At 54.9% G+C, this 57671-nt stretch carries 56 protein-coding genes (2 of these 56 cut by a window edge); 32 read left to right on the top strand and 24 right to left on the bottom strand.

The window, feature by feature from the left end:
• Positions 1-130: the 5' end (the start) of a hypothetical protein gene (locus tag DD606_RS02060; protein WP_023323707.1), read on the bottom strand. It extends 269 nt beyond the left edge of the window; 130 of the gene's 399 nt are visible here — the first part of the coding sequence; its start codon is at positions 128-130; its stop codon lies off the left edge, out of view.
• A gap of 171 nt (positions 131-301) precedes the next feature.
• Between DD606_RS02060 and DD606_RS02055 the strand changes: the two genes are divergently transcribed.
• Positions 302-2284 (top strand): alkyl/aryl-sulfatase, encoded by a 1983-nt coding sequence (locus DD606_RS02055; RefSeq protein WP_129258117.1) that lies wholly within the window; start codon positions 302-304, stop codon positions 2282-2284.
• A 33-nt stretch (positions 2285-2317) separates the two neighbouring features.
• Here the strand turns inward: DD606_RS02055 and DD606_RS02050 are convergent, their stop codons facing one another.
• Together DD606_RS02050 and DD606_RS02045 are read right to left on the bottom strand one after the other, a co-directional pair.
• A complete protein-coding gene (locus tag DD606_RS02050; RefSeq protein WP_003862870.1) occupies positions 2318-3202 on the bottom strand; it encodes an SDR family oxidoreductase in 885 nt (294 codons plus the stop codon).
• Positions 3203-3263: 61 nt separating this feature from the next.
• Complete coding sequence (locus DD606_RS02045) at positions 3264-3653, bottom strand: YdeI family stress tolerance OB fold protein (protein WP_003862868.1); 390 nt, start codon at positions 3651-3653, stop codon at positions 3264-3266.
• A 139-nt stretch (positions 3654-3792) separates the two neighbouring features.
• Between DD606_RS02045 and DD606_RS02040 the strand changes: the two genes are divergently transcribed.
• Genes DD606_RS02040 through DD606_RS02025 form a run of 4 tightly spaced genes read left to right on the top strand, consistent with a single transcriptional unit; the run spans position 3793 to position 6284 of the window.
• Positions 3793-4296, top strand: coding sequence for a hypothetical protein (locus DD606_RS02040; protein WP_129258115.1), 504 nt, complete (start codon positions 3793-3795; stop codon positions 4294-4296).
• A gap of 9 nt (positions 4297-4305) precedes the next feature.
• A complete protein-coding gene (locus DD606_RS02035; RefSeq protein ID WP_129258113.1) occupies positions 4306-4752 on the top strand; it encodes a DUF421 domain-containing protein in 447 nt (148 codons plus the stop codon).
• A 10-nt stretch (positions 4753-4762) separates the two neighbouring features.
• Positions 4763-5281, top strand: a complete 519-nt coding sequence (locus tag DD606_RS02030; RefSeq protein WP_003862863.1) for a 2-oxo-tetronate isomerase — start codon at positions 4763-4765, stop codon at positions 5279-5281.
• A gap of 16 nt (positions 5282-5297) precedes the next feature.
• Entirely contained in the window at positions 5298-6284 is a 987-nt protein-coding gene (locus tag DD606_RS02025; RefSeq protein WP_126524537.1) for an SDR family oxidoreductase, read from the top strand.
• On the opposite strand, the gene DD606_RS02020 is transcribed toward DD606_RS02025, so the two are convergent.
• The 7 genes from DD606_RS02020 to DD606_RS01990 all read right to left on the bottom strand — a co-directional run bounded on the left by DD606_RS02020 (position 6285) and on the right by DD606_RS01990 (position 12638).
• Positions 6285-7910, bottom strand: coding sequence for an alpha-amylase family protein (locus DD606_RS02020; RefSeq protein ID WP_048209569.1), 1626 nt, complete (start codon positions 7908-7910; stop codon positions 6285-6287).
• 8 nt (positions 7911-7918) lie between these two features.
• Complete coding sequence (cydB, locus tag DD606_RS02015; RefSeq protein WP_015571779.1) at positions 7919-8929, bottom strand: cytochrome d ubiquinol oxidase subunit II; 1011 nt, start codon at positions 8927-8929, stop codon at positions 7919-7921.
• Positions 8929-10332 carry a cytochrome ubiquinol oxidase subunit I gene (locus tag DD606_RS02010; RefSeq protein ID WP_003862857.1) on the bottom strand — a complete coding sequence of 468 codons (1404 nt, stop codon included), beginning with the start codon at positions 10330-10332 and terminating at the stop codon, positions 8929-8931. The genes cydB and DD606_RS02010 overlap by 1 nt, the downstream gene beginning before the upstream one ends.
• Positions 10333-10402: 70 nt before the next feature.
• Positions 10403-11275, bottom strand: a complete 873-nt coding sequence (locus DD606_RS02005) for a manganese catalase family protein (protein WP_032610071.1) — start codon at positions 11273-11275, stop codon at positions 10403-10405.
• 17 nt (positions 11276-11292) lie between these two features.
• On the bottom strand, positions 11293-11799 hold the full coding sequence (locus DD606_RS02000) for a ferritin-like domain-containing protein (RefSeq protein ID WP_003862853.1): 507 nt from the start codon (positions 11797-11799) through the stop codon (positions 11293-11295).
• A gap of 62 nt (positions 11800-11861) precedes the next feature.
• A complete protein-coding gene (locus DD606_RS01995) occupies positions 11862-12359 on the bottom strand; it encodes a ferritin-like domain-containing protein (RefSeq protein ID WP_003862851.1) in 498 nt (165 codons plus the stop codon).
• Between the two features lie 90 nt (positions 12360-12449).
• Entirely contained in the window at positions 12450-12638 is a 189-nt protein-coding gene (locus tag DD606_RS01990; protein ID WP_022651794.1) for a general stress protein, read from the bottom strand.
• 453 nt (positions 12639-13091) lie between these two features.
• Between DD606_RS01990 and yjdI the strand changes: the two genes are divergently transcribed.
• Both yjdI and DD606_RS01980 read left to right on the top strand, forming a co-directional pair.
• Positions 13092-13322 carry a 4Fe-4S mono-cluster protein YjdI gene (gene yjdI, locus DD606_RS01985; RefSeq protein ID WP_003862849.1) on the top strand — a complete coding sequence of 77 codons (231 nt, stop codon included), beginning with the start codon at positions 13092-13094 and terminating at the stop codon, positions 13320-13322.
• Between the two features lie 10 nt (positions 13323-13332).
• Positions 13333-13605 carry a GNAT family N-acetyltransferase gene (locus tag DD606_RS01980; RefSeq protein WP_003862848.1) on the top strand — a complete coding sequence of 91 codons (273 nt, stop codon included), beginning with the start codon at positions 13333-13335 and terminating at the stop codon, positions 13603-13605.
• Positions 13606-13638: 33 nt separating this feature from the next.
• Here the strand turns inward: DD606_RS01980 and DD606_RS01975 are convergent, their stop codons facing one another.
• Positions 13639-14868 (bottom strand): amino acid permease, encoded by a 1230-nt coding sequence (locus tag DD606_RS01975; RefSeq protein WP_003862847.1) that lies wholly within the window; start codon positions 14866-14868, stop codon positions 13639-13641.
• A gap of 115 nt (positions 14869-14983) precedes the next feature.
• On the bottom strand, positions 14984-15448 hold the full coding sequence (locus DD606_RS01970; RefSeq protein ID WP_022651793.1) for a multidrug/biocide efflux PACE transporter: 465 nt from the start codon (positions 15446-15448) through the stop codon (positions 14984-14986).
• Positions 15449-15549: 101 nt separating this feature from the next.
• On the opposite strand from DD606_RS01970, the gene DD606_RS01965 reads away from it, so the two are divergent.
• The 3 genes from DD606_RS01965 to DD606_RS01950 all read left to right on the top strand — a co-directional run bounded on the left by DD606_RS01965 (position 15550) and on the right by DD606_RS01950 (position 18689).
• Complete coding sequence (locus tag DD606_RS01965) at positions 15550-16416, top strand: LysR family transcriptional regulator (protein ID WP_003862845.1); 867 nt, start codon at positions 15550-15552, stop codon at positions 16414-16416.
• A 92-nt stretch (positions 16417-16508) separates the two neighbouring features.
• The gene (locus DD606_RS01960; protein ID WP_003862843.1) at positions 16509-17687 is read left to right on the top strand and encodes an acetyl-CoA C-acetyltransferase; all 1179 of its coding nucleotides are present in this window, start codon (positions 16509-16511) and stop codon (positions 17685-17687) included.
• A 318-nt stretch (positions 17688-18005) separates the two neighbouring features.
• Entirely contained in the window at positions 18006-18689 is a 684-nt protein-coding gene (locus tag DD606_RS01950; protein ID WP_003862842.1) for an oligogalacturonate-specific porin KdgM family protein, read from the top strand.
• 187 nt (positions 18690-18876) lie between these two features.
• Here DD606_RS01950 and DD606_RS01945 read toward each other — a convergent pair whose 3' ends face one another.
• Positions 18877-20052: an oligogalacturonate lyase family protein gene (locus tag DD606_RS01945; protein ID WP_003862840.1), complete on the bottom strand. Its 1176-nt coding sequence runs from the start codon at positions 20050-20052 to the stop codon at positions 18877-18879.
• 300 nt (positions 20053-20352) lie between these two features.
• Here DD606_RS01945 and kduI point away from each other — a divergent pair, with 300 nt between their 5' ends.
• The 3 genes from kduI to DD606_RS01930 all read left to right on the top strand — a co-directional run bounded on the left by kduI (position 20353) and on the right by DD606_RS01930 (position 23742).
• Positions 20353-21189: a 5-dehydro-4-deoxy-D-glucuronate isomerase gene (gene kduI / locus DD606_RS01940; RefSeq protein WP_003862837.1), complete on the top strand. Its 837-nt coding sequence runs from the start codon at positions 20353-20355 to the stop codon at positions 21187-21189.
• Positions 21190-21252: 63 nt separating this feature from the next.
• Positions 21253-22014 (top strand): 2-dehydro-3-deoxy-D-gluconate 5-dehydrogenase KduD, encoded by a 762-nt coding sequence (gene kduD, locus DD606_RS01935; protein WP_003862835.1) that lies wholly within the window; start codon positions 21253-21255, stop codon positions 22012-22014.
• Between the two features lie 312 nt (positions 22015-22326).
• Positions 22327-23742: a sugar porter family MFS transporter gene (locus DD606_RS01930; protein WP_023314780.1), complete on the top strand. Its 1416-nt coding sequence runs from the start codon at positions 22327-22329 to the stop codon at positions 23740-23742.
• A gap of 82 nt (positions 23743-23824) precedes the next feature.
• On the opposite strand, the gene DD606_RS01925 is transcribed toward DD606_RS01930, so the two are convergent.
• The 4 genes from DD606_RS01925 to DD606_RS01910 are packed head-to-tail and all read right to left on the bottom strand — an operon-like array spanning position 23825 to position 28050.
• The gene (locus DD606_RS01925) at positions 23825-25111 is read right to left on the bottom strand and encodes an ABC transporter substrate-binding protein (protein ID WP_003862832.1); all 1287 of its coding nucleotides are present in this window, start codon (positions 25109-25111) and stop codon (positions 23825-23827) included.
• 13 nt (positions 25112-25124) lie between these two features.
• The gene (locus DD606_RS01920; RefSeq protein WP_003862829.1) at positions 25125-26252 is read right to left on the bottom strand and encodes an ABC transporter ATP-binding protein; all 1128 of its coding nucleotides are present in this window, start codon (positions 26250-26252) and stop codon (positions 25125-25127) included.
• A gap of 12 nt (positions 26253-26264) precedes the next feature.
• On the bottom strand, positions 26265-27167 hold the full coding sequence (locus DD606_RS01915) for a carbohydrate ABC transporter permease (RefSeq protein ID WP_003862827.1): 903 nt from the start codon (positions 27165-27167) through the stop codon (positions 26265-26267).
• On the bottom strand, positions 27160-28050 hold the full coding sequence (locus DD606_RS01910; RefSeq protein ID WP_003862825.1) for a carbohydrate ABC transporter permease: 891 nt from the start codon (positions 28048-28050) through the stop codon (positions 27160-27162). Before DD606_RS01910 ends, DD606_RS01915 begins: the two co-directional genes overlap by 8 nt.
• Positions 28051-28594: 544 nt before the next feature.
• On the opposite strand from DD606_RS01910, the gene wzz(fepE) reads away from it, so the two are divergent.
• Positions 28595-29731, top strand: a complete 1137-nt coding sequence (gene wzz(fepE) / locus DD606_RS01905; RefSeq protein WP_023314779.1) for an LPS O-antigen length regulator Wzz(fepE) — start codon at positions 28595-28597, stop codon at positions 29729-29731.
• A gap of 33 nt (positions 29732-29764) precedes the next feature.
• On the opposite strand, the gene DD606_RS01900 is transcribed toward wzz(fepE), so the two are convergent.
• A complete protein-coding gene (locus tag DD606_RS01900) occupies positions 29765-30088 on the bottom strand; it encodes a cupin domain-containing protein (RefSeq protein ID WP_003862821.1) in 324 nt (107 codons plus the stop codon).
• A gap of 135 nt (positions 30089-30223) precedes the next feature.
• On the opposite strand from DD606_RS01900, the gene DD606_RS01895 reads away from it, so the two are divergent.
• Positions 30224-30916: an aspartate/glutamate racemase gene (locus tag DD606_RS01895; RefSeq protein ID WP_129258111.1), complete on the top strand. Its 693-nt coding sequence runs from the start codon at positions 30224-30226 to the stop codon at positions 30914-30916.
• On the opposite strand, the gene DD606_RS01890 is transcribed toward DD606_RS01895, so the two are convergent.
• Complete coding sequence (locus DD606_RS01890) at positions 30911-31837, bottom strand: LysR family transcriptional regulator (protein ID WP_129258109.1); 927 nt, start codon at positions 31835-31837, stop codon at positions 30911-30913. The genes DD606_RS01895 and DD606_RS01890 overlap by 6 nt on opposite strands.
• 120 nt (positions 31838-31957) lie before the next feature.
• On the opposite strand from DD606_RS01890, the gene lysA reads away from it, so the two are divergent.
• Positions 31958-33220, top strand: a complete 1263-nt coding sequence (gene lysA, locus DD606_RS01885; protein ID WP_003862815.1) for a diaminopimelate decarboxylase — start codon at positions 31958-31960, stop codon at positions 33218-33220.
• Here the strand turns inward: lysA and DD606_RS01880 are convergent.
• Positions 33190-34227: a LacI family DNA-binding transcriptional regulator gene (locus tag DD606_RS01880; RefSeq protein ID WP_058659880.1), complete on the bottom strand. Its 1038-nt coding sequence runs from the start codon at positions 34225-34227 to the stop codon at positions 33190-33192. The two genes, lysA and DD606_RS01880, sit on opposite strands and share 31 nt — an antisense overlap.
• 299 nt (positions 34228-34526) lie before the next feature.
• Between DD606_RS01880 and DD606_RS01875 the strand changes: the two genes are divergently transcribed.
• The 4 genes from DD606_RS01875 (at position 34527) to DD606_RS01860 (ending at position 38612) form a co-directional block, all read left to right on the top strand.
• Entirely contained in the window at positions 34527-35852 is a 1326-nt protein-coding gene (locus DD606_RS01875) for a PTS sugar transporter subunit IIC (RefSeq protein WP_048210598.1), read from the top strand.
• Positions 35853-35859: 7 nt separating this feature from the next.
• Positions 35860-37287: a glycoside hydrolase family 1 protein gene (locus DD606_RS01870; RefSeq protein WP_050871381.1), complete on the top strand. Its 1428-nt coding sequence runs from the start codon at positions 35860-35862 to the stop codon at positions 37285-37287.
• Between the two features lie 78 nt (positions 37288-37365).
• On the top strand, positions 37366-38139 hold the full coding sequence (locus DD606_RS01865; RefSeq protein WP_003862809.1) for an FCD domain-containing protein: 774 nt from the start codon (positions 37366-37368) through the stop codon (positions 38137-38139).
• Complete coding sequence (locus tag DD606_RS01860) at positions 38136-38612, top strand: GNAT family N-acetyltransferase (protein ID WP_003862808.1); 477 nt, start codon at positions 38136-38138, stop codon at positions 38610-38612. Before DD606_RS01865 ends, DD606_RS01860 begins: the two co-directional genes overlap by 4 nt.
• On the opposite strand, the gene galR is transcribed toward DD606_RS01860, so the two are convergent.
• A complete protein-coding gene (gene galR / locus DD606_RS01855; RefSeq protein ID WP_003862806.1) occupies positions 38567-39589 on the bottom strand; it encodes an HTH-type transcriptional regulator GalR in 1023 nt (340 codons plus the stop codon). The two genes, DD606_RS01860 and galR, sit on opposite strands and share 46 nt — an antisense overlap.
• 617 nt (positions 39590-40206) lie before the next feature.
• Here galR and aas point away from each other — a divergent pair.
• Positions 40207-42366, top strand: coding sequence for a bifunctional acyl-ACP--phospholipid O-acyltransferase/long-chain-fatty-acid--ACP ligase (aas, locus tag DD606_RS01850; protein WP_023314771.1), 2160 nt, complete (start codon positions 40207-40209; stop codon positions 42364-42366).
• Positions 42359-43552: a lysophospholipid transporter LplT gene (gene lplT / locus DD606_RS01845; protein WP_045894999.1), complete on the top strand. Its 1194-nt coding sequence runs from the start codon at positions 42359-42361 to the stop codon at positions 43550-43552. Before aas ends, lplT begins: the two co-directional genes overlap by 8 nt.
• Positions 43553-43645: 93 nt before the next feature.
• Here lplT and DD606_RS01840 read toward each other — a convergent pair whose 3' ends face one another.
• The 3 genes from DD606_RS01840 to mutH form a co-directional block, all read right to left on the bottom strand.
• A complete protein-coding gene (locus DD606_RS01840; protein WP_003862795.1) occupies positions 43646-44686 on the bottom strand; it encodes an NADP(H)-dependent aldo-keto reductase in 1041 nt (346 codons plus the stop codon).
• 132 nt (positions 44687-44818) lie between these two features.
• Complete coding sequence (locus DD606_RS01835; protein WP_003862794.1) at positions 44819-45037, bottom strand: YgdI/YgdR family lipoprotein; 219 nt, start codon at positions 45035-45037, stop codon at positions 44819-44821.
• A 128-nt stretch (positions 45038-45165) separates the two neighbouring features.
• A complete protein-coding gene (mutH, locus tag DD606_RS01830; RefSeq protein WP_003862792.1) occupies positions 45166-45858 on the bottom strand; it encodes a DNA mismatch repair endonuclease MutH in 693 nt (230 codons plus the stop codon).
• Between the two features lie 683 nt (positions 45859-46541).
• Between mutH and rppH the strand changes: the two genes are divergently transcribed.
• The 10 genes from rppH to ptrA all read left to right on the top strand — a co-directional run.
• Positions 46542-47072 (top strand): RNA pyrophosphohydrolase, encoded by a 531-nt coding sequence (gene rppH / locus DD606_RS01825; protein WP_003862791.1) that lies wholly within the window; start codon positions 46542-46544, stop codon positions 47070-47072.
• 12 nt (positions 47073-47084) lie between these two features.
• A complete protein-coding gene (gene ptsP / locus DD606_RS01820) occupies positions 47085-49331 on the top strand; it encodes a phosphoenolpyruvate--protein phosphotransferase (protein ID WP_045894997.1) in 2247 nt (748 codons plus the stop codon).
• Between the two features lie 227 nt (positions 49332-49558).
• Positions 49559-50434, top strand: coding sequence for a prolipoprotein diacylglyceryl transferase (lgt, locus tag DD606_RS01815; RefSeq protein WP_003862787.1), 876 nt, complete (start codon positions 49559-49561; stop codon positions 50432-50434).
• Between the two features lie 6 nt (positions 50435-50440).
• Positions 50441-51235 carry a thymidylate synthase gene (gene thyA / locus DD606_RS01810; protein WP_003862785.1) on the top strand — a complete coding sequence of 265 codons (795 nt, stop codon included), beginning with the start codon at positions 50441-50443 and terminating at the stop codon, positions 51233-51235.
• A gap of 184 nt (positions 51236-51419) precedes the next feature.
• Positions 51420-51884, top strand: a complete 465-nt coding sequence (locus DD606_RS01805; protein WP_003862783.1) for a prepilin peptidase-dependent protein — start codon at positions 51420-51422, stop codon at positions 51882-51884.
• On the top strand, positions 51875-52435 hold the full coding sequence (locus DD606_RS01800; RefSeq protein ID WP_032610062.1) for a prepilin peptidase-dependent protein: 561 nt from the start codon (positions 51875-51877) through the stop codon (positions 52433-52435). The genes DD606_RS01805 and DD606_RS01800 overlap by 10 nt, the downstream gene beginning before the upstream one ends.
• On the top strand, positions 52432-52830 hold the full coding sequence (locus DD606_RS01795) for a DUF2509 family protein (RefSeq protein ID WP_003862778.1): 399 nt from the start codon (positions 52432-52434) through the stop codon (positions 52828-52830). The genes DD606_RS01800 and DD606_RS01795 overlap by 4 nt, the downstream gene beginning before the upstream one ends.
• The gene (locus DD606_RS01790) at positions 52815-53138 is read left to right on the top strand and encodes a prepilin-type N-terminal cleavage/methylation domain-containing protein (RefSeq protein ID WP_003862776.1); all 324 of its coding nucleotides are present in this window, start codon (positions 52815-52817) and stop codon (positions 53136-53138) included. The genes DD606_RS01795 and DD606_RS01790 overlap by 16 nt, the downstream gene beginning before the upstream one ends.
• A gap of 12 nt (positions 53139-53150) precedes the next feature.
• On the top strand, positions 53151-56525 hold the full coding sequence (gene recC, locus DD606_RS01785; RefSeq protein ID WP_109948504.1) for an exodeoxyribonuclease V subunit gamma: 3375 nt from the start codon (positions 53151-53153) through the stop codon (positions 56523-56525).
• Positions 56526-56664: 139 nt separating this feature from the next.
• Positions 56665-57671, top strand: the beginning of a protein-coding gene (gene ptrA / locus DD606_RS01780; RefSeq protein ID WP_048209543.1) for a pitrilysin. 1876 nt of this gene lie beyond the right edge of the window; only the first 1007 of its 2883 coding nucleotides appear in the window; its start codon is at positions 56665-56667; its stop codon lies beyond the right edge, outside the window.

Raw genomic sequence — 57671 nt, 5'->3', positions numbered from 1 at the left:
ATTTTTCCCCCGGCAACACCAGTGGAATTTGCAGATGATTGATTTTTTCAACATTGTCTGGTTGGGGAGAACTACAGGCTGTTAATGTGCTGAGGGTTAATACAGCGAAAAAGAACGGCAGGCTCTTCATCGAATCACTCCGGGGAAATAACTGGACTCAGCATTATCCCTGAAGGCCGCAGCGAAGAAAGAATTAACTTATTTATTTATAAACGTTAATTTCATAGGTTAAAGATAAGCCTGGTGATAGCCTCCTTTCCCCCCATGTACCGCCAGCGTGAATATAACTCCTCGAGGAAGTATGAAATTTAAAACTCTCGTTAGTGCGATGGCCGTTGCTGGTCTGCTATTAGTTTCGTTGACCTCATTGCCTGTCCTGGCACAAAAGGAAGGGAAGGGAGCCACTGCCCATACGAAAGAGATGAATGATGCACTTTATGGTCAACTGCCCTTCTTTGATAAGACCGATTTCCGAAATGCGCACAAAGGCTTTATTGCCCCGCTGCCAGCCGCGGTGATTAAAGACGAAAAAGGCGCCGTTATCTGGAACCCCCAGAAATACGCTTTTATCAAAGAAGGGCAAAAAGCGCCGGATACCGTCAACCCGAGCCTGTGGCGTCAGGCGCAGCTGAATAATATTGGCGGTCTGTTTGAGGTCACGGAAGGCGTCTACCAGATCCGCAACCTCGATCTGTCGAATATGACGATTATAGAGGGCAAAGAGGGGATCACGGTTATCGATCCGCTGGTGTCTGCGGAAACGGCCAAAGCGGGCATGGATCTTTACGTTCAACATCGTGGCAAACACCCGGTTGTTGCCGTTATTTATACCCATAGTCATGTCGATCATTATGGCGGCGTGCGTGGCGTGGTCGATGAAGCGGGAGTGATGACCGGCAAAGTGAAAGTCTATGCTCCAGCAGGTTTTATGGAAGAGGCAGTATCGGAAAATATCATGGCCGGAAATGCCATGAGCCGCCGTGCCAGTTATATCTACGGAAACCTGTTAAAGGCCAATGTAAAAGGTCAGATAGGGGCAGGTCTGGGGACGACCACCTCAGCGGGGACGGTCACGCTTATCGCGCCCACTCACGCCATTACCAAAGACGGGCAGAAAGAGATCATCGACGGTCTCACCTATGATTTTATGCTGGCGCCGGGGTCGGAAGCGCCGTCTGAAATGCTCTGGTATGTGGAAGAGAAAAAGCTGATTGAAGCAGCAGAGAACGTCACTCACACCCTGCACAATACTTATTCGCTGCGCGGGGCGAAAATACACGATCCGCTGGCATGGTCAAAATACATCAATAACGCTCTCGATCGTTGGGGGGATAAAGCGGAAATTATTATCGCGCAGCACCACTGGCCCACATGGGGTAATAAGAAAGTGGTGAAGCTGATGAAAAGCCAGCGTGATATCTACCGCTATATCAACGACCAGACGCTCAGACTGGCGAATAAGGGGCTGACGAGGGATGAAATAGCCGCAAATTTCGCCCTGCCTTACGGACTGGCTAAATCCTGGGCAGGCCGTGGCTATTACGGCTCGGTAAGCAACAACGTCAAAGCCACCTATGTCTACTATCTTGGCTGGTTCGACGGCAATCCGGCGACGCTCGATGAACTGCCTCCGGTCGAGGCGGCGAAAAAGTATGTCGATTACATGGGCGGAGCCCGCGCGATCCTTGAAAAAGCTCGTGTCGATTATGCCCGGGGGAATTATCGCTGGGTGGCTCAGGTGGTCAGTAAAGTCGTTTATGCCGATCCGAATAATAAGGCAGCGCGCGAACTGGAAGCGGACGCGTTTGAACAGCTGGGATACCATGCGGAGTCAGGGCCGTGGCGTAACGCCTACCTCACCGGTGCGCAAGAGTTGCGTAACGGCGTGAAGATAAAGCCGACGCCCAAAACCGCCAGCCCGGATGCGGTCCGTGCCATGTCAACTGAGATGATTTTTGACTACCTCGGCGTTCACCTTAACGGCGTCAGAGCGGCGAATGCCAGAGGCATTTTTAACGTTGATTTAGGCCGCGAGGGCGGCAGGTATAAGCTGGAGCTGGAAAATGGCGTGCTGAACCATAGCGCCAACGCTCAGGCAGAAGATCCGGATGCAACCATTACGCTCAGCCGCGAAACGCTGAACAAAATCATCCTTAAGGAAACCACGCTGAAAAAGGCGCAACAGGCAGGAGAGGTGACGATCGTCGGCAATGCCGCGAAGGTGAACGAAATGCTGCGCTGCATGGAGAGCTTCAGCTTCTGGTTTCCTGTCGTCACCCCTTAAAAGTAAAAAAGGCTGCTTTCGCAGCCTTTTTCGTCAAATGACGCCGTCGCCGCCGTCTGAACACCAGACCTGCCCGGAGGTGTATGAACACTCATCCGAGGCCAGAGTGACATACAGCGGTGCGATCTCCACGGGCTGTCCCGGGCGTCCCAGAGGGGTACTCTCGCCAAAATGTTTCACTTTTTCCTGTGGCTGCCCACCGCTGGGCTGAAGCACGGTCCAGTAAGGTCCGGGCGCTACCGCGTTCACGCGGATCCCTTTCGGACCCAGCTGTTTCGCCAGCGCTTTGGTAAACACCGCGAGACAGGCTTTGGTCTGCGCATAGTCAAGCAGTACGGCGCTCGGTTTAACCGCCTGAACGGAGGAGGTGTTAATAATGGATGCAGGGGCTTTCATGTGGCGCAACGCCGCCTTTGTGATCCAGAAAGGCGCATAGACGTTGGTCTTAAAGGTCGCGTCAAAATCTTCCGTAGTCAGTTCTTCCAGCGACTCACGATACTGCTGGCGGCCTGCGTTATTCACCAGGATATCCAGCCCGCCCAGTTTTGAGACGGCCTGCTCCACCAGGTTCTGACAAAAAGTTTCGTCGCGAACATCGCCCGGAAGCGCGACGGCGTTCCGTCCTTCCGCTTTAATCAGGGCGATGACTTCCGCTGCGTCTTCTTCCTCTTCCGGCAAATAGTTAATGGCGACATCTGCCCCTTCGCGGGCATAGGCAATGGCTACCGCGCGTCCGATGCCGGAATCGCCCCCGGTAATTAGCGCCTTCTTACCGGCAAGACGTCCATGCCCTTTGTAGCTCTTCTCGCCGTGGTCGGGTACGGGTTCCATTTCTGAGGACAGGCCCGGCGGCGTCTGGGGTTGCTTCGGGAAAGGTGGCGTTGGGTAAGCGTTCGTACGTTGTTCATTATCACTCATAGCTAACTCCTTGTTAGGGGTGAGATTTGATGGATAGTTACAGCGTTAACGCTTCGCTGAATTATTTTTGCAAGTGGCTGACCCGGACTACGGGTGGGGATGATTTTTTATCGAGCGAGCCGCTAATACTGATCATGTTGTCAGGTTCCACGGTTCTGTCGTCAAATACGGCTTTCGGGATAATAACGTCGATTTTCCCGGTTTTATCCTGGAATACGTATTTATCGCCATTGCCATCAATAAGATTGCCGCGCAGTGAAATAGAGGCGCCATCATGCATCTCTTTCGCCTGAGTAATGGTCATAATGCGCGCATCATCGGTACCACGATAACCGCTGTCCAACGCATGCGGCGGTGGCGGCGCGTCACCCTTTTGTAACCCGCCGTTATTATCTGCCCAGGCAGTAGGGATAATTAATATTAACAAAGCTGAAATCACTGATAATTTCATCTGATATCCTTCATTTTGGATGTCTTGACTTATTAAGTATTGTTGCTATTTCTTTATGTGGCAAATGTGATAAGTCTTAAAAGCATTTTCACAGAGAAATCAAAAATTTCGGCAATTAAGCGAAACGGTGACGACTGCCATGGAACCAAAAAATGAAAAAGTGCCTGGGATAAAAGAGAGTTATCGTTTACTGACGTTTGAGTACGCATTTCGTCAGGTGGGTTTTATTGTGCTGTTAGCTATTATCGTGGCGGCAATTGCCGGGCTGTTTTCAAGCGGTGTGGTCAGCGACGTGGAGAAAACAAACGATGCAAAATCCCTGGCTCTGAGCTATGAGCGCTTCGGTCGCCGCCAGACCGAAGCGCGGATGGCGCTGACGTTTCCGGTGACGTCTGAGGGGAAATATACCCTCAGCCTGACCAGCGAAAGCAGCGACGCGTATGAGCCCGGCAGCGTCTGGCCACAACCGGACAGCATGTACAGCCGGGGGAATACCCTGTTTCTCGTCTACGATCGTTTACAACAGACCGATAAATTTACCGTTCTATTATTCATCACGCCGTCAAAAGCAGGGAAGTGGACAAACAGCATCCGCGTAAACAACGAGCCAGATATCCGTTTCTGGCAGTTTATTTACCCCTAGGAGTCGAATATGGACATGGTTTTTCGTGCCCTGGCAATTTACCTGTTTCTGGTCATTGTGTTTAAAGTTGCCGGGCGGCGCGCCCTGCTACAAATGACCAGTTTTGACCTTATTTTGCTCTTAATTATCAGTGAAGCGACACAGCAGGCGCTACTTGGCGAAGATTTTTCCATCACCGGTGCGATGATTACAATAACAACGCTGGTGGTGGTGGATATTATATTTGGCCTCCTGAAAAAATATTTTTCCACTGTTGAGAATATTCTTGATGGCACGCCGGTGATATTGGTGGAGAACGGTGTCCCCCTTGTCGATAAACTGAAAAAGGTCGATGTATCCTGTGATGATATATTGGTATCAGCCCGCCAGAATCACGGTATTACAGAATTGAAGGAGATAAAATACGCTATTCTTGAGCGTAATGGTCATATTTCTATTATTCCTGACGAAAATTAAGGGCAACGCGATGAGCAATCTTATTCACGACAGTAACAGCACCATTAGCGAGCTGACGAAAAAGCTCGCCACTCAGCTTACGGACAGAGGTTTGCGGTTAACTACCGCAGAGTCCTGTACCGGCGGCAATCTTGCGGTTGCGCTTTGTGCCGAAGAGAACACCGCGGAATTTTATGACGTTGGCATGGTGGTGTTCAGCGATGCGGCGAAGGAGAGGATCCTCGGCGTGCGGCACGAAACCATTGAGCGCTTCACCGCCGTCAGTGAACAAACGGTGACCGAGATGGCCGCTAAAATTCGCGAAATTGCCGAGGCGGATATTGGCCTTGCCATCAGCGGCTATGCGGGACCGGAAGGCGGAGACGATGGCACCGCAGCCGGTACGGTCTGCTTCGGCTGGAATATTCGCGGACAGACGGAAACCCGCACCGTGCTGTTTTCCGGTGAATGTCAGGATGTGGTGGATAAAGCGGTGCGTTATTCCCTGTCTGAACTGATCGAAATACTCTCCGGCTGGGATAACGTCTGAAACAAGGGGAAAGGCTATGGCTGTCATCGTTATTACCGGCGGTACGGCGGGCGTGGGGAAGGCCACGGCGCTGCACTTTGCCAAAGCGGGCTACGATGTGGGCATCATTGCCCGCGATGAGCAGAGCCTGCGCTCCACAGAAGAGGAGTTGTGCCGTTTCGGGATCAACGCCTGTGCCGTTCAGGCCGACGTGGCGGACAGCAAGGCGGTGACCGATGCTGCTAACGAGATTGAATACCGGCTTGGGGCCATCGATGTGTGGGTGAATAACGCCATGGGCGGGATGCTGGCGCCGTTTCGCACCATGTCGCCTGAGGAGTTTCGCCGCGTCACCGAGGTGACCTATCTGGGCTATGTTAACGGTACCCGCGCCGCGCTGGAGTTAATGACTCCTCGTGACCGGGGGACGATTATTCAGGTTGGCTCCGCGCTGGCCTACCGCTCCATTCCCTTGCAGTCAGCCTACTGTGGGGCGAAAGCCGCGATCCGCGGGTTTACTGACGCCGTGCGCACCGAGCTGATGCATGAAAACAGCCGGGTGCAGATCGCAATGGTACAGATGCCGGGCCTCAACACGCCGCAGTTCGAGTGGGCGAGGAATAAATTTTCCTGGGCGATGCGCCCGGTTCCTCCCGTGTTTCAGCCGGAAGTGGCTGCCAGCGCGATTTTCAAGGTAGCGCAAAAACCGGTGCGGGAGCTGTGGGTGGGCAGCAGCACCGTCCAGTCGATTGTCGGGCAATTTCTTTTTCCCGGCTTTCTGGATCGGCTGATGGTTAAAAAGGCCTGGGAAGGGCAGATGACCGATACGCTAAATGCGGATGACCGTCAGGACTATCTGGATCAGCCGGTTAACGATCTGCATAAAATCCACGGGCACTTCACCGACGAAGCAAAAGAGCGCGCCACCAGCGTTACCTCCGGCATGCCGGGGAAAGTGCTGCTCGGCTCCCTCGCCGTCACGGGTGCGATCGTGGCGCGTCTTCTGCTCTCGCGGAGACGATAATCAGCGCAGTGCGGTACGATCGGTCCAGAACCAGCGGTAGCCATAGCCGCTGAGGTTAAGCGCGACGGTTTTGCCGCACACCAGCGCGTCGTTGTAGCGTTTGTCCGCCAGGCAGGCGGTCCAGGTCGCATGCCGGATCCCTCTGGCAGTAAAATTAACGGGCTTATCGCTGAAGTTAACGAAGGTCAGAATGCTGCGCGTGTCGGTTTCGTAATAGATCCCCAGCACCGCATCGCTGTCGATATTAATAAGACGAAACGGCGCGACGCCGATCTCAGGGAACTCCGAGCGCGTATTGGCGATATCGATAATGCAGTGCAGGAGTGAGTTGCGGTGCAACAGCGAATCCGCCACGTTGATTTTTTGATAGCGGTACGGGCCGCGGTCAATCATCGGGGCGATAAAAGTTTCCGGGTCGGCGTCTGAGAAACCGCCGCCTTGCGATCCGGCCCACTGCATCGGGGTGCGTACGGCGTAACGCTCCTCCAGTTCCAAATCCTCTCCCATGCCAATCTCATCCCCGTAGCGCATGACCGGTACGCCCGGCAGCGAAAACAAGACCGCATGGCAAAAGGCCAGCCGCTTACGATCGCCATTAAGCATCGGCGCCAGACGGCGGCGGATCCCTCGCTGATACACGCTCATCTCTTCGTCAGGGGCAAAGGCATCAATGACGGTCTGCTTCGCTTTATTTCCTATCCCTTCCAGATCCAGCTCATCATGATTGCGCAGCCAGTTGGCGAAGCAGCAGGAGTCCGGCGGCACAATCATCTTCTTCACCGCGTTGTGCAGCGGTCGTGCGCTTTTCTCCGCAAGGCTGACGTAGAAGTACTTATTGAGCCAGAAATTCAGCACCAGGTTGAGCCGGTCGTTCTGACCAAAATAATCTTTGTAGGCCTCGACCTCCACGTCGACTTCGCCGAGCAGGATTGCATCCGGGTTACGCTGCTCGATAAGACGGCGCAGATGCTCCAGGATCCACAGGCCGCGTTTTTCATCCCCACGTCCGGCCTGTTTTGTCAGGTGCGACGCCGCATCCAGGCGAAAGCCCGACACCCCGAGCTTTAGCCAGAAGATGATGATGTTCTCAACCTCCTTCAGCACCGCAGGGGAGGCCAGATTGAGATCCGGCTCGTGGTGATAAAACATATGCCGATAGTATTGCCCCGCCTCGTCGTCCCATGCCCAGATACTCTTCTCCACGCCGGGGAACATCGGCGGCGTATCGTCGTCGTCCGTGTCGGACCACAGGTAATAGTCACGATAGGGTGATTGAGGGTTGCGGCGGGCCTGTTGAAACCAGGGATGCGCATCCGAGGTATGCTGGATCAGCAGCTCAATAATGACCTGCATCCCCAGCTCCCGCGCCTGTTCAATAAAGGCGATGATATCGTTGAGCTTGCCGAAGCGGGGATCGACCTGCAAATGGTCGCTCACGTCATAGCCTTCATCGAGAAAAGGCGTGAGGTAAAACGGAGTGATCCAGATAACCGTCGCGCCCATCCGGCGGATGTAGCGTAGCTTCGCGGCGATCCCGGCGATGTCGCCACAGCCATCGCCGTTCAGATCGTAAAACAGGGCAGTATCTATCTGGTAAATAATGGCGCGTGTATGCCAGCCTGCCATAGTAATCCTTAGTGATAACCTTCGGTATCAGACACTTTGCCCCGGAAGACGTAATAGCTCCAGGCGGTATAAACCAGGATCACCGGGATGATTAACAGCGTGCCGATCAGCATAAACAGCTGGCTGGCAGGCGGCGCGGCGGCTTCCCACAGGGTGATGTGCGGCGGAATTATGTGTGGCCACAGGCTGATGCCCAGGCCGCTAAAGCCGAGGAAGATCAGGCCCAGCGTTAACAGGAACGGACGGGCATGGCTGTCGGGATTACGCGTCAGCCGCCAGATCCACAGGCTGAATACCGCCACCAGAACCGGAACCGGCAGGAACCAGAAGAAGTTAGGCAGAGTAAACCAGCGCTCGGCGACAAACTGCCAGCCGAGCGGGGTCCAGATACTTACCACCGCAATGACGGCAATCAGCGCCAGCAGAACGTGGCGGGTCAGCTCGCGCATCCGGTTTTGCAGCGCGCCTTCGCTTTTCATGATCAGCCACGTGGTGGCCAGCAGGGTATAGGCGACAATTAAGCCCAGCCCGCAGAACAGGTTAAACGGGGTGAACCAGTCCAGCGAGGAGCCCACAAAGCGACGCCCTTCCACGTCAAAGCCGTTGATCATCGCGCCAACCACGATCCCCTGGCTGAAGGTTGCGAGCAGGGAACCGCCAGCAAAAGAATAGTCCCAGAATTTGCGGTGGGAAGGGGTCGCCTTAAAGCGAAACTCAAATGCCACGCCGCGGAAAATAAGCCCGATCAGCATGGCCGTCAGCGGGATGGTCAGGGCATCGATTATTACCGCGTAGGCCAGCGGAAACGCGCCGAACAACCCTGCGCCGCCGAGAACCAGCCAGGTTTCATTTCCGTCCCAGACCGGGGCGACGCTGTTCACCATCACGTCGCGCTCTTTGGCATCACCCACAAAGCTGAACAGCATGCCGATACCGAGATCGAAACCGTCCATGATGATGTACATCAGCGTGGCGAAGACAATAATGGCAAACCAGATGACCGGGATATCGACGCCCATCAGATCTTCTCCTCTTCCGGAACAGACTCGGCGGCGGACAGCGGACGGGCAGGGGTACCCGATGTATTAGACGTTAGCGTGCCCACAGGCTGCGGACCTTTTTTAATCAACCGGGCGAGATACACATATCCCACGCCAAATACCGAACAGTAGACCACGATAAAGGCCAGCAGGCTTATGCTCATCTGCAACGTGCTGTGCAGAGACACCGCATCTATCGTGCGCAGATAGCCGTAAACGACCCACGGCTGGCGGCCCACTTCGGTGGTGACCCACCCGGCGAGCAGCGCGAGTAATCCGGCAGGCCCCATACAGAGGGCAAACCAGTGGAATGGCCGTGAGTGATAGAGTCGACGGCGATAGCGCAGCCAGACGCTCAGTACGCCAAGGGTAATCATCAGCAGCCCCATGCCGACCATAATGCGGAAGGACCAGAAGACGATGAGCGAGTTAGGGCGGTCCTCTTTCGGGAAATCCTTCAGCGCCGGGACCTGTTTATCCAGGCTGTGCGTCAGGATCAGGCTGCCGAGCGCGGGAATTTCAAGCCCGTATTTGGTGCGTTCCTCTTCCATATCCGGTACGCCAAACAACAGCAGCGGGGTGGCCTCGCCGGGCGGGTTTTCCCAGTGGCCTTCAATCGCGGCGATTTTGGCAGGCTGGTGCTCAAGCGTATTCAGCCCGTGCATATCACCAACCACGGCCTGAATGGGCGCGACCAGCAGCGCCATCCACATGGCCATGGAGAACATCTTGCGGATCGCGGGCGTATCGTTACCGCGCAGCAGATGCCATGCCCCGGACGCGCCCACAAACAAGGCGCTGCACAGGAAGGCGGCGATGGACATATGGATCAGGCGGTAAGGGAATGAGGGGTTAAAGATAATGGCCAGCCAGTCTTCGGGAATGACCTGACCGTTCTGAATACTGAAGCCCTGCGGGGTGTGCATCCAGCTGTTAGAGGCGAGGATCCAGAAGGTGGACATCAGCGTGCCCAGCGCCACCATGCAGGTGGCAAAGAAGTGCAGGCCGGGGCCAACCTTGTTCCAGCCGAACAGCATCACGCCTAAGAAACCGGCTTCCAGGAAGAAGGCGGTTAAGACTTCATAGGTGAGCAAAGGGCCGGTTATGCTGCCCGCGAACTGGGAAAAGCCGCTCCAGTTAGTCCCAAACTGGTAGGCCATCACCAGCCCGGAAACCACGCCCATACCAAAGTTGACGGCGAAAATTTTTAGCCAGAAATGGTATAGCGAGCGCCAGACATCATTTTTTGTGCGAAGCCACATGCCTTCGAGAACCACCAGATAGCTCGCAAGCCCGATGGTGATCGCCGGGAAGAGAATATGAAAAGAGACGGTAAAGGCGAACTGTATCCTGGCCAGATGAAACGCATCAAGCTCGAACATGCTCCGTACCTCTGGAACTGATAGCGCACAAGGCATTGCCAGACAGCCTCAGGCTGCCTGGCAAAACCGGTTACGGTTTTTTCTTACCTGCGCCAAGCTCGGCACCGGTAAGCGGATCGGCGTTAGGGTCGGATTTCGTACGTGCGCACATCGCTTTGACCAGCGTTTCCTGCTCTGTCGTGAGCGTTACGCTTGCGCCGCCGTCACCGCCATCGACCGCTGGCTGAGGAGATTCCACGTAGTCGAAGTGCTTATCGCTGTTCCAGCTGCCGCGAACTTCTCCCCCCTCAGACATATTGTAGTACTTGTTGGTGTACTCTTCGATTGGTGGCAATTTACCCGGTGGGAAATTGTTACGGATCGACTGGAGCGCCTTCTCAAACGAGAGCTGGTGTGCTGCCTCACGCGTCATTAAAAACGCCAGCGCATCTTTAACACCCGGATCGTCCGTTACGTTAATAAGCCGTTCGTAGATAATTTTGGCGCGCGCCTCGGCCGCAATGTTAGAGCGCAGATCGGCGGTGGGCTCGCCAATAGTATCCACATACGCCGCCGTCCATGGTACGCCCCCGGAGTTGGTCAGTGGAGTACCACCGCCGTAGAGCAGGGAGGTGATATGACTGTCGTTGCCGTTCTCGGTCATGGAGCGGTACAATTCCGCTTCATTTTCAACGCCTTCCGCCAGTTCACCTTTCGCACCCTTATTCAGCATACCCACCAGGGTGCCGATAATTTCCAGGTGACTTAATTCCTCGGTCGCGATATCCATCAGCATATCTTTACGACCGGGATCGTCGTCGCTCAATCCTTGCGTAAAGTAACGACATGCCGCGGCAAGTTCGCCCTGTGGCCCGCCAAACTGCTCAAGCAGAAGATTGGCCAGGCCCGGATTCGGTTCGGCTACGCGTACCGTGTATTGCAGCTGTTTTACGTGTCGAAACATAGTTTCTCCCTCTTTCGTTATTTTTTCGCTTCAACACCGTCCGCATCGGAGCGCAGCAGGAACTGTTCCGTCGTCTGTGGAATATGCTGGAGCAGCCAGTCAGCCATCTGGCGCTCTTCTTCCAGAATGGACTCAATGGCAGGAATGGAGGCGGTATCGCCCGCTTGTTTGGCCGCAGCCAGCAGAGAGGTGTAGCAGGCAATTTCAAACTGCTCAAAAACGTAGCCGCTGATGGAGCCTTTAACAATTTCGTCGGAAGGGAACATGCCGCCAATGGACTGGCCGAGCGCCGCCATTTTGCTCATGGAATCTTTTATGACCGAACGGGAAATATCATTGCGGTCGAGAATTTCTTCCAGCACGGTAATTTGGTGTTTAGTCTCATTAACGTGTTGTTCAATTCGTGCACGTAAGTCGGGATAATTATCAATACGGCTGGCCATAGATTCCAGCATGGATTCGGCTTGCTTTTCCATCGCATGGGCATCGCGTAGCCAATCATGGTAGTGTTCTACATGATTCATAATTAACTCCTGTGATTTATTATCTGGTTAATTTTTGTTGCTGATGCTCATCAAATTAATATTTATCCTTTCTGGGCTTTTTGATTAATATTGCCGACAGCCAGATCGGTTAATTTGAGATCGGTTTCTTTTTCTTCTTCCAGCGTTTCGGCAAGAAGTTTAACGGCTTTTTTATAGCCTAATTGTTCAGCCAGGGTGGCCAGGGTGCCGTAGCTGGCAATCTCGTAATGCTCGACTTTTTGTGCTGCGGCAATTAATGCAGCGTCACGCACTTCATTTTTTTCAGTGCTCTCAATAACTTCGTTGGCTTCTTCAATTAAGCCTTCCATCGCAACGCATTTCATGCGCTTCAGTTTGAGGCCGGATTCCTGCTCAATAATCTGATCGATACGCTCGATTTGTCCCTGAGTCTCTTCGAGGTGGGCCGTGAACGCGGCACTCAACTTCTCGCTGGATGCGGCGCGAGCTAACTTGCTTAGAGCGCGGGTCAGCTGCTTCTCAGCGCTGTAGGTGTCGGATAACAGGTGAATAAATACATCTTCAACAGTTTTCATATTCATATTTTCGCTCCAGTGAAATAAAGGGAAGGTACTGCGAGCCGACGGGCCCGCAGCATGCTCTCGGTATATTTATAAGAGCTTTAAATAAGATCAGGAGTTATCAGATTTACGGCCTCCGCCGTGACTGTTCTGGCCCCCTTTCTTACCCGCTTCAGATGCGCGTTGCGGATCGTTTTTGAAATTACCGCCGCTGTGCTGGCCGCCTTTACGTCCAGCTTCTGATGCCTTTTCACGGTCTTCAGCGAAATTACCGGAACCACCACGATGTTGCTCTGCCATATATCAACCCTCATGTTGCGTTTATGTCAGGAGATACGATAAGTAATTCGTATCAGTTGTCGTTCAGGAATTAACATTAGTCGTTATGTGAGAAGAGTCAAATTTCATGTCTGGGTTGTTTTGCGGTAGTTTTGCAGGTGTTCAGGAAATACCGCTTCGTTACGAACTTTAAAAACGGACGGTAAATCCACTGGTTAGGGAGAAATAAATCTGGATGTTGGGAGTTCGCTTAGCTAATAATCCTAATGTGAACGTGGCGTGAATTATTACAAGAGTTGACACAACGCAAAAATATATCGTCGCAACGGGTGCTTCTGTATTCGGAATAATCTTAAGTGTCTGGCGAAATAACGTGTTGAAAAGAGGGTGGCCAAACCTCGTTTTTGACGTGGTCAGGCGGATCGGCTGAGGGTATGCTTCTTTTGTCACCACAATAATTACAGAGGCAATATCATGGATCAGGAGCTACTGGATGCGGGGTACCGGGCCTACACCGGTGAGAAAATTGATGTTTACTTCAATACCGGGATCTGCAAACACTCGGGCAACTGCGTGCGCGGCAGCGCGGCGCTGTTCGACCTGAAGCGTAAACCATGGATCGCGCCGGATGAAGTAGATGCAGAAACGGTTGTGCGCGTAATTGATACCTGCCCGAGCGGTGCGCTGAAGTACCGCCAAAAATAAGTGAGGAACCATGGAAATTCTTGAAGGCCATAACAAGTTTTACGTCAACGACGCCGAAGGCAATCAGGTAGCGGAGATTGTCTTTGTCCCAACCGGCGAGCATCTGAGCATCATTGAGCACACCGATGTAGATCCAAGCCTGAAAGGGCAGGGTGTGGGTAAACAGCTGGTGGCGAAGGTGGTAGAGAAGATGCGCGGGGAGAACCGTAAAATTATCCCGCTGTGTCCGTTTGCGAAGCATGAGTTTGATAATACGCGGGAGTATGACGATATTCGGGCGTAAAACAGATGCCCGGCATTGCGCCGGGCAGCACACTCAACCGACAAACATCACCGACACACACAGCACACCCACAATCAGCGTCAGCAGGTTACCGATGGAGCGGTACGGTTTTAACGACGGGATCAGGTACGTCGACAGCGTCGGCATGATGAACAGGATCATGGCGATAAGCGGACCGCTGATGGCGTAAATCATCGAGATCGCATTCGGGTTGATGCAGCAGACCGCAAAGGTAATCAGCGACACGCCGAGAATCGAAACCGCGCGGTTAAAGGCGCGACTTTTTTTCACACCCACCTGATTCAGAGACGATTTCACAATTTCCGTTGCCCCTTCAATCACGCCAAAATAGGTGCCGAGGAACGATTTCGACATCGCTATAATTGCCACGATAATGCCGGAAATGCCCAGCCATGCCGGGGACGAAGGCATCATCGACAGCGCGGACAGGATCGTCACCCCTTCCTCTTTTGCCGCCACGATATACGACGGTGGAATCGAAAGCAGGCAGCTGAACACAAAGAACAGCACGCTGAGGCAGATGATCAGATACGCCACTTTCATGATTTTTTTGCATTTACCCATCGCCTCTTCACCGTATTTCTCGCGACGGTCCACGGCGAAAGTCGAGATGATCGGAGTATGGCTAAAAGCGAAAACCATCACCGGGATCGAAATCCACACCTGGTGCAACGTATGCTGGTCGAAGGCCATCTGGCTCGTCAGAAGCGACGGCTGCCAGCTGCCCGTCAGATACAGCGAGACAAACAGGAAATAGGCGATCAGCGGAAAAACAAGGAAACCCATCACCTTAATGGTGATGTGCCGCCCCATCAGGAAGATCAGATTCAGAATCAGCACCACGCCAAAACTCACCAGCATCCGCATGCCGGTATCCACCGTCATCCGTTTCGCCAGCTGTTCAGTGAGTGAGTTAGTTATCGCCACCGCGTAAATCAGAACCACCACAAAGAAAGCCACAAAATAGAGCGTGGTAATGAGGTTGCCGATCTTTTTGCCGTAGTAATGGGAAACGGCACCAGTGATCCCTTCGTTGCCTTTCGTCTTCGACGACAGAATAAATTGCGCCAGCGCTTTATGCGGCCAGTAGGTTAAGGGATACGCCACAAGGGCGGTGATCAGCAGGACAATCGCGCCAGCAGAGCCGAGCTGAATGGGCAAGAACAGGGTTCCTGCGCCCACGGCAGTGCCGTAGAGGGCGAAACTCCAGAGAGTCTCTTCTTTTGACCAAATTTTCGACATTAGAGCAACGTATCAACTATAAAACGAACAAAAAGGAGTGCAATTTACCATAATTATGCGTTGAGGTCGCCGTTGCTTCGCAGGGGTGGGCCGGAGCAGGTCTCCGGCCGGAAGGTTATTCGCTTGCCAGGGCGCGGCGTTGCTGGCGGCGCTTGATGATTTTCTCCCGCAGGGTGTCGTACGCCCAATTGTAGAGCATGGTGTACGGCAGGAAGAACAGGAAGAAACCAATTTCCAGCGTAAAGGCCTGGAGCAGCGTCACGCCCAGCACGGCGGCAACGATGGTTACGCCAATCACAATAAAACCGCATTCAAAACCCAGCGCATGCAGGGCGCGCACTTTCGCCGTGCGCTTCACCCGCTGGACGGGCCAGAAACGGTCGAAGCCAAAGTTATAGATAATGTTCCAGAGCATTGCCGTGGTCGCCAGAATTATGGTGAGACCCCCCATTTCAACCACCGAGCGCTGCATTAGCCACGCGGCCGTCGGGGCGAGGATCGCCGTAGCAATGCCTTCAAAACAGACGGCATGGAAGATCCGCTCCGGCAATTTACGTTGGAGTGCATCCTGATGTTGCATATTTACCTCATATTGACGCCAGTATGGGCGTTGATGCGGTCTATTCTTATCGTTTAAGGTGATATATAAAAGATGGTATCCATCGATAAAGTAGATACATCATGCGTTATTCTCCCGAAGCACTGACCGCGTTTGTTGAAACTGTCGCCGCAGGTTCGTTTTCTGCTGCGGCACGGCGGCTGCGTAAAAGCCAGTCCACCATCAGCACCTCCATCGCCAACCTTGAAGCTGACCTTGGCTTTGAGCTGTTCGATCGCTCGGCGCGTCACCCGGTGTTGACCGCCCAGGGTGAACAGGTGCTGGGCTATGTCCAGTCGATACTCGCCGCCAGCGCGCGCCTGGATGAGCTGGCCGTATCTTTAACCGCGCAAACGGAGGCGCGTTTTACCTTTGTTCTCTCCGATACGCTTAACCCGGCCGTGCTGGAACAGATGATGAGCCAGTTCGACCAGCGTTTTCCGCACACGGAATTTGAGTGCCTGATTGGTGAAGAGGAGGACGTGATCGATCTGCTGCAAAAGGAGCGGGCGCAAATTGGCCTGACGGAAGCGCGCGACAGCTACCCGACCGATATTGGCGCGACCCGTCTGCCTATGCAGACAAGGATGGCTATTTACGTTTCTGCCGGACATCCTCTGGCAGGGCAACATGAGACGCAGGCGGACGAGCTGCATGGCTGGCGCGAGCTGCGGCTGAGTACCTATCTTGAACGGGAAGCGCCCCTTGCGCGCGGGCCGGTCTGGTCTGCGCCGAATTACCTGTTACTGCTGAGTATGGCGGTACAGGGCTTTGGCTGGTGCGCGTTACCCTGCGCGCTGGTCGACGAATTTGCCGCGTCGAAATCGCTGGTGCAGCTGAACGTGCCGGGCTGGCCGAGGTCGATTGCCATCGATCTGGTATGGAACAAACGAACCCCGCCCGGCGTCGCCGGAAGCTGGCTGCGCCAGTACTTGCAGGACGCACGATAATCCTGTGACTAAACTCACTAATTTTAAACATTTGCGTCAATTGTTGATAACAATCCTCTACTATCGTCATGTCATTTTGCACAGAGGTCGTGATGAAAGATGTCGTTATAGTGGGTGCGTTACGTACGGCTATCGGCTGTTTTCAGGGAGCGCTTGCGCGTCACTCTGCGGTTGATCTCGGCAGCGTGGTGGTAAGAGCGCTGGTGGAACGCAGCGGGATTGCCGCACATGAAATTGATGAGGTGATCCTTGGCCAGGTGCTGACCGCTGGCGCGGGACAAAACCCTGCGCGCCAGGCAGCGCTGAAGGGCGGCCTGCCCAATACCGTTTCGGCAATTACCATCAACGACGTCTGTGGTTCAGGTTTGAAAGCGCTCCATCTTGCGACGCAGGCCATCCAGTGCGGTGAAGCGGACGTGGTTATTGCCGGCGGGCAGGAGAATATGAGCCGCGCCCCGCACGTCCTGACCGACAGCCGGACCGGCGCGCAGCTCGGGAACAGTCAACTGCTTGACAGTCTGGTTCACGACGGGCTGTGGGACGCCTTCAACGACTACCATATGGGCGTAACGGCGGAAAACCTGGCGCGGGAATACGGTATCAGCCGCGAGCTTCAGGATGCATATGCCCTCAGCTCACAACAAAAAGCGCGTGCAGCGATCGACTCCGGGCGTTTTCGCGATGAAATTGTCCCGGTCAGTACCCAGCGCCAGAACGGCGAAGCGCTCATCGTCGATACCGACGAGCAGCCGCGCACCGATGCCAGCGCAGAAGGGCTGGCAAAACTCGATCCGGCCTTTGAAACGCTCGGTTCTGTAACGGCAGGCAACGCCTCATCCATTAACGACGGTGCGGCGGCGGTGATGATGATGAGTGAAAGCAAAGCCCAGGAGCTGGCGCTGCCGGTGCTGGCGCGCATCAAAGCGTTTGCCAGCGTGGGTGTTGATCCTGCGTTAATGGGGATCGCCCCGGTCTATGCCACGCGCCGCTGCCTGGAGCGGGCGGGCTGGGAGCTGAGCGATGTGGATCTGATTGAGGTCAACGAAGCCTTTGCTGCACAGGCGATCTCGGTCGGGAAAATGCTGGAATGGGATCCGCTGCGGGTCAACGTCAACGGCGGTGCAATTGCGCTGGGTCATCCCATTGGCGCCTCCGGCTGCCGCATTCTGGTGTCGCTGGTCCACGAAATGAAAAAGCGTAACGCCCGAAAAGGGATCGCAACGCTCTGTATTGGCGGAGGGCAGGGGGTGGCCCTGGCTATCGAACGGTAGTTTCCCCTCTCTGTGCACAGAAAACCTCCCACGGGAGGTTTTTTTGTGTCCGCAGAATCCTTTTTTAACACTTCTGCGTTCTTTCTGAAGCCCGCAATAATTATTGCGCGGTTAATTATTTGCTTTGTGAAGTGCTTAATGTGATCTTCCCCCTGAAATTTACGGTTAATGCCCTTTTTTTGTTGATGGGGTTCACGTCGATCTTTGCCAAAAAAAATGAAACAAATAATTTCGATCCTTGTCACTAAAATAGCTTTGCATAAAAAATAAACTCAAGTTTCATAAAAACGAAACGTTATTTTAATTGAGGGTTTTTTCATGTTTAAGAAATCTCTGCTCCTTGCTTCCCTTATTAGTGCCTCTTTTGCGGCTAGTGCCGTTACCGTCGATCTGCGTCACGAATATATTGACAGCGGCTCGAATGCCGACCGTGTTGCCGTCTCGCACCGCTTTGATAATGGCTTCGGTTTTTCAGTCGAGGCGAAGTGGAAATCAGGCGGGGACAAGGCAGATCAGCCATTCGCGGATGTAGTGGGGAACGGTCACGAAGATCAGATTAGCTGGCGCTGGAAAGCGACAGACAATATCGCCCTGACCCCTGCGTTTACGATTGAAAGCACAGACAGTCGCACCATTTATAAACCGAATCTGCATGTGCAATATAGCTTCGATAATGGCTTCTACGTGGCTGCGCGTTACCGTTACGAATATACTCGCTACCCGTCAAGCTCAAATAAGGACGATGATAAAGTTAACCGAGGCGATGCGTGGGTCGGTTGGGTATTAGGTGACTGGCGTACCGAGCTGAACTATGTTTACGCGAAAAGTTCTGAAGGCGTGGCCCGAAATAATAATAAAGATTATTCCAACGAATATAACGCCAAACTGGCCTACAAATGGGATAAAAACTGGGCACCGTATGTGGAGGTGGGGAACGTGGGGGTTAAAGACACGGACGAACGCCAGACCCGTTTCCGTTTAGGTGTGGCGTACTCCTTCTGATAATTCAGTTCCTTCGCTAAAAACCGCCGGGTGGCGCTAACGCTTACCCGGCCTACACATTCTTTCCAATCCATTTTTTCGTAGGCCGGGTAAGCGAAGCGCCACCCGGCAAAAAGCGCCGCGCAATCACCCAAAAAAAAGCCCTCCGAATCGGAGGGCAAGGCCAGTTACAGAAACACTAACTCATTCAGGCATGCAACATTTCAGGTTGCTCGGGGAGTTTCGCGATATAGAGGGCCGGTTTGCCGTCTTTATCGGAACTGTACAGCACCGCTTTTTCGTCCGGCGTGAAGGACGGATGCGGGTGGGTTACCTGGCGGCTGTTCGCCACCGTAGCCCATGAGGTGTCATGACGGGCGATGCGGTAATAAGCTTTCTTCGCCACGTCAAAGGCATACAGATAAGGATCGTTATCAATGGTGTAGCCGCCGGTGTCTTTCACGTCAACAGGCGTACCGGAACCGTCGCCAACCAGCATGCTGCCGTCAACGTTGCTCATCAGATGCGAACAGGCGGGCATGTTCATTACCGCTTCATTCACGCCGGTGTCCGGGTTGAAGCGGGAGATGGTACGCCCTTGCTGACCTTTCAGATAAGAGACGTAGATCAGCGCGGACCCGTCCGGCACCCAAAATTCATGTGTACAGCTTTCACCTTCCGCGTGCGTTTTCACTTTCCGCACGTTGCTGCCATCTTCGTTGACCAGCCACATGCGGGCGTCGACCAGGTCGTGCGGCCCTTCATGACAGAAGGCCACGGTATTGTCATCGAACGGGCGATAAATCGGATGTCCCAGCCAGATCTTCTCGTCATGAATGGTGGTGCTTTCACCCGTTTTCAGATCAACGCGCAGCAGGCGGCAGTGCGGCCCTTTGTGGAAGAAGTCGTGGAAAATTTTCCAGTCGTTGAGTGGCGTCCAGTCACATCTGGCAATCTCAATACCCACCAGTTTGGTGCAGTCGCTGTTCGCGACCCAGGTGCCGTAGCCGACCCACTCTTCCGGAACGCGGTACACTTCGCGCTCTGCCAGCGTCTGTAAATCCACCTCCAGCAGGGTGCGATCGTTCTTCACATAGTAGAGGGATTTATCGTCCGGAGAGAGGAACCCGCCAAAGGTATTATCGCCCGCGCCTTCGGTCAACTGTACCGCTTCGGCGTTTTTCAGATCCAACAGGTAATAGTTCCAGTGACCGTCGAACTCCCCGGCGAACAGCAGGTGGCTGCCATCGTTAAAGAAGCACTTCTGGTAAAAGTAGTTGCGATGACAGGTTACTTCCGGTGGGGTCAGGCGGGTGACTTCCACGCCTGTATCCGGATCGCGGCTGACCTCATAGTTCAGCTTGACCCGCATACCTTTAGCCATAATGCACTCCTTTGAACGCGTAATGTAGGTTGAAAACTAGGTGATAAATTATCAAAACGTTGTTTCATTATGTGTGACTGACAGCGCACTTTCTCATTTTCATTAACCAGATTGAGGGTCTTAAAGATTTATCGTGATCGAAACTCCATTTCTGGCATAAACAGGCAGAAAAAATGAAACGTTGTTTTAAATGCAATTGAAAACCCTGTTGTCAGGGGATAATATGTGTTCATCACGAAAACGGAACGTTGTTTCGTTATTTATCTTTGCCTTCGGGCACGATCAATTCTGGAGGTTTACGTGGACGTCAGACAAAGCATCCACAGTGCGCACGCTAAAATGCTGGATACTCAGGGGCTGCGCAGTGAGTTTTTAGTTGAGCAAGTGTTCGAAGCCGACAAGTACACCATGGTCTACAGCCATATTGACCGCATTATTGTGGGCGGGATTATGCCGGTGGCGAAAACCGTCTCCGTGGGCGGTGAAGTGGGCAAACAGCTGGGCGTGAGCTACTTCCTCGAACGCCGTGAACTGGGCGTGATTAACATCGGCGGGCCGGGCACCATTACCGTCGATGGCCAGTGCTACGAAATTGGTCACCGCGACGCGCTGTACGTCGGCAAAGGCGCGAAAGAGGTGGTGTTCGCCAGCATTGATGCCAGCAAACCGGCGAAGTTTTACTACAACTGCGCCCCGGCTCATACGACTTATCCAACCAAAAAAGTCACGCCAGCGGACGTTGCCCCGGTGACCCTTGGCGATAACCTCACCAGCAACCGTCGCACCATCAACAAATACTTTGTTCCGGATGTGCTGGAAACCTGCCAGCTCAGCATGGGGCTGACCGAGCTTGCGCCGGGCAACCTGTGGAACACCATGCCGTGCCATACCCACGAGCGCCGCATGGAAGTCTACTTCTATTTCAACATGGATGAAGACGCCTGCGTGTTCCACATGATGGGACAGCCGCAGGAGACGCGCCATATCGTTATGCACAACGAGCAGGCAGTCATTTCGCCTAGCTGGTCCATCCACTCTGGCGTGGGGACGAAAGCCTATACCTTTATCTGGGGGATGGTCGGTGAAAACCAGGTCTTTGATGACATGGACCACGTCGCTGTTAAGGATCTGCGCTAGTCGCAGGCAGTTAAGCATACATCTGCCTGTTGCTGACAGGCGCTGAACGATTAAGGAACAAACATGATTCTGGATGCATTTTCTCTGCAAGGTAAAGTGGCTGTGGTTTCCGGTTGTGACACCGGGCTGGGGCAGGGTATGGCGTTAGGTCTGGCGGAAGCGGGCTGCGATATCGTCGGGATTAACATCGTTGAGCCAACGGAAACTATCGAGCGCGTCACCGCGCTGGGCCGCCGTTTCCTGAGCCTGACCGCGGACCTGCGCAAAATCGATGCGATCCCTGAGCTGCTGGATCGCGCGGTGGCGGAGTTTGGGCATATCGATATTCTGGTGAACAACGCCGGCCTGATCCGTCGCGAAGACGCGATTAACTTCAGCGAAACGGACTGGGACGACGTGATGAATCTGAACATCAAGAGCGTGTTCTTTATGTCCCAGGCGGCTGCGAAGCACTTCATTGCTCAGGGGAAAGGTGGCAAGATCATTAATATTGCCTCCATGCTCTCTTTCCAGGGCGGCATCCGCGTGCCGTCTTACACCGCATCGAAGAGTGCCGTGATGGGCGTGACCCGCCTGCTGGCGAACGAGTGGGCGCAGCACAACATCAACGTCAACGCGATTGCGCCGGGCTACATGGCCACCAACAATACCCAGCAGCTGCGTGCGGATGAAGAGCGCAGCGCGGCAATCCTGGAGCGTATTCCAGCGGGTCGCTGGGGTCTGCCGAGCGATCTGATGGGCCCGGTTGTATTCCTGGCGTCCCCGGCTTCGGACTACATTAACGGCTACACCGTTGCCGTAGACGGCGGCTGGCTGGCACGTTAAGTCAGCCCGAATAAAGAACCTCTGCCCTCGGGTAGAGGTTTTTTTTGCGTCAAAATTGGCTTTATCCATATCCTTAAAGATGAAAAATCCATACTGAAAAGGAATAAATGACGGGTGTCACACATTTATTGCTTAAATATTAACTAATTAATCAAAAATAAGGTTAAACCATCCAGATTTGAAATTGTAATGTCCATCACAGATCGGTGTGTCGTAGCGAAATAATCCATATCTTCACCATTTCCGGCCTGACACTTTCTTCCGGTATCTCGTAATTTCACTTAACGAATTTCGCTGTTGAGGCAGGAAACAATGACATCTGTAAATGACTCTACCCTTATGCCCGCTGCGCTGCGCGATACCCGACGCATGAACCAGTTTGTTTCTGTTGCGGCCGCCGTAGCCGGTTTACTGTTTGGTCTGGATATCGGCGTTATCGCGGGCGCACTGCCCTTTATTACCGACCACTTTACGTTAAGCAACCGCCTGCAAGAGTGGGTGGTGAGCAGCATGATGCTGGGTGCGGCCATCGGCGCACTGTTTAACGGCTGGCTGTCGTTCCGTCTCGGGCGCAAATACAGCCTGATGGTCGGGGCGATCCTGTTTGTTGCTGGCTCTCTTGGTTCAGCGTTTGCCACCAACGTTGAAGTGCTGCTGCTTTCTCGCGTGCTGCTGGGCGTGGCGGTGGGTATCGCGTCCTACACCGCGCCGCTTTACCTCTCCGAAATGGCGAGCGAAAACGTGCGCGGGAAGATGATCAGCATGTACCAGCTGATGGTGACGCTCGGTATCGTGCTGGCGTTCCTGTCGGATACGTACTTCAGCTACAGCGGCAACTGGCGGGCAATGCTTGGTGTGCTGGCGCTGCCTGCGGTGCTGCTGATTGTGTTAGTCATTTTCCTGCCGAACAGCCCGCGCTGGCTGGCGCAAAAAGGGCGTCACGTGGAGGCGGAAGAGGTGCTGCGCATGCTGCGCGACACGTCTGAAAAAGCGCGTGAAGAGCTGAACGAAATCCGCGAAAGCCTGAAGCTGAAGCAGGGCGGCTGGTCCCTGTTTAAGGCAAACCGCAACGTGCGCCGCGCGGTGTTCCTCGGCATGCTGTTACAGGCGATGCAGCAGTTCACGGGGATGAACATCATCATGTATTATGCCCCACGCATCTTTAAAATGGCTGGTTTTACCACCACCGAACAACAGATGATCGCCACGCTGGTGGTGGGGCTGACCTTTATGTTCGCCACCTTTATCGCGGTGTTCACCGTCGATAAGGCCGGACGTAAACCGGCCCTGAAAATTGGCTTTAGCGTAATGGCGCTCGGCACCTTGATCCTTGGTTACTGCCTGATGCAGTTCGATAACGGCACGGCGTCAAGCGGCCTCTCCTGGCTCTCCGTTGGCATGACCATGATGTGCATCGCCGGTTACGCGATGAGCGCCGCACCGGTGGTGTGGATCCTGTGCTCTGAAATTCAGCCGCTGAAATGCCGCGACTTTGGTATCACCTGTTCCACCACCACCAACTGGGTGTCGAATATGATCATTGGCGCGACCTTCCTGACGCTGCTGGATGCGATTGGCGCGGCAGGCACCTTCTGGCTCTATACGGTGCTGAACGTGACGTTTATCGGCGTGACATTCTGGCTGATCCCGGAAACCAAAGGCGTGACCCTGGAGCATATTGAACGCAAGCTGATGAAAGGGGAGAAACTACGTAATATCGGCGTGTAATGTCATTGCCCGGTGGCGCTTCGCTTACCGGGCCTACGATACCGTGTAGGCCGGGTAAGCGAAGCGCCACCCGGCTTTGTTTTTACCGCATCGCACGTCTCAAAATACGCTCCGCCTGACGCTGGAAGTCAGCGGCCGTCTCTTCCACGGTTTTCTGCCCGTAGTCGATATACTGCAAAGAGGTACCGAACTGCGCCACAATCTGTGGGTCGTCAAAGTATGGCGAGACGGTGAGTTTCGCCGGCAGCGACTGCGCCAGGCGCAGGCCCGCCACGGAAGGATCGTCCTCTTTAATGGTGCCGTCTTCGGTCAGATACTGCACCGCCACTTTGCTCAGCGGCACGCCGCGCTCAAGACCCAGCGTATCGACCCCTTCTTTGCTGTTGAGCAGGAAGTTAATCAGCTTCGCTGCCGCCTCTGGGTTTTTGGTCGTCTTACCAATCGACAGCATCTGCGCCGGTTTGAAGAACAGACCTGCGTCGGTGGCGCCCGGCAGCATTGGGTAGTTGCCCAGCTCCAGTTTCGCCGGTGGCTTCAGGTTGTCGGAATATTTGTTGATGGTGGAGTTCCACATGTAGGTGCCGCCCCATTCACCCTGGATCCACGGCTTCATTTCATACATGTTGCTCTTACCGAACGAGGCATAGTATTTGGTGTCTGGCATGACGTGGCTGTCGATCAGCTTTTTGTAGGTCTGGAAAAACTCTACCCACTGTTCCTTTGTGTAGCTGAACTTTTTGGTTTTCTCATCCACCGCAGGAATGTTGTACTTCTGGATCATGTACGAATTCAGCAGCGCCAGCGTATCCTGATGCTCCAGGATCACCGGATAGTATTGCTTGCCGAGCTTGCTCTCGAAGGTTTTACCGGCCGCCATCAGCTCGTCCCAGGTTTTCGGGTACGCAATACCCGCTTTTTTCCAGGTTTCGTCATTGAAGTAGAACACGCGCGCCGTCACCGAGATCGGAATGCCGTTCAGCTTGCCGTCCACGGTGGTGGTTTGCAGCTCTTTGGGATCGAACTGCGACAGGTCAATCACGTCCTTCATCTTGTTCAGATCGTAGAAGCCGTCACCGGTTTTCGAGAAGATCGGCAGCCAGTTCCAGTTCGTCTGCATTACGTCCGGCTCGGTGCCGCCCGCAATCTGGGTGGTCAGACGGGAGAGGTGACCATCCCAGCCGGTGTATTCCGCTTTCACGTTGATGTCCGGGTTCTGCTTATGGAACTCTTCCAGCGCTTTCAGGGTGACCTGGTGACGGCCGTTGCCGCCCCACCAGGACATCCGTAAATCCACATTCTGCGCCATCGATGGCAAAGCGGTAAGACCCAGGGTCGCGGAGATTGCTGCGCTTAAAAGCACTTTTTTCATTTTTATCACTCCATCAGAGAGAGAGGTTCTGTTCAGTTTTTGCGTCAAAAATATGACACTTGTTCATCTCAAACGTGAAATACACCTTACGATGAAGCCCCTTATCAATCATTGGTTTAGCTTCATCGGACGGGATTCGGGCGGTCAGTTCGTAGTCCGCGACCTTCAGGTACACAAAGAATTCGTGGCCCATGTTCTCAACGCGCACCATCTCCCCGCTACAGCCGCCGTTCGGGAAGGGCTCATCAGAGAGCGACACAAATTCCGGACGCACGCCGTAGTAAATCTCCTGACCCGCGTAGGCCGCGACTTTCTCCTGCTTCTCCGCGTTCAGCGGCATGGTTTCATCGCCAATGGCGATGTGCAGCTGGCCCGCTTTTTCGACCAGCACGCTTTTGCGTATATTCATCTCCGGCGCGCCGATAAAGCCCGCCACGAACATGTTCCTCGGCCTGTGGTAGAGGTTGTCCGGCGTATCCACCTGCATGATATGGCCGAGCTTCATCACGCAGATGCGGTCGCCCATGGTCATCGCTTCGGTCTGGTCGTGTGTCACGTAAACGGTGGTCGCCGGTTTTCCTGACTTCTTCAGTTGCTTATGCAGGTCGGAAATACGAATACGCATCGAAGCGCGCAGTTTGGCGTCGAGGTTTGAAAGCGGCTCATCGAACAGGAACACATCCGGTTTTTTCACAATCGCACGGCCTACCGCCACGCGCTGCGCCTGGCCGCCGGAAAGCTGGCGCGGCAGGCGGTCGAGCAGCTCTTCCAGTTCAAGAATTTTGGCAGCTTCATTCACCTGAGACTCAATCTGATCTTTCGGCAGTTTGCTCAGCTTGAGACCAAAGGCCAGATTCTCGCGCACCGTCATGTGCGGATAGAGGGCATAGTTCTGGAACACCATTGCAATACCGCGCTCTTTCGGCGCGAGGTTGTTCACGATCTTGTCGCCAATGCGCACCTCGCCGCCGCTGATGGTTTCGAGCCCCGCCAGCATGCGCAGGGTCGTGGATTTGGCGCAGCCAGATGGGCCGACGATCACCATGAATTCCCCTTCAGCAATTTTAAGATCGATAGCGTGTACCGCTTTAAAGCCGTTGGAGTAGACCTTTTCCAGCTTGTTGAAAATAACTTCAGCCATGGTATTTCCCTCTTAACCTTTAATTCCGCTGCTGGTGACGCCCTGTACGAAGTAGCGCTGTGCCAGGAAGAAGACAATGATGGATGGCAGAATGGAGATGCTCGCCATTGCCAGAATTTCGTTCCACGGCGCGCCTTCGGTGACATCGATGGACATTTTCAGCGCCAGTGCGATGGGGTATTTATCCACGCTGTAGACGTAAATCAGCGGCCCGATAAAGTCGTTCATGGACCACATGAACTGGAACAGGGCGACGGAGATAATGGCCGGTTTCAGGATCGGCACTACCACGTACCACAGCACCTGAATGGAGTTACAGCCGTCAATCTGCGCCGCCTCTTCCATGTCACGCGGGACGCCGCGCAGGAACTGGATCAGCATGAAGACGAAGAACCCCTGAGTGGCGAAGGCCAGCGGCAGGTACAGCGGCATATAGCTGTTGAGCATGCCCATTTCACGGAACATCAGGTACTGCGGGATCAGCAGCACGGTGCTGGGCAGCAGCATGGTGGTGATGAGCGTGGCGAACCAGAACTTCTTCCACGGGATCTCGAAGCGGGCAAAGCCGTACGCCACGATGGTGGAGGAGATAATGGTCAGGATCACTTTCGGGATCACATACTTAAAGGTGTTCAGCATGTAATGGCCGAAGTTGTACTCGGTGCCGGTTTTCCAGCCGTTTACGAAACCATCCCAGGTGGCGTGGGCAGGCCACAGGCTCAATGTGGTGAAGATCTCGTGGTTCGGTTTGAACGACGCGGAGAACATCCACACCAGCGGGTAAAGCATCAGCAGGCCGACAACCAGCAGAATCACATAGCGAACGGAGGCGTTGATTTTCTCTCTGCGCAGCGTGCGGGCCACTTCGCGTTCGGCGACGCTTCTTGCCGTGGAGAGTTGTTGAATATCAGCCATTTTTGCCTCCTTTATCGGCGGAGTAGAACACCCAGTATTTCGACGACTTAAAGGCGATACCGGCGAAGACGGCCACCACCAGGAACAGGATCCACGCCAGCGCCGCGCCATAGCCCATATCGAAATACTTAAAGGCGGTGTCGTAGATGTAGAGCGAGAACAGATAGGTCGAATAGGTTGGCCCGCCGCCGGTAATCACGTACGGCCCGGTAAATTCCTGGAACGCCTGCGTGGTCTGCATGATGAAGTTGAAGAAGATCACCGGCGTAATCAGTGGCACGGTCACCTTCATGAACATCTGCCATTTCGATGCGCCATCGATCATTGCCGCTTCATACTGGGACTGCGGTACGTTTTGCAGCGCGGCCAGGAAGATGACCATCGCGGAACCGAACTGCCAGACGCGCAGCAGGGTAACGGACATCAGCGCCAGCGACGGCTCGCCCAGCCAGTTCACCGGATCAAAGCCAAAAACGCCGATAAAGCTGTTCAGCAGGCCATCGATGGCAAATAAGGCGCGCCACAATACGGCAATGGCGACGGAGCTGCCGAGGATCGACGGAATATAGTAGGCCGTTCGGAAAAAGCCGATGCCGCGTAATTTAAAGTTCAGGACAAAGGCAATTCCTAATGCAAAGGCGAGCTTTAGCGGGATGGTTAAAAATACATAGGCAAAGGTCACGCCCATGGATTTCCAGAAGAGCGTGTCTTCGGTAAACATGTAGCGATAGTTTTCGATGCCGTTAAACACCGGCGGACTCATCAAATCGTAATCCGTAAAGCTGAGGAAAAACGATGAGACGAAGGGGAATGCCGTAAAGAGTATCAGCCCGATGATATAGGGTGATATCCATGCGAGCCCCAGCAGCTTGTTTTCATTCATACATACCTACCTGGCAATCAATGGTTTAATACGAAATCTGCTTTGTTACATTTTCCCAGGCCTGCGATGCGCGGCATGGGAGCTGAAATTCAGGGTGCAACGTCTGGCAACGGCAAAACCTACGTTTGTTTTTCAACGCTTTTTTGTCTTTCGTCGTGGTGTAAGCGCTTCGGGTTTCAAAAGAGCTGAACCGGTGTTCTTGGATACTAAAACATCGTTTTATTTTATATTATTGCGATTTATTTCTGCGTCATTCGCTTAATGGTGGAAATGTGATCAGCGTCGAAACGCTGTTTCAATATAGTGAGGAAGGTGGCATTTTTGACTTTCCACGGACGTTCGCCGCGGCCCATGAGGAAGAGATAATGAAGCAAAAGGGGAGCAGGAATAACAATAGTCACGCAGCGTGGCTAACTACCAGATCTGATAGCAGGTCTACAGATGTACCAATTCGTCATTCAGATAATTCTTACATTCTTGTATGATTTGTTACACCGGAACCAGTCAGGCAGAATTTCACTGCATCCTTAAAAGAAGAACAGTTATGTCAGCGATGGATTTCAAAAAACATACGGATCTCAATTTTCCTCACTATGCTCCCCCGGCGGTCAGCGCTAAAGAAATAGATCTTCTGGGTCTGCTGGACGTCCTGCTGGCAGCAAAAAAACGCATCATCACCATTGTCTTTGCATTTGCACTGGTCGGCCTGGCAATCGCCTTTCTGATACCGCAAAAATGGACCAGTAAAGCGGTCATTACGCCCGCGGAACAGACGCAGTGGAGTTCGCTGCGCCAGATGATGGTGGCGCTCCAGGTGCTTGATGTCGACGTGAAAATTACCCGTGCGGATGTGTTTAATCTGTTTATCAAAAAGTTTCAGTCCCAGTCTCTGCTTGAAGAGTACATGAAGAGCTCACCTTACGTGATGGCTCAGCTCGATGGCGCTGAGGTTGACCCGCTGGAGCTGCACCGCGCGGTGGTCAATATTGCCGAAAAGATGAAGGCTGTTGATAACACGCAGGAAAAAAATGCCGATAAAGCCCCATACCTCTCCTGGACGTTAAGCTTCACAGCCCCAACGGCAGAGGATGCGCAGAAAGTGTTGAATGGTTACATTCAGTACATCTCCCGCATCGTCGAGCAGGAGACCATGCAAAACATTCGCGATCAGCTGATCCTGAGAACCAAAACGGTACAGCAGCAGCTGGAGTTGGATCGGGTCCGTCTGACCAATATCCACAATACCAACCTGCAACGCCTGAACTACTCGCTGGAAGTGGCGAACGCGGCTGGGATCAAAAAGCCGGTTTACAGCAATGGACAGGCGGTGAAAGACGATCCGGATTATTCCGTCGCCCTCGGTGCGGACGGGATTGCGCAGAAATTGCAGATTGAAAAAAATCTCAAGGACGTTTCTGAGCTGAACGCCGATTTCCAGAACCGCGAATACTATCTGGCACAGCTGCAAAAACTCTCCTTCGAAGATGTGAGCCTGGAGCCGTTCAAATACCAGCTTTCACCTTCTATGCCGGTGAAAAAAGATGGCCCGGGCAAAGCCCTCATCGTGCTGCTGGCGTGTATTCTGGGTGGACTGTTCGCCTGTGGCAGCGTGCTGCTGCGCGAGGCTATGAGCACCCGCAACCCGCTGCCGGAACAACTTCCTGAGCCGGTAACGGAATAACATCAAAAAAGGCGCTCAACTGAGCGCCTTTTTTTATTTCAGGAAATCTTCGCGTACCGGCGTAAAGGTATCCAGCAGGGTGCCGGGTTTCAGGCAAACGCAGCCGTGCATCACGTGCGGCGCTTTATAGAGGGTGTCGCCCGCGGTCACCACATGCTTCTCCTCGCCAATGGTGAACTCAAATTCCCCCGAGAGAACGTAGGTGAGTTGCTCATGCGGGTGGTTATGCATCGGGCCAATCGCGCCTTCCTCGAAATTCACTTCCACCGCCATCATCCTGCCGTCGTGCGCCAGAATACGACGCGTCACGCCGTTGCCCAGATCCTCAAGCGTGGTCTCTTTATGGAAAATAAACATATTTTCGCCCTGTTATGTAATGAAACATTGTTTCAATTAACTTATCTCACCCGCCGAGAAAAGGAAACGTTTAGCCAAATAACTGGAAAGGCGATCACAAGTTTGCTTCACTGGGTGAAACGCACAGGAGGAAAGATGAAAACGATCGGTCTGTTAGGGGGCATGAGCTGGGAATCAACGATCCCGTACTACCGCCTGATTAATGAAGGCGTTAAACAGCGTATGGGCGGTCTGCATTCGGCCAGCCTGCTGCTGCACAGTGTGGATTTCCATGAAATAGAAGCCTGCCAGTCGAGCGGGGAGTGGGACAAAGCGGGGCAGATACTGGCGGACGCCGCGCTCGGGCTGGAGCGTGCGGGCGCGCAGGGTATTCTGCTGTGTACCAACACCATGCATAAGGTGGCGTCGCACATTGAAGACCGCTGTTCGCTGCCGTTCTTACATATCGCGGATGCCACCGGGCGTGCCATACGTACCGCCGGCATGACGCGCGTGGCGCTGCTGGGGACGCGCTACACCATGGAACAGGATTTTTACCGCGGGCGGCTGAGCAGCCAGTTCGGGATTGAAAGCCTGATCCCGGAGGAGGCTGACCGGGCGCGCATTAACCAGATTATTTTTGATGAGCTGTGTCTGGGCACCTTCAGCGAAGCTTCGCGCGCCTGGTACGTCAGCGTGATAGAGAAACTGGCGCAGCAGGGAGCGGAAGGGGTCATCTTCGGCTGTACCGAAATCGGTCTGCTGGTGCCGGCAGACCGAAGCCCGATATCGGTCTTCGATACCGCCGCCATCCATGCCGCGGATGCGGTGGAGTTTATGCTGTCATAAAGGTTTTTGCAGGTCAGGTAAGCGAAGCGCCACCTGACGCGCGTGCGCAATCAGATGTTCACTAAAGGCATCAACCAGCGCTGAGGCGGGCCGGTGCAGCGGGCGGATCAGGCTTACGGTAAAGGGAACGGAAACGCTAAAACGGCGCAGAACCACGCCGCTGCTGGCGTAGTCCATGGCCGTGAGCGGGTTCACCACCGAAATACCCACGCCCGCGCGCACCATCGCGCAAATTGACGCCGCACTGTGCGTTTCCATCACCATCCGCCGCTTCACCTGATGTTCGGCAAACAGGCCATCCAGAAGCTGCCGGTAGCTGTCGGTCTGCGACAGGCTGATATAGTTCTCACCGTGAAAATCCGCCGGTGTCAGCACGGTTTTGTGGGCAAGCGGGTGGCTGGCAGGCAGCACGCAGACCTCATCCAGCGACAGCAGCTCCGTGCGTTCCGTTCCCGCTGGCGTGACGAGGGTTTCAGTCAGACCCAGATCGTGGCGCTGGGCCGAAAGCCACTCCTCCAGCAGCGGCGACTCCTGCGGCACGATGGTCAGGCTGACCTCCGGATAGCGGGCCAGAAACGGCTGTAACAGTACCGGCAGGAATGACTGGGAAAAGACCGGCAGGCAGACGATGGACAGTTCGCCCTGGCGGAACTCCCTCAGGCTCTCTGCCGAGCTCACGATCCTGTCCAGCCCGTACCAGGAGCGCTGAACCTCCTCAAACAGACGTAAACCCTGCACCGTTGGATGCAGCCTGCCGCGGGTGCGTTCAAACAGCTTCAGCCCCAGCACTTTCTCAAAACGCGCCAGCTCGCGGCTGACCGTCGGCTGCGAGGTGTGCAGCATGTGCGCGGCTTCAGTGAGATTGCCGGTGGTCATCACCGCATGAAAAATCTCGATATGGCGTAGGTTAACGGCGGGCATAGGGCACCTGATGGCTGAGCGTGTTCCATATCATTTTTGCATAGACTCACGATAAAACGATATTTTTTATTCTCTTCAGGCTATGGCGTAATGATAAAAAACAGATTTCCGGAGACGACCATGCCACGCCCGCTCAACCAGACCGAAACCGATTTAAACGCCGATAACCTGCTGCGCCTGCCTGCCGAATTCGGCTGTCCGGTGTGGGTCTACGATGCGCAGATTGTCCGCGAGAAGATCGCCGCGCTGCATCAGTTTGACGTGGTGCGTTTTGCGCAGAAGGCCTGCTCCAATATTCATATTCTGCGCCTGATGCGCGAGCAGGGCGTGAAGGTTGACTCCGTATCGCTGGGTGAGATCGAACGTGCGCTGGCGGCCGGGTTTGATCCGAAAGCCGACAGCGACGCGATCGTCTTCACCGCTGACCTGATAGACGACGCCACGCTGGCGCGCGTGCACGAGCTGCAAATCCCGGTCAATGCTGGTTCGGTGGATATGCTGGAACAGCTTGGGCAGGTCTCTCCTGGCCATCGCGTCTGGCTGCGCGTCAACCCGGGCTTTGGTCACGGCCACAGTCAGAAAACCAACACCGGGGGCGAAAACAGTAAACACGGGATCTGGTATGCCGATATGCCTGCGGCGCTGGAGGTTTTACAACGCTACAACCTCAAGCTGGTGGGCATTCACATGCATATCGGGTCCGGCGTGGATTATGGCCATCTTGAGCAGGTCTGTGGCGCAATGGTGCGTCAGGTTATCGATTTTGGTCAGGATCTGGAGGCGATCTCCGCCGGGGGAGGGCTTTCGATCCCTTACCGCGAAGGAGAAGAGGCGATCGACACGGATCACTATTACGGCCTGTGGAGCGCCGCGCGTGACAGGATCGCTGCCCATCTGGGCCATGCGGTGAAGCTGGAGATTGAGCCGGGTCGTTTCCTGGTCGCCGAAGCTGGCGTGCTGGTGGCGCAGGTGCGGAGCGTGAAGGAGATGGGAAGCCGTCACTTTGTGCTGATTGATGCTGGCTTCAACGACCTGATGCGCCCGTCCATGTACGGCAGCTATCATCACATTACCGCGCTTGCCGCCGATGGCCGCGATCTGGTCAACGCCCCGCGCATCGAGACCGTTGTTGCCGGCCCGCTGTGTGAATCCGGTGACGTCTTTACTCAGCAGGAAGGCGGGAAAGTCGAAACCCGTTCGCTGCCAGAGGTAAAACCGGGAGATTATCTGGTGCTGCATGATACCGGTGCGTACGGGGCGTCTATGTCTTCCAACTACAATAGCCGCCCGCTGCTGCCGGAAGTATTGTTTGATAACGGCGTGGCGCGGCTGATTCGCCGTCGCCAGACCATTCAGGAGCTGCTGGCGTTAGAGCTGGTCTGATTAAACCACGGCCCTGTTGTCACCGAATCGCGTAACACCAGCGTGCCGGTGAACGGCGGGATCGCTTCAACCGGCTGGTTTTTTGTCAGCCGGATCGCCTGGTCGATTGCCGTGACGATCATGTTGTCGATCGGCAAATATACCGACGACAGGGCAGGCTCCAGCCACTTTGCGCTGGGGGCATCGTCAAAACCAAACAGCGAAATATCCTGCGGGATCTTCAGCCCGGCCTGGTGTAATGCTTTGGAGGCGCCCAGGGCCATATCATCATTACAGGCAAACAGGGCGCTGAACGATGTCTTTTCCGCAATCAGCTCCTTGCACAGCTCGTAACCCCGCGTCATGCCTGCATCGCCGTATTTAATCCGCCGCTCGTCGAGACGAATACCGTGCTTCTCCAGCGCCTTACGGTAGCCCATCAGCCGCGCTTTACCCGTTGGGGTGTGGATCGGGACGGTGATACAGGCGATCTCCCGATGACCCTGGCTTATCAGGTAATCCACCGCTTTGAAGGCCGCGTCCTGCTGTTCAAAGAAGACGCAGCGATCCGCCGCCTGGCTCACTTCACGGTTAATGATCACCAGCGGCGTCTGCACGCTGTTGATCAGCTTCAGGATCGTCTTTTCGCTCATGTATCGCGTGTACAGCACGATGGCGTCGCACTTGCGGTCGGCGAGCATCTGCACCGCCTGTTCTTCCTGTTCAGGGGCGTCGTGACCGTCGGTGACAATCAGCTGTTTTCCGTGCTTTTCGGTCTGCCGTGACGCCTGCTGTAGCAAACGACCAAAGTAAAAACCGTCGAACGTCGAGACGACAAGACCAATGCTGTTGCTGGTCTGGTTAGCCAGCGAACGCGCGAGAAAGTTCGGACGATAGCCCAGCTCCTCCATCGCGCGAAATACCTGCTGACGCGTGCTCTCTTTAACCTGACCTGTGCCGTTCAGCACGCGCGAAACGGTGGCCTTCGACACGCCCGCACGCAGTGAGACATCCAGCATTGTTGCCATTCGAAATTCCTGTTTCCACGTAATGGTTTGCAGTTTAACACAGACCATCCGGCGCATAAGCGACGTGGGAAGGGCAAAACCCCATAACGATCACGCTTTTCGGTAACGATCCTCGCCAGCGGGATAAATGCCTGTCATTGGCATGCCAAAATGGTGATAAATCGCAATCTGGAATACCTCTTACCTCATTGAGAGCTTAATCACAGAACAAAGCGCCTGTGGGCGCTATTTTTGGCATACCAATAGTATCCGGCTGTCCATCTTATTCAATAAAAGCCCTTTTACTGAGGTATTACCCTATGGCATTTCAGGAAAAACTGATCGACGCTCTGGGCAGTTTTGCCACCACCTTCAACAGCTATCGCTATATCCAGGCGATCAAGTCTGCGTTTATTACCTTAATGCCGGTCATCATTGTGGGGGCGTTCTCGGTACTGATCTCCAATATGGTGCTGGATCCGAAAAACGGCCTGGCGAGCTTTCAGTCGCTGTCGTTTCTTGCGGCGTTAAAGCCGATCACCAGCGCGCTCAACTATGCCACGCTTAACTTTCTCAACATCGGTGCGGTGTTTTTAATCGGCATTGAGCTGGGGCGTATTAACGGCATTAAGTCCCTGTTCCCCGGCCTGCTGGCGGTGATCTGCTTTATCTGCGTGACGCCAACCACGGTGGAAATGCTGGTGGACGGCGAGATGCACGTGGTGAAAGACGTGCTGCTGCGCCAGTTCTCTGATACCCGCAGCCTGTTCCTCGGCATGTTTATCGCCATCCTGTCAGTGGAGATTTACTGCTGGCTGGAAAACCGCAGGGGGCTGAAAATCAGGATGCCGGACACGGTGCCGCCGAACGTCGCTGCGTCGTTCTCTGCGCTGATCCCGGCCATTATCACCACCACCGCCATCGCCACCTTTGGCTTCGTGTTTCATCAGATTACCGGCATGTATCTCTACGACGCGGTTTACCAGGTGGTGCAACAGCCGCTGGAGCGCGTGGTGCAAAGCCTGCCGGGGATCCTGCTGCTGATGTTTGTCGCCCAGCTGTTCTGGGTGATTGGTATTCACGGCAACCAGATGATCAAGCCGATCCGCGAGCCGCTGTTGCTGGGGGCAATCACCGTTAACATGAGCGCGTTCGAGCAGGGCAAAGAGGTGCCAAACATCATCACCATGCCGTTCTGGGACGTCTATATGAGCATCGGCGGCTCCGGCCTGACCATCGGCCTGCTGATCGCCGTCATGATTGCCACCAAACGTAAAGAGATGAAGGAGATCGCTAAGCTCTCCATCGGCCCGGGTATTTTTAATATCAACGAGCCGGTGATCTTCGGGATGCCAATCATGCTCAACCCGATCCTGGCTATCCCGTTCATCATCACGCCGCTGGTGACGGGCTCGATTGGCTACTTTGCCACCGTGACCGGATTTGCCGGGAAAGCCGTGGTGATGGTGCCCTGGACCACGCCGCCGCTGATCAACGCCTGGCTGTCAACCGCGGGCTCCATGGGGGCGGTGATCACCCAGTTTATCTGCATCGTGACCGCGGTGATTATCTATCTGCCGTTTGTGAAAATTGCCTCACGCCGCGCAGAGCAGGCCGCGCTGCAACAAGCCACCGATAACGCATGAGGACCGGATGAGCATAAAACAGATAACTATACCGCAGGATTTTATGCTGGGCGCGGCGGCATCGGCCTGGCAGACCGAGGGCTGGAGCGGCAAAAAGCCAGGGCAGGATTCGTGGATCGATCTCTGGTACAAGAACGATCGTCACGTCTGGCACAACGGCTATGGCCCGGCGGTGGCAACCGACTTTATTAATCGCTTCCGTGAAGACGTGGCGCTGATGAAGCAGGCGGGCCTGACGCACTATCGCACCTCGATCAACTGGTCGCGCTTTTTGACCGACTATGAAAACGCCACCGTAGATGAAGAGTACGCCGCCTATTACGACGCGCTGTTCGATGAAATGCACCGTCAGGGCATTGAGCCGATGATCTGCCTGGAACACTACGAATTGCCGGGCGTGCTGCTGGAAACCTACGGCGGCTGGGCGTCGAAGCACGTCGTCGAGCTGTTCGTTCGCTATGCGGAAAAAGTGTTTGAGCGCTTTCACGGCAAAGTCACCCGCTGGTTTACCTTCAACGAGCCGATTGTGGTCCAGACGCGCGTCTACCTTGACGCACTGCGCTGGCCCTATGAGCAGAACACCAGCACCTGGATGCAGTGGAACCACCATAAAGTGCTGGCGACGGCGAAAGTGGTGAAGCTGTTTCGCGAGAAAGGGTATGACGGCTCAGTGGGTTGTATTCTTAACCCGGAAGTGACCTATCCACGCTCGCGCGCACCGCATGACGTGCGAGCGGCAGAGATGTACGATCTGTTCTACAACCGCGTCTTTCTCGACCCACTGGTGCACGGGCGCTATCCGCAGGCGCTCTTTACCCTGCTGGCGCAGCATCAGGTGCGGTGGGACTACACGGCTGACGAGCTGGCGCTGATTGCCGACAACACCGTCGATGAGCTGGGAATTAACCTCTATTACCCGCATCGCGTTAAAGCGCCATCCCGCGCCTGGCACCCGGAGACGCCGTTCCACCCGGCGTATTACTACGAGCCGTTCGAGCTGCCGGGGCGGAGGATGAACACCTCCCGCGGCTGGGAGATCTTCCCGCGCATTATTTACGACATGGCGATGCGGATTAAAAACGACTATCGCAACATTGACTGGTTTGTAGCGGAAAGCGGGATGGGTGTGGAGAACGAAGCGCAGTTTCGCAATCGCGACGGCATTATCGATGACGCGTACCGCATCGCGTTTATCAGCGAACATCTTTATTACACGCTGCTGGCGCGGGAGGCGGGGGCTAACTGCCACGGCTATATGCTGTGGGCCTTCACCGACAACGTCTCGCCGATGAACGCGTTCAAAAACCGCTACGGGCTTATTGAGATCGACCTTGAAAACCATCGCGCACGGCGGGCAAAGAAATCGGCGTCCTGGTTCCGCCAGCTGCGCGATGAGCGTGTGCTGACGCTCAGTGTTGACGATGAATGGAAGTAAGCCTTCTGGTAAAATAGCGCACAAACTGGCCGGGAGGACGTCCGGCCCGCGCATTAACTGAAAAACACAGGTGAAAACGTGGATAAGGCTGTCATCCTGCCGGAAAAAAAACAGTACCAGGAGATTGGCGAGGATTTACGGGCGCAGATTATCCAGGGGCATTATCCCGTGGGATCGCGTCTGCCGCCGGAGCGCAACATCGCCGAGACGTATGGCGTGAGCCGCACTATTGTGCGCGAGGCGCTGCTGATGCTTGAGCTTCAGGGGACGGTGGATATTCGCCAGGGGTCTGGCGTGTACGTGATGCGCATTCCGGAGGAGCATGAAAACGAGGAAGAGCGTTTTCTGAACAGTGACGTAGGGCCGTTTGAAATTCTCCAGGCGCGTCAGCTGCTTGAAAGCAACATTGCCGCCTTTGCCGCAAAAATGGCGACGCGGGCGGATATCGACAACCTGCGCCGCATCATCGAGCAGGAGCAACGGGCGATTGCCGCCGACGATCGCAGCCAGGACAACAACAAAATGTTCCACCTGGTACTGGCGGGGGCCACACAAAACCAGATGCTGCTGGCGACCGTTGAAAGCGTCTGGCATCACATGGACAGCAGCCCACTGTGGCAGCAATTCAACGGCCACATCGCCAGCCGCGCATGGCGGCTGAAATGGCTCGGCGACAGGCAAACCATTCTCGCTGCGCTCCGCCGCCGCGACGTGATGGGGGCGTGGCAGGCGATGTTCCAGCATCTTGAAAACGTCAAAAAGAGCCTGCTTGAGCTGTCAGACGAAGACGCACCCGATTTCGACGGCTACCTTTTCGAATCGGTCCCTCTTTTCCAGGGGAAGCTGGTGTGAATATACTGCCGCTTCACGCTGCGCCGCAGTTTACACAGCAGGTGATCGACTGGATCTGGTACGCGTTTGGTGAAGGTATGCCGCGTGCCTTTTTCCAGAGCATTGTCGAGCACAGCCTGACGCCGGGCGAGTTACCGCTCACCTTTATTGCCGTTGAGGATGACCAGCTGCTGGGCACCGTTGGGCTGTGGCGTTGCGATTTAATTTCCCGACAGGATCTCCACCCCTGGCTGGCTGCGCTGTATGTCGATGAAGCCGCTCGGGGAAACGGGCTGGCGGGAAAACTTCAGCAGCATGTTATCGGCTACGCGCGACGCGCCGGGTATCACGAGCTTCATCTCTGGTCTGCCTGTCGCGACTTCTACGAACGTTACGGCTGGCACTACATCGGCGATGCGCTGGAATACCCGGATAAAACCGTCCATCTCTATCGCTGTTCGCTCACGGCTTCCGCGGGCGATACCACCGAGTGACGGCGCACTAAGGTTGGGCTGAACAGGTGAGTAATTTCCGGCGGCGGGCGATGCTCGGCCAGCGCTAACGCCAGTTCTGCCGCCTGCGTTGCCATGGTTACAATCGGGTAGCGCACGGTTGTCAGGCGAGGGCGCACGTAGCGCGACACCAGCACATCATCAAAGCCAATCAGCGAAATTTCTGCCGGGACGTCGATCCCGTTATCATTCAGCACGCCCATTGCGCCGGCGGCCATGGAGTCGTTATAGCTGGCCACGGCGGTGAAATTCCGCCCGCGTCCCAGCAGCTCGGTCATCGCCTGCTCGCCGCCGCTCTCATCCGGTTCTCCGTACGCCACAAGGCGATCGTTGCAGGGCAGACCGGCTTCGCGCAGCGCGTCGTAATAGCCCTGAAGGCGATCTTCCGCATCGGAAATTGGGTGGTTGGAGCACAGATAACCAATTCGGGTATGGCCCTGCTGGATTAGGTGACGGGTTGCGAGCCATGCGCCGTAACGGTCGTCGAGCGCCACGCAGCGGGTTTCAAAACCGGGAATAATACGGTTGATAATCACCATCCCCGGCATCTGTTTCATCAGATGGATCAGCTCGGCGTCGGGGATCATTTTGGCATGGACCACCAGTGCCGCACAGCGATGACGGATCAGCTGCTCAATGGCCTGGCGCTCTTTCTGTTCATTGTGGTAGCCATTACCAATCAGCAGGAAATTTCCGGTGTGATAAGAGACTTGTTCTACGGCTTTGACCATCGCACCGAAAAACGGATCGGATACATCCCCGACCACCAGCCCGATGGTTTCTGTCGACTGCTGGGCAAGGGCGCGCGCGTTGGCGTTAGGGTGATAATTCAGGTTTTCCATGGCGTCCTGCACGGCCTGGCGCGATGCATCACTCGCTTTAGGGGAGTTGTTGATTACGCGGGAGACGGTCGCGACGGAAACACCGGCCAGACGAGCCACATCCTTAATTGTCGCCATTCAATACCTTCTTATAGGGGTAAGCGTTTACACACTAACTAGTGTTGCGGAAAAGCGGCGCGCATTCAAGGGGAGCGGGTGAGCGTCCTCTGCAAACGTGAAGCAGAACATCCCTCGCGGTGTAATCGTTACACGGCCAGTCATGTCTGAATAATGGTAATCTGAACCTTTAGTTACACTTTGCCTCAGGCTGTTGCGATTGTCCGTTAGCAACGATGCGTTATGAATTGCTAGAGTCGAGATCCCAGAGGTATTGATAGGTGGAATCAACTTCGGTTGATTAACACGATTTACACCAACCTGCGTTTTACGCAGGTTTTTTTTTGCCTGTAAGTTCAACCTGTAACAGCAAAAGAGAATATTCACACCTGGTTGCACTTCGGCTCATTCCCTTGCGTTTTCCCGCTGGCGAAGCCTGTCGCCGGAGGCCACAATCAAGATCCCAGAGGTATTGATTGGTGAGAATTCCTGGTACGTTTTCGTACTCTTCTCTTGCACCAACCTGCGCGGATGCGCAGGTTTTTTTTCGCCTCTGTTTTTGCTATCGCTCCCTCACTACTTCTCGTGTAATCTGCCACCATTTATACCTTTCACACTGGCTGGCAAAGGGAGTTGAAATGCTTTTTGGGTTCTTCCGCACACTGTTTCGTGTCCTGTTTCGCATCCGCGTGACTGGCGATACGCAGGCACTCTATGGCGAGCGTGTTCTTATCACACCGAATCACGTCTCTTTTCTTGATGGCGTATTGCTGGCGCTGTTTTTGCCCGTGCGGCCCGTCTTCGCGGTGTACAGCTCCATCAGTGAAAAATGGTACATGCGCTGGCTCAAACCGCTGATTGATTTTGTCCCGCTCGATCCAACCAAACCGATGATGATTAAACATCTGGTGCGTCTGATTGGGCAGGGGCGTCCGGTGGTTATCTTCCCGGAAGGGCGGATTTCAGTGACGGGCTCCCTGATGAAAATTTACGATGGGGCCGGTTTTGTCGCGGCGAAGTCTCAGGCCACCGTCGTGCCGCTACGCATCGACGGGGCTGAGCTGACCTTTTTCAGCCGTCTGAAAGGGCTGGTGAAGCAGCGTCTGTTCCCGAAAATTACGCTGCATATATTACCGCCGACGTCACTGCCGATGCCCGAGGCGCCGCGTGCGCGCGACCGCCGTAAAATCGCCGGGGAAATGCTGCACCAGATTATGATGGAAGCGCGCATGGCCGTTCGCCCGCGCGAAACGCTGTATGAATCGTTGCTGTCAGCCCAGTATCGCTACGGTGCGAAGAAAAACTGCATCGAAGACATCAACTTTACGCCGGATACCTACCGTAAGCTGTTGACCAAAACGCTGTTTGTCGGGCGTATCCTGGAAAAATACAGCAAACAGGGTGAAAAGATCGGCCTGATGCTGCCAAACGCGGGTATCAGCGCGGCGGTGATCTTTGGTGCCGTCTCCCGGGGCCGCATTCCGGCGATGATGAACTACACGGCGGGCGTGAAAGGGCTCTCCAGCGCGATTACCGCGGCGCAAATCAACACCGTCTTTACCTCCCGCCAGTTCCTGGATAAAGGCAAGCTGTGGCACCTGCCGGAACAGCTGACGCAGGTGCGCTGGGTGTTCCTGGAAGATCTGAAAGCAGACGTCACGACCGCCGACAAGCTGTGGATTTTCGCGCACCTGCTGATGCCGCGTCTGGCGCAGGTTAAGCAGCAGCCGGAGGATGATGCCATTATCCTCTTTACCTCCGGCTCTGAAGGCAACCCGAAAGGTGTGGTTCACAGTCACAAAAGCATTCTGGCGAACGTCGAACAGATTAAAACCATTGCTGACTTTACCGCCAACGATCGCTTTATGTCGGCGCTGCCGCTGTTCCACTCATTTGGTCTGACCGTGGGGCTCTTTACGCCGCTGCTGACCGGTGCCGAGGTGTTCCTCTACCCAAGCCCGCTGCACTACCGCATTGTGCCGGAACTGGTTTATGACCGTAACTGCACGGTGCTGTTCGGGACGTCCACCTTCCTCGGAAACTACGCGCGCTTCGCCAACCCGTATGATTTCTTCCGCGTGCGCTACGTGGTGGCGGGGGCAGAAAAACTCCAGGACAGCACGCGCCAAATCTGGCAGGACAAGTTTGGCCTGCGCATTCTGGAAGGCTATGGCGTGACGGAGTGCGCGCCGGTGGTCTCCATCAACGTTCCGATGGCGGCAAAACCCGGAACGGTTGGCCGCATTCTGCCGGGGCTGGACGCGCGTCTGCTGGCGGTGCCGGGTATTGAAGACGGCGGACGTCTTCAGCTGAAAGGGCCGAACGTCATGAACGGCTATTTGCGTGTGGAAAACCCGGGGGTGCTTGAGGCGCCGACGGCTGAGAACGTCAATGGCGAGGTTGAAACGGGCTGGTACGACACGGGCGATATCGTGCGCTTCGACGATCAGGGCTTCGTGCAGATCCAGGGACGCGCAAAACGCTTCGCCAAAATCGCCGGGGAAATGGTCTCTCTTGAAATGGTCGAGACGCTGGCGACCGCAGTCTCAGCAGAGAAAATGCATGCGACCGTGGTGAAAAGTGATGCCAGTAAAGGCGAGGCGCTGGTGCTCTTCACGACAGACGGTGAACTGAAGCGTGACGCGCTGCTCAGGTATGCACGCGAACACGGTATCCCCGAGCTGGCGGTCCCCCGCGATATTCGTTACCTCAAACAGTTACCGGTGCTGGGCAGCGGTAAACCCGATTTCGTGACCCTGAAGGGCATGGTTGAAGAGGCAGAACAGCAAAATGCGTGAGTCAGTGCACACTAACACTTCAATCTGGTCGAAAGGCATGATGGCGGTTATCGCCGCCCAGTTTCTTTCCGCGTTCGGCGATAACGCGTTGCTGTTTGCCACGCTGGCATTGCTGAAAGCTGAGTTTTATCCCGACTGGAGCCAGCCGATCCTACAGATGGTGTTTGTGGGTGCTTACATCGTATTTGCGCCGTTTGTCGGCCAGGTGGCGGACAGCTTCCCGAAAGGTCGTGTCATGATGTTTGCCAACAGCCTTAAGCTTCTGGGCGCGGCAAGTATCTGCTTTGGTATCAACCCGTTTGTCGGCTACACACTGGTGGGCATTGGTGCGGCAGCCTACTCCCCGGCGAAGTACGGTATTCTGGGTGAGCTCACCACCGGTGATAAGCTGGTGAAGGCCAACGGCCTGATGGAGTCCTCCACCATTGCGGCTATTCTGCTGGGTTCGGTGGCGGGTGGCGTACTGGCAGACTGGCATGTGCTCGCCGCGCTTGGCATCTGCGCCCTGATGTACGGTGGCGCGGTGATCGCCAACCTGTTTATCCCCAAACTGGCCGTGGCGCGTCCGGGGCAATCCTGGCGCTTCGGGCCCATGACCGGCAGCTTCTTCAACGCCTGCCGCGTACTGTGGCGTAACGGTGAAACACGCTTCTCGCTGATGGGCACCAGCATGTTCTGGGGGGCCGGCGTTACGCTGCGTTTCCTGCTGGTGCTGTGGGTGCCGGTGGCGCTGGGCATTACTGACAACGCCACGCCGACTTATCTGAATGCCATGGTCGCCGTCGGGATTGTTGTCGGGGCCGGGGCTGCGGCAAAACTGGTGACGCTGGAAACCGTCGCGCGCTGCATGCCTGCGGGGATCCTGATTGGCGTCGGCGTTCTGTTCTTCTCCCTGCAACATGCCATATTGCCTGCCTATGCCCTGCTGTTGCTGATCGGCATGTTAGGCGGTTTCTTTGTGGTGCCGCTAAACGCGCTGTTACAGGAGCGCGGCAAACAGACCGTTGGGGCGGGTAACGCCATTGCGGTGCAAAACCTTGGTGAAAACATGGCGATGTTACTGATGCTGGGGATTTACTCGCTGGCGGTAAAAGCAGGTGCGCCGGTCGTGGCAATCGGGGTAGGATTCGGCGCGCTGTTCGCGCTGGCGATTAGCGGGCTGTGGGTCTGGCAGCGTCGTCGTTGAATTGTGCTGCCTGATGCCCTCACCCCGGCCCTCTCCCACAGAGAGAGGGTGAAAACCCTAAAAACGGCAACGTGCGTTGCCGTTTTGCTTTTATTACGGTGCCGGGTAGGTATAAACCTGATGCACCGCTTCTATCTCCGCTAATACCTCTTCACTCAGGTTCAGATTGAAACTCTCAATATTGGTTTTCAACTGATCCATCGTCGTTGCGCCGAGCAGGGTACTCGCCACAAACGGCTGACGACGCACGAAGGCCAGCGCCATCTGCGCCGGATCGAGTCCGTGGCGTTTCGCGATATCCACGTAGGCCGCAACGGCTTTTTGCGTCTGCTCGCCGCTATAGCGGGTGAAGCGGCTGAAAAGCGTGTTACGCGCGCCAGCCGGTTTCGCGCCGTTCAGGTATTTGCCCGTCAGGGTACCGAAGCCCAGACAGGAGTAGGCGAGCAGCTCCACCTCTTCGTACTGCGTCACCTCCGCCAGACCCACTTCATAACTGCGGTTCAGCAGGCTGTACGGGTTCTGAATGGTCACGATGCGCGGCAGATCGTGTTTATCGGCCAGATGCAGATAGCGCATCACGCCAAACGCCGTCTCGTTGGAAACGCCGATGTAGCGGATCTTACCCGCCCGCTGGCACTCCGTGAGCGCTTCCAGCGTTTCCAGCAGGGTAACGGCCGGAGCACTTTCGTTCCAGGTGTAGCCAAGCTTACCGAAGCAGTTCGTCGGACGCTGCGGCCAGTGCACCTGATAAAGATCGAGATAGTCGGTTTGCAGGCGCTTGAGGCTTGCATCCAGCGCGGCACGGATATTCTTGCGATCGAGGATCTGATTAGGGCGGATCCCGGCATCGTTATTACGGGAAGGTCCGCTGACTTTGGAGGCGATGACCAGCTTTTCGCGATTGCCGCGTTTCGCCAGCCAGTTGCCGACATACGTTTCAGTAAGACCTTGTGTTTCCGGGCGGGGAGGAACGGGGTACATCTCCGCCACGTCAATCAGGTTAATGCCCTGGCTGACGGCGTAATCGAGTTGTGCATGGGCATCGGCTTCGCTGTTTTGTTCACCAAATGTCATGGTGCCCAACCCCAGTTGGCTGATCTCCAGAGCGCTGTGGGGGATACGATGATAATGCATAGCCGGTTTCCTTTTTTAGACATACAGACTGCGTCAGGAACCTCCCGACAAAGGAATATAAACATGGCAGAGGGAAGGCAAAAGGGGAAGGAAAAAATCAAAAAGGCCAGCAAGCTACTGACCTTTATCTGTTTAGCGCTCGATGATCTGGGAGACTTCGTCGCGATTAATCTGCATTTGATTGCCTTCGCGATCGCGGTAACTCACCAGACCGGTATCGTCGTCGACTTCGGGTTTGCCATCGGTCAGGATCATACGACCATCTTTCGTTGACATGACATAGTCGCTGCTACAACCCGATACCGCAAACGCTAAACCGACTGCTGAGATAATTACTGCCCATTTTTTCATCGTTCTCATCCTCACCTGGCTCGTATCAAATCATAGTGTAGTAATAACCTGATATTACGACAGGTGAAAGGGGGGAAATCTTAAAAAGGAGGAGATTATGTTAGCCGGAGCGCAAAATTAGTAAAAAACTATGTTTTCAACAGGAAGTGGCGTGCCAGCAGTGCCCCGGTGAAATTCTTTTTAAGATAGAAACCGCGCGGCAGCGTCAGGATCGGTTCGCCCTGTGCGCCTACCGCTTCAGTGAGCGCTTTGCTATTGGCGGCTTTAGGACGAAGTTGCAGCACTTCGCCATGCCGGGCGGTGATCCGCTCAACCTGTCCCAGCACAATCATGTCCATCAGCTCTTCCCAGTCCTGGGAAAGCAGTCTCTCCTCTTCATCATTCGGACTCCAGAGCAGCGGGGCGCCAACGCGACGCTCTGCCAGCGGGATCTGCCTGTCGCCCTCAACGGGTACCCACAACACCCGCTTCAGCTTATGCCTGACGTGGCTGGTTTCCCAGGTCACTCCGCTGTTACCCGTGAGCGGCGCAACGCAGACAAAGGTGGTTTCCAGCGGCCGCCCCTGGCTATCGATGGGGATCGTCTTCAGTTCCACCCCCAGCGCCGCAAAATCTTGCTCGGGTTTACTGCCCGCGCTTGCGCCCAGCCAGCGTTCCAGCAACACGCCGATCCAGCCCTTATCACGCTTTAGATCGTTGGGTATCGTCAACCCCGCCATCACGGCCAGCTCGCCCAGTGAATAGCCTGCCAGACGTTGCGCCTGCTGGAGCAACTGGGCTTCACTGACGGGAGGGGAGAGCAGTGGGGCGAGAGAATGCATACTAACAACCTTTTGATTAAAAAATGAGCTGATATTTTATCCCTTGTGGACAGAGTTTACCTTTTTCTGAGTGAATATCCCATGCGTATGATTTATTTCATCTTTTTTAGACTATAGCCCGTCGCGCCGCGGCTAAAAAACAGGTTGTGCAATTCTGGTCACTGACAATAAACAGGATCTTACACCATGTTATCCACAGAAAAATGGGATAACTGGGAATAACTGCCACTACTGTTTCAATTTACAGCCTTGACGTGCGATGAAAATCGAATTTTCACACAAATTGTGCCTAACTTATTGGCACAATCTGTGGATAAAACCGACGCTGTTCGATCTTTCATCAGCAGGAGGATCTTTGATGTGACGATCGTCACGTTAATCGCCTCTGGTACCCTTAATTCCAATCTAATATTATGAATTTAAATGATTTATTATTGGCAGGGTAAATTGGCGTTTCGTCGGGTTACAAGGTTGTTCATCGGTAATTCCGCACTTCTTCACAACTATATCCACAGAAAAGGTGAATAAAAATGGTCTCTGTCGCCCGCATCTGTTTATAACTCCTCACTAAATTGTGAGTTATTCAAATGTTATTAGGTTGCAGGCCTGTAAGAGAGTGGTTTACCGCCTCCCTGTAGTGTGAAACAATCATTCATATATCAGATTTAGTTTGGGGTAGTCCGGTGATTGATGACGATGGCTACCGCCCAAACGTAGGAATAGTAATTTGTAATCGTCAGGGCCAGGTGATGTGGGCCCGGCGATATGGTCAGCACTCCTGGCAGTTCCCGCAAGGCGGGATCAATCCTGGAGAGTCCCCAGAACAAGCGATGTACCGGGAGCTGTTTGAAGAGGTTGGTTTAAGCCGAAAAGATGTTCGTATTCTGGCTTCGACCCGCAACTGGTTGCGTTACAAGTTACCGAAACGTTTGGTGCGTTGGGACACAAAGCCGGTTTGTATCGGCCAGAAACAGAAGTGGTTTCTTTTGCAGTTGGTGGGCAACGATTCAGATATCAATATGCAAACCAGCAGCACGCCAGAGTTTGATGGCTGGCGCTGGGTAAGCTACTGGTATCCGGTTCGTCAGGTCGTGTCATTTAAGCGCGATGTATATCGTAGGGTGATGAAAGAGTTCGCAAGTGTCGTGATGCAGCTTCAGGAGACGCCTCCGAAGCCACAGAGCGCACCTGCCTGGCGACGTAAAAGAGGTTAAGCTACGCAAATCATGCTCACCCGCTTGCGAGAAATAGTTGAAAAGGTTGCCAGTGCGCCTCGCCTCAACGAGGCGCTGAATATTCTGGTGACGGACATCTGTCTTGCGATGGAAACCGAGGTCTGTTCGGTCTACCTGGCCGATCATGACCGACGTTGCTACTACCTGATGGCAACCCGCGGTTTAAAAAAACCACGGGGACGTACCGTCACGCTCGCGTTTGATGAAGGTATTGTTGGCCTGGTCGGGCGACTGGCGGAGCCAATCAACCTTGCCGATGCGCAAAAACACCCCAGCTTCAAATATATCCCTTCCGTCAAAGAGGAGCGGTTCCGCGCTTTCCTTGGCGTGCCGATTATTCAGCGCCGCCAACTGCTTGGCGTGCTTGTTGTCCAGCAACGAGAGTTGCGGCAGTACGACGAAAGCGAGGAGTCTTTCCTCGTCACGCTGGCAACGCAGATGGCTGCTATCCTCTCCCAGTCTCAGCTGGCAGCCCTTTTTGGGCAGTATCGTCATACCCGCATCCGCGCGCTTCCGGCCTCGCCGGGCGTCGCGATTGCCGAAGGCTGGATGGATGCCACGCTCCCGCTGATGGAGCAGGTCTATGAAGCCTCGACGCTGGATGAAGCGCTTGAGCGCGAACGGCTTACCGCTGCGCTGGAAGAGGCGGCGAATGAGTTTCGTCGCTACAGCAAACGCTTTGCCGCTGGCGCGCAAAAAGAGACGGCGGCTATTTTCGATCTCTACTCACACCTGCTTTCCGATGCGCGTTTGCGTCGTGAGTTATTTGCCGAGGTCGATAAAGGGTCGGTGGCAGAATGGGCGGTTAAAAAGGTCATTGAAAAATTTGCTGAGCAGTTTGCGGTGCTGACTGACGGTTATCTGAAAGAGCGCGCCGGCGATTTACGCGCGCTTGGGCAACGTCTGCTGTTCCACCTCGATGATACTATTCAGGGGGCGAACGCCTGGCCGAACCGGTTTGTGCTGGTGGCCGATGAACTCTCAGCGACGACGCTGGCTGAATTACCGCAGGACAGGCTGGCGGGCGTGGTGGTGCGCGATGGCGCTGCTAACTCCCATGCCGCCATTATGGTGCGCGCGCTCGGTATTCCGACCGTGATGGGGGCGGATATTCAGCCCTCCGTACTGCATCGCCGTACGCTGGTGGTGGACGGATACCGTGGTGAGTTGCTGGTGGATCCTGAACCGGTTCTCCTTCAGGAGTACCAGCGTCTTATCAGCGAAGAGAATGAATTAAGCAAGCTGGCGGAAGATGACGTCAACCTGCCCGCGCAGCTCAAGGGCGGTGAGCGGGTGAAGGTGATGCTCAACGCTGGCTTAAGCCCCGAGCATGAAGAGAAGCTCGGCAGCCGCATCGATGGCATCGGCCTCTACCGCACTGAAATACCGTTTATGCTGCAAAGCGGCTTCCCGTCAGAAGAGGAGCAGGTGGCGCAGTATCAGGGCATGTTGCAGATGTTTAATGACAAACCCGTCACGTTGCGCACCCTGGACGTCGGCGCGGATAAGCAACTGCCCTATATGCCCATCAGTGAAGAGAATCCCTGCCTCGGCTGGCGTGGGATCCGCATAACCCTCGATCAGCCGGAAATCTTCCTTATCCAGGTTCGTGCCATGCTGCGTGCCAACGCGGCCACGGGGAATCTCAGCATTTTGCTGCCGATGGTCACCAGTATTGACGAGATCGACGAAGCGCGGCGGTTGATAGAACGTGCAGGGCGCGAAGTGGAAGAGATGATCGGCTATGCGATCCCTAAACCCCGTATCGGCGTGATGCTTGAAGTGCCTTCGATGGTCTTTATGTTGCCGCAGCTGGCGACCCGCGTTGATTTTATCTCCGTTGGTACCAACGACTTAACGCAATACATTCTGGCAGTCGATCGCAACAATACGCGTGTTGCCAGCATCTACGATAGCCTGCACCCGGCGATGCTTCGTGCCCTGGCGATGATCGCCCGCGAAGCCGAGCAGCATAATATCGACCTGCGCCTGTGCGGTGAAATGGCCGGCGATCCGATGTGCGTGGCGATCCTGATTGGTCTCGGTTTCCGTCACCTGTCAATGAACGGACGTTCCGTTGCGCGTGTGAAATACCTGTTACGTCACATCGAACAAGATGAGGCGCGCGAACTGGCCGCGCGTAGCCTGGAAGCACAGCTGGCAGCCGAAGTGCGCCATCAGGTGGCTGCGTTTATGGAGCGACGCGGCATGGGCGGTTTGATCCGCGGCGGCCGCTGATCCCCACAAAATAATGACTGCTCGGACGACCCCTCTCCCTTTAGGGAGAGGGATGGGGTGAGGGAGAACAGCGCGCATAAACCCCTATACACATCTTTTACATCTCAGGCGCATCCTCCGCGCCTGCCTTATGCTATGATTCGCAACTTTGGAGCACCTGCCAACGGCGGGAATGCAATTCACCCGCTGTCCACTTTCAGCGGAATAACAACATCTTGTGGTGACAGATGAACAGTGGTTATCTGCATTTTCCGGAATTCGATCCGGTTATTTTCTCAATAGGACCTGTAGCGCTGCACTGGTACGGTCTGATGTACCTGGTGGGCTTCGTTTTTGCCATGTGGCTTGCTGGCCGTCGCGCCAGTCGTCCGGGCAGTGGATGGACGAAGAACGAAGTGGAAAACCTGCTTTATGCCGGCTTCCTCGGCGTATTCCTGGGAGGTCGCATCGGTTATGTCCTGTTCTATAATTTCCCGGTATTCCTGAACGACCCGCTCTATCTGTTCCGCGTCTGGGACGGCGGTATGTCCTTCCACGGCGGACTGATTGGTGTGATCCTCGTGATGGTGATCTTCGCCAGACGCACCAAACGCAACTTCTTCCAGGTGGCTGATTTTATTGCGCCGTTAATCCCGTTTGGGTTGGGCGCAGGGCGTCTGGGCAATTTCATCAACGGTGAGCTGTGGGGGCGTGTCGATCCGAGCGTGCCGTTTACCATGCTGTTCCCGGGCTCCCGCGCAGAGGATATCGCGCTGCTGCCTTCGCATCCTGAGTGGCAGTCCATTTTCGATACCTACGGCGTCCTGCCGCGCCATATGTCACAGCTCTATGAGCTGGCGCTGGAAGGCGTGGTGCTGTTCATCATCCTGAATCTTTATATCCGCAAACCGCGTCCAATGGGGGCTGTCTCCGGTCTGTTCCTGATTGGCTACGGCGCGTTTCGTATCATCGTCGAGTTCTTCCGCCAGCCGGATGCGCAGTTTACCGGTGAATGGGTACAGTACATCAGCATGGGGCAGATCCTCTCCATCCCGATGATTGTCGCGGGTGCCATTATGATGATTTGGGCGTATCGTCGTCGTCCACAGCAACAACTTTCCTGAGGAATCATGAAACAGTATCTTGAATTGATGAAAAAAGTGCTCGACGAGGGCACGCCGAAAAACGACCGCACCGGCACCGGTACGCTCTCCATTTTTGGCCACCAGATGCGCTTCAATCTGCAAGAAGGCTTTCCTCTGGTGACAACGAAGCGCTGCCATCTGCGCTCGATCATTCATGAACTGCTCTGGTTCCTGCAAGGCGATACCAACGTTGCTTATCTACATGAAAACAATGTCTCCATCTGGGACGAGTGGGCAGATGAGAACGGCGACCTGGGTCCGGTCTACGGCAAGCAATGGCGCGCGTGGCCTACCCCGGACGGCCGCCATATCGACCAGATCACGACCGTCATAAACCAGCTGAAAAATGATCCGGACTCGCGCCGTATCATTGTCTCTGCCTGGAACGTGGGTGAACTGGATAAAATGGCGCTGGCGCCTTGCCACGCGTTTTTCCAGTTTTACGTGGCGGACGGCAAGCTCTCCTGCCAGCTCTATCAACGCTCCTGCGACGTGTTCCTCGGCCTGCCGTTTAACATCGCCAGCTACGCGCTGTTGGTGCATATGATGGCGCAGCAGTGCGATCTTGAAGTGGGCGATTTTGTCTGGACGGGCGGTGATACCCACCTCTACAGCAATCATATGGAACAGACGCATCTCCAGCTGACGCGCGAACCGCGTGCATTGCCGAAGCTGGTGATCAAACGTAAACCGGACTCGATCTTCGATTACCGTTTTGATGATTTCGAGATTGAGGGTTACGACCCGCATCCCGGCATTAAAGCTCCTGTCGCCATCTGATACGGCAAATCCTGACACAACCGGTGCTCTTTAGCGCCGGTTTTTTTTCACGCCCGTTTTGTTTTTCGAACCTGTTTCCAGAGATGATGCAACGCGTTGCAACGGGTGAAAATCTCCTGAAAGCGGCTCGTAAAGTTCTGGTTTGACGCTCGCACCGTTTCTGCTATTCCTCCACACTCCCGCCATGAAAAACGAACAAGGCTTTACGCTTATCGAAACCCTTATCGCCGTTTCGCTGGCAGTGATCCTCAGCGCCACAGGACTCTATGGCTGGGACAGCTGGCAGCAGCGGCAGCGGCTTTGGCAAACCGCCTGCCAGGTGCGGGATTACCTGGTGTTTTTGCGCAATGACGCCAACCGTCACAACAGCGAGCACAGGATCGCGCTGTATAACGACGGTGAAAAGAACTGTCTGGCCAGTTCAGCGGTGACCGGTTGTGACAGCGGCGGACCGTTCGTGATGAAGCCGATGTGGCCAGGGGTCACGATAAGCGACATAACACCTGCGCTGGGATTTTACGGTTTAAGAGATACCGCGTGGGCCGGACATATCCGGGTGCAGAGCCGCGCTGGTGGGTGGTGGGTTATTGTCTCAAATGGCGGACGTATCAGGCTGTGTAATGCCGCAGGAGAAGGTGCATGCCAGTAAATCGAAAAGGGTTTTCCCTGCTGGAAGTGCTGATTACGATGACGATAAGCAGCATTCTGTTACTCAGCACGTCACGTTTTTTACCGGGGCTACAGCGGGGGGTTTTACTGCAATCCGGGCAGCAGGAGCTGGAGGATGAGGTCTGGCAACGTCTGTTCGCGGTCGGTAAACAATTTCAGAGAGCAGGATACTGTGCAGGGCATTGCCAGGGACAGGGGATGATCATCGGCAGGCAAGGACGATGTGCGATTGTGCAATGGGATGCGAACAGCAACGGCCAGTGGGATAGCACCGCGTCAGAAAACGACAGTACGGGATTCCGGCTTGAGTCCGGATCGCTTGAAACGCTGCGGGGCGCCACATCCTGTGACGGTAAGGGATGGGATAAGCTCACCGACCCGGATCGGGTCCTGATAGAGCAATTTATGGTCACTAAAACCGATCGTGCCGGCTTTGCGCCGGTCATCAGTATCGAGCTGCGTGCCCGCCGTAAAGGTGAACTGACCGCCCCCTTTTCAGCTCGCCATACCGTAACGGGGTTTAATCTGTGAATCGTCAGCGGGGCATGTCATCGCTGGCGCTGGTCCTGCTATTGCTGGTGCTCGGCACGCTGATCCTCACCGGATTAAATCAGCAGTTGCAAACCTTTAGCACGCTGGTAAGTGGCGAGAGTTTGTCTGTTCGCCAGCAGGCTGCCGTGCAATCTGCACTGGAGTGGGGGCGCGTTCAGGAATGGGCTTTACAGCCAGAGGTTCAGTGCAAACAGACACAGCGTTTGCGGGTCTGTGTAAGGTTGTTTGGGGAGCGTGTTTTGCTTATTGCCGGCAATGACGATCTGTTGCTATGGCAAGGCGGGGACATCGCGGAAGGGCAGATACGCTTTTCCGCCCACGGCTGGAGTGATTTCTGCCCCCTTAAGGAAAGTACGCTATGTCAGTTACCCTGAGCAGACAAAAAGGATTTAGCATGGTTGAGGTTTTGCTGGCAATGATGTTGCTGGTTGTGGTTGTGACGGCGTTATCCGGATATCATCGCGCGCTGGCAGCCCGGTATGCGGCGCTTAGCCAGTATCGTCAGCTATGGCATCATGCATGGAATCAATCGCAGATCTCAACATTAACGCTCCCGCCGGGCTGGCAGGTCAGTCGGGGGCAGACAACACAGTCCGGATGTGTCAGCATCACGGTCACACTTATTTCTCCTATGGGGCGGCAGGGCGCGTTAACGCGTCTGCACTGCCCGGTTAGCCGCTAGTCGGGAGCGTTTATGCTAAGGGTTTACCACTCAAATCGTCTGGATGTGCTGGAAGCACTGATGGAGTATATCGTTGAGCAAGAGCGTCTTGACGATCCGTTTGAGCCAGAAATGGTGCTGGTGCAGAGCACCGGTATGGCGCAGTGGCTGCAAATGTCCCTTTCGCAGAAATTTGGCATTGCGGCGAACATCGATTTTCCGCTGCCCGCGAGCTTTATCTGGGAGATGTTTGTTCGCGTCCTGCCGGACATCCCTGAGCAGAGCGCCTTCAACAAACAAAGCATGGCCTGGAAACTGATGACGCTGCTGCCGGACATGCTGGCGCGTGATGAGTTTGCCATGCTGCGGCACTACCTGAATGACGACACCGACAAGCGTAAACTTTTCCAGCTGGCCTCACGTACTGCCGACCTCTATGACCAGTATCTGGTTTACCGTGCAGACTGGCTGATTCGCTGGGAAGCAGGAGAATTAGTCGATGGGTTACCGGAAGCGCAAATCTGGCAGGCGCCGCTCTGGAAAGCGCTGGTCGAGCATACCGGGAAACTCGGTCAGCCTAAGTGGCACCGTGCTAACCTGTACGAACGCTTTATCTCGATACTTGAGAACAGCGCAGAACGGCCAGCCCGTTTGCCGTTACGCGTGTTCATTTGCGGTATCTCCGCGTTGCCCCCTGTCTACCTGAACGCGCTAAAAGCGCTCGGTAAGCACACTGATATCCATATCCTCTTTACCAACCCGTGTCGGCACTATTGGGGGGATATTCAGGATCCGCGCTGGCTTTCACGGCTGGTCACCCGTCAGAGAAAACGTCTCTTTGAAGAACGCGCGGTGCCGCTGTTTAAAGACAGTGAAAACGCGGCGCAGCTTTTTGATGAAGAGGGGATTCAGAACCTGCCGAACCCGCTGCTTGCCTCGTGGGGCAAGCTCGGACGTGACTATATTTATCTGCTTTCAGATATCACCTCCTCGGGAGAAGGTGATGTGGATGCGTTTGCCGATATTACGCCGGATAGCCTGCTGCACAATATTCAGCTTGATATTCTGGATTTAGAGAACCGTGCCGTTGCCGGGATCACTGCCGAGGAGTTTGCGCGAAGCGATAAGAAGCGAAAACTGGATCCTGACGATCGTAGTATCGCGATCCACGTTTGTCACAGCCCACAGCGTGAAGTTGAAATTCTTCATGACCGCCTGCTGGCCATGTTGCAGGACGACCCAACCCTGACACCGCGCGATATCGTGGTGATGGTGGCGGATATCGACAGCTACAGCCCGTTTATTCAGGCGGTATTTGGCAGCGCAACGGGCGACCGCTATCTGCCCTACGCAATCTCTGACCGTCGCGCTCGTCAGTCACACCCGGCGCTACAGGCCTTTATCAGCCTGCTTTCGCTGCCTGATAGCCGGTTTATCTCTGAGGATGTGCTGGCACTGCTGGATGTGCCAGTTCTGGCCGCACGTTTCAACATTAACGAAGAGGGGTTGCGCTATCTGCGCCAGTGGGTCAACGAATCCGGTGTCCGCTGGGGTATCGACGATGATAACGTCCAGGAGTTCGAACTGCCAGCAACCGGCCAGCATACCTGGCAGTTTGGGCTGACGCGCATGCTGCTGGGGTATGCAATGGAGAGCATCCACGGCGAATGGAATGACGTGCTGCCGTACGATGAATCCAGTGGGTTGATCGCGGAACTGGTTGGTCACTTAGCCTCGCTGCTTATGCAGCTCAACCGCTGGCGCCGTGCATTGATGCAGCCCCGCCCGCTCGAAGAGTGGCTGCCAGTTTGCCGCGAAATGCTGAATGATTTCTTCCTGCCGGACAGCGAAACTGAAGCCGCCATGGCGCTTATCGAGAAGCAGTGGCAGGCCATCGTTGATGAAGGGGTTAATTCGCACTATCACGAGGCGGTTCCCCTTTCGCTTCTGCGTGATGAGCTGACGCAACGTCTCGATCAGGAGCGCATCAGCCAGCGCTTCCTTGCGGGGCCGGTGAATATTTGTACCCTGATGCCAATGCGTTCAATCCCGTTCAAAGTGGTCTGTCTGCTTGGCATGAACGACGGTATTTATCCGCGTGCGCTGCCGCCTCTGGGCTTTGATCTTATGAGCGCACAACCGAAGCGGGGTGACCGCAGCCGCCGCGATGATGACCGTTATCTCTTCCTTGAGGCGCTGATGTCTGCGCAAAGCAGGCTGTATATCAGCTATATCGGACGTTCAATTCAGGATAACAGCGAGCGTTTCCCGTCTGTGCTGGTGCAGGAGCTGGTGGACTACATTGGACAGAGCCACTATCTGCCGGGCGATGAAGCCTGCAACTGCGACGAAAGCGAACGTCGGGTGATAGCGCATATCACTTGCCACCATAGCCGTATGCCGTTCGATCCTGTCAACTACGTTCCTGATGAACTGCAAAGCTATGCCCGCGAGTGGCTTCCCGCCGCGAAGAAAGCGGGGACGCCGCAAACCGATTTTATTCAGGCGCTCGAACCGCGCGCTATAGACACCCTCACGTTTGAGCAGCTACAGCGCTTTTGGGCACACCCGGTTCGGGCGTTTTTCCAGCAACGCTTGCAGGTGAATTTCCGCTCTGAAGAGAGCGAAATCCCCGATGCGGAACCGTTTATTCTTGATGGGCTGGAGCGTTTTAAGCTTAATTCCCAGCTTCTGAATGCGCTGGTTGACGAAGAAGACGCCAGTAAACTGTTTCGACGTTACAGGGCGTCGGGATTACTTCCGTATGGTGCATTCGGCGAAATCGTCTGGGATGCCCAGTGCGAGGAGATGCGAGCGCTAGCTGACCGCGTTATCGCGTGTCGGCAGCCGGCGAGCAGCATTGAAATCGATCTCGATTGTAACGGTATGCACCTTAGCGGCTGGCTCACGCACGTGCAGTCTGACGGGCTGCTGCGTTGGCGCCCATCCATGCTCAGCGTTTCACATGGCCTGCAACTCTGGCTCGAACATCTTGTCTACAGTGCGAGTGGTCACGAAGGTGAAAGCCGGTTGTTTGTACGTAAGGACGGCGAATGGCGCTTCCCGCGGATGGAGCCTGAGCAGGCGTTGACGTACCTGTCGCTTTATATTGAAGGTTACCGTCAGGGCATGAACAAACCCCTGCTTTTGCTGCCTGAAAGTGGGGGGGCATGGATAAAAGCCTGTTATGACGCGCAGAATGATGCCATGTTAACGGATGAGGCTTCGCTCCAGAAAGCGCGCAGCAAGTTTTTGCAGGCCTACGAAGGGAACATGATGGTACGTGGCGAAGGTGACGATGTCTGGTATCAACGTTTATGGCGAACGCTGGAGCCAGAATATTTCGACATTATCACCCAGGAGGCGCAACGCTACCTGTTACCGTTATACAAATTTAATCAGTCCTGAGTGCTGTATAAAAATTGCGCAGTATGAGGTGTTCATTTATGATGCACCTCTTATCACGGACTGATGTACCCAAAGAAAGAGATGCTGGCGTGTCCAGCACGCACGTTGTTAATGATGTAGCCGTGATAAAGAGGTCGTAATGCCAGGCAGCACCTTGTTCAAAGCGTTTGTTTTGTTTATCGCCCTTTGGGCTCCCGTCACACAGGCCGATTCCGGTTGGCAACCTGTCAAGGAAACAATCCGTAAGAGCGATAAGGACACCCGTCAGTATCAGGCGATTCGTCTTGATAACGGGATGACCGTACTGCTGGTTTCCGATCCTCAGGCGGTGAAATCGCTCTCCGCGCTGGTTGTGCCGGTGGGTTCGCTGGAAGATCCTGACGCCCATCCTGGGCTGGCGCACTACCTTGAGCACATGACGCTGATGGGCTCTAAAAAATACCCACAGCCTGACAGCCTGTCCGAATTTCTGAAAATGCATGGCGGCAGCCACAACGCCAGTACCGCGCCGTATCGCACCGCGTTTTACCTGGAAGTGGAAAATGATGCGCTTGATGGGGCGGTGGACCGTCTGGCGGATGCCATCGCCGCACCGCTGCTGGATAAAAAATACGCTGACCGTGAACGTAATGCCGTGAACGCCGAACTGACGATGGCGCGCACGCGAGACGGTATGCGCATGGCGCAGGTTAGTGCTGAAACCATCAATCCGGCGCACCCGGGTTCGCGCTTCTCAGGCGGCAACCTTGAAACGCTGAGCGACAAGCCAGGTAGCCCGGTGCTCGATGCGCTGCATGCGTTTCGTGAAAAATACTATTCCGCCAATCTGATGAAAGCGGTTATCTACAGCAATAAACCGTTGCCGACGCTGGCAAACATGGCCGCGCAGACCTACGGCAGGGTGCCAAATAAAAATATCGATCTGCCGCAGATTAACGTGCCGGTTGTCACGGACGCGCAAAAAGGCATTGTTATTCACTATGTGCCGGCCTTGCCGCGCAAGGTGTTACGCGTTGAATTCCGTATTGATAACAACACGGCGCAGTTCCGCAGCAAAACCGACGAGCTGGTGACGTATCTTATCGGCAACCGCAGCCCGGGTACGCTCTCCGACTGGCTGCAAAAGCAGGGGCTGGTGGAAGGTAT

It is taken from the genome of Enterobacter cloacae complex sp. GF14B (assembly GCF_004136805.1).
Lineage (GTDB): Bacteria > Pseudomonadota > Gammaproteobacteria > Enterobacterales > Enterobacteriaceae > Enterobacter > Enterobacter hormaechei_C.
This window is presented reverse-complemented; position numbering and strand designations above follow the sequence as displayed.

Bases quoted from the DNA above. Each gene is read 5' to 3' on its own strand.
- DD606_RS01790 (WP_003862776.1), top strand. From the start codon at position 52,815: ATGTCAGTTACCCTGAGCAGACAAAAAGGATTTAGCATGGTTGAGGTT.
- DD606_RS01805 (WP_003862783.1), top strand. From the start codon at position 51,420: ATGAAAAACGAACAAGGCTTTACGCTTATCGAAACCCTTATCGCCGTT.
- DD606_RS01945 (WP_003862840.1), bottom strand. From the start codon at position 20,052: ATGGCTAAAGGTATGCGGGTCAAGCTGAACTATGAGGTCAGCCGCGAT.
- DD606_RS01835 (WP_003862794.1), bottom strand. From the start codon at position 45,037: ATGAAAAAATGGGCAGTAATTATCTCAGCAGTCGGTTTAGCGTTTGCG.
- DD606_RS02045 (WP_003862868.1), bottom strand. From the start codon at position 3,653: ATGAAATTATCAGTGATTTCAGCTTTGTTAATATTAATTATCCCTACT.
- DD606_RS02035 (WP_129258113.1), top strand. From the start codon at position 4,306: ATGGACATGGTTTTTCGTGCCCTGGCAATTTACCTGTTTCTGGTCATT.
- DD606_RS01965 (WP_003862845.1), top strand. From the start codon at position 15,550: ATGCGTTATTCTCCCGAAGCACTGACCGCGTTTGTTGAAACTGTCGCC.
- DD606_RS01890 (WP_129258109.1), bottom strand. From the start codon at position 31,837: ATGCCCGCCGTTAACCTACGCCATATCGAGATTTTTCATGCGGTGATG.
- DD606_RS01840 (WP_003862795.1), bottom strand. From the start codon at position 44,686: ATGCATTATCATCGTATCCCCCACAGCGCTCTGGAGATCAGCCAACTG.
- DD606_RS01920 (WP_003862829.1), bottom strand. From the start codon at position 26,252: ATGGCTGAAGTTATTTTCAACAAGCTGGAAAAGGTCTACTCCAACGGC.
- DD606_RS02030 (WP_003862863.1), top strand. From the start codon at position 4,763: ATGAGCAATCTTATTCACGACAGTAACAGCACCATTAGCGAGCTGACG.
- thyA (WP_003862785.1), top strand. From the start codon at position 50,441: ATGAAACAGTATCTTGAATTGATGAAAAAAGTGCTCGACGAGGGCACG.
- kduD (WP_003862835.1), top strand. From the start codon at position 21,253: ATGATTCTGGATGCATTTTCTCTGCAAGGTAAAGTGGCTGTGGTTTCC.
- lplT (WP_045894999.1), top strand. From the start codon at position 42,359: ATGCGTGAGTCAGTGCACACTAACACTTCAATCTGGTCGAAAGGCATG.
- DD606_RS01960 (WP_003862843.1), top strand. From the start codon at position 16,509: ATGAAAGATGTCGTTATAGTGGGTGCGTTACGTACGGCTATCGGCTGT.
- DD606_RS01910 (WP_003862825.1), bottom strand. From the start codon at position 28,050: ATGAATGAAAACAAGCTGCTGGGGCTCGCATGGATATCACCCTATATC.
- DD606_RS01880 (WP_058659880.1), bottom strand. From the start codon at position 34,227: ATGGCAACAATGCTGGATGTCTCACTGCGTGCGGGCGTGTCGAAGGCC.
- DD606_RS01970 (WP_022651793.1), bottom strand. From the start codon at position 15,448: ATGCAACATCAGGATGCACTCCAACGTAAATTGCCGGAGCGGATCTTC.
- DD606_RS01995 (WP_003862851.1), bottom strand. From the start codon at position 12,359: ATGAATATGAAAACTGTTGAAGATGTATTTATTCACCTGTTATCCGAC.
- yjdI (WP_003862849.1), top strand. From the start codon at position 13,092: ATGGATCAGGAGCTACTGGATGCGGGGTACCGGGCCTACACCGGTGAG.
- DD606_RS01900 (WP_003862821.1), bottom strand. From the start codon at position 30,088: ATGTTTATTTTCCATAAAGAGACCACGCTTGAGGATCTGGGCAACGGC.
- DD606_RS01990 (WP_022651794.1), bottom strand. From the start codon at position 12,638: ATGGCAGAGCAACATCGTGGTGGTTCCGGTAATTTCGCTGAAGACCGT.
- recC (WP_109948504.1), top strand. From the start codon at position 53,151: ATGCTAAGGGTTTACCACTCAAATCGTCTGGATGTGCTGGAAGCACTG.
- DD606_RS02010 (WP_003862857.1), bottom strand. From the start codon at position 10,332: ATGTTCGAGCTTGATGCGTTTCATCTGGCCAGGATACAGTTCGCCTTT.
- DD606_RS02050 (WP_003862870.1), bottom strand. From the start codon at position 3,202: ATGAGTGATAATGAACAACGTACGAACGCTTACCCAACGCCACCTTTC.
- DD606_RS01925 (WP_003862832.1), bottom strand. From the start codon at position 25,111: ATGAAAAAAGTGCTTTTAAGCGCAGCAATCTCCGCGACCCTGGGTCTT.
- ptsP (WP_045894997.1), top strand. From the start codon at position 47,085: ATGCTCACCCGCTTGCGAGAAATAGTTGAAAAGGTTGCCAGTGCGCCT.
- lysA (WP_003862815.1), top strand. From the start codon at position 31,958: ATGCCACGCCCGCTCAACCAGACCGAAACCGATTTAAACGCCGATAAC.
- DD606_RS02020 (WP_048209569.1), bottom strand. From the start codon at position 7,910: ATGGCAGGCTGGCATACACGCGCCATTATTTACCAGATAGATACTGCC.
- DD606_RS01800 (WP_032610062.1), top strand. From the start codon at position 51,875: ATGCCAGTAAATCGAAAAGGGTTTTCCCTGCTGGAAGTGCTGATTACG.
- DD606_RS02025 (WP_126524537.1), top strand. From the start codon at position 5,298: ATGGCTGTCATCGTTATTACCGGCGGTACGGCGGGCGTGGGGAAGGCC.
- DD606_RS01915 (WP_003862827.1), bottom strand. From the start codon at position 27,167: ATGGCTGATATTCAACAACTCTCCACGGCAAGAAGCGTCGCCGAACGC.
- DD606_RS02055 (WP_129258117.1), top strand. From the start codon at position 302: ATGAAATTTAAAACTCTCGTTAGTGCGATGGCCGTTGCTGGTCTGCTA.
- lgt (WP_003862787.1), top strand. From the start codon at position 49,559: ATGAACAGTGGTTATCTGCATTTTCCGGAATTCGATCCGGTTATTTTC.
- mutH (WP_003862792.1), bottom strand. From the start codon at position 45,858: ATGCATTCTCTCGCCCCACTGCTCTCCCCTCCCGTCAGTGAAGCCCAG.
- DD606_RS01870 (WP_050871381.1), top strand. From the start codon at position 35,860: ATGAGCATAAAACAGATAACTATACCGCAGGATTTTATGCTGGGCGCG.
- DD606_RS02040 (WP_129258115.1), top strand. From the start codon at position 3,793: ATGGAACCAAAAAATGAAAAAGTGCCTGGGATAAAAGAGAGTTATCGT.
- DD606_RS01895 (WP_129258111.1), top strand. From the start codon at position 30,224: ATGAAAACGATCGGTCTGTTAGGGGGCATGAGCTGGGAATCAACGATC.
- DD606_RS01930 (WP_023314780.1), top strand. From the start codon at position 22,327: ATGACATCTGTAAATGACTCTACCCTTATGCCCGCTGCGCTGCGCGAT.
- aas (WP_023314771.1), top strand. From the start codon at position 40,207: ATGCTTTTTGGGTTCTTCCGCACACTGTTTCGTGTCCTGTTTCGCATC.
- DD606_RS02000 (WP_003862853.1), bottom strand. From the start codon at position 11,799: ATGAATCATGTAGAACACTACCATGATTGGCTACGCGATGCCCATGCG.
- DD606_RS01980 (WP_003862848.1), top strand. From the start codon at position 13,333: ATGGAAATTCTTGAAGGCCATAACAAGTTTTACGTCAACGACGCCGAA.
- galR (WP_003862806.1), bottom strand. From the start codon at position 39,589: ATGGCGACAATTAAGGATGTGGCTCGTCTGGCCGGTGTTTCCGTCGCG.
- DD606_RS01950 (WP_003862842.1), top strand. From the start codon at position 18,006: ATGTTTAAGAAATCTCTGCTCCTTGCTTCCCTTATTAGTGCCTCTTTT.
- DD606_RS01875 (WP_048210598.1), top strand. From the start codon at position 34,527: ATGGCATTTCAGGAAAAACTGATCGACGCTCTGGGCAGTTTTGCCACC.
- cydB (WP_015571779.1), bottom strand. From the start codon at position 8,929: ATGGGCGTCGATATCCCGGTCATCTGGTTTGCCATTATTGTCTTCGCC.
- DD606_RS02005 (WP_032610071.1), bottom strand. From the start codon at position 11,275: ATGTTTCGACACGTAAAACAGCTGCAATACACGGTACGCGTAGCCGAA.
- DD606_RS01975 (WP_003862847.1), bottom strand. From the start codon at position 14,868: ATGTCGAAAATTTGGTCAAAAGAAGAGACTCTCTGGAGTTTCGCCCTC.